This is a genomic window from Sphingobium cyanobacteriorum, assembly GCF_030580935.1.
In the GTDB taxonomy this organism is placed as follows: domain Bacteria; phylum Pseudomonadota; class Alphaproteobacteria; order Sphingomonadales; family Sphingomonadaceae; genus Sphingobium; species Sphingobium cyanobacteriorum.
This window is the reverse complement of sequence record NZ_JAUQOM010000008.1, coordinates 173,014-215,622: the sequence shown is the minus strand read 5'-3', so window position 1 is coordinate 215,622 and position 42,609 is coordinate 173,014. Positions and strand designations below refer to the sequence as shown.

The 42,609-nt window shown below is 59.9% G+C and carries 43 protein-coding genes and 2 pseudogenes (1 of these 45 only partly in view); 18 read left to right on the top strand and 27 right to left on the bottom strand.

The features are described from left to right. A pseudogene (locus Q4610_RS15695) lies at positions 1-123 on the top strand (IS5/IS1182 family transposase); the annotation flags it as partial. Here the strand turns inward: Q4610_RS15695 and Q4610_RS15690 are convergent. Further along, the gene (locus Q4610_RS15690) at positions 120-1,430 is read right to left on the bottom strand and encodes an acyl-CoA dehydrogenase family protein (RefSeq protein WP_304536902.1); all 1,311 of its coding nucleotides are present in this window, start codon (positions 1,428-1,430) and stop codon (positions 120-122) included. The pseudogene Q4610_RS15695 and the gene Q4610_RS15690 overlap by 4 nt on opposite strands. A 107-nt stretch (positions 1,431-1,537) precedes the next feature. On the opposite strand from Q4610_RS15690, the gene Q4610_RS15685 reads away from it, so the two are divergent. Together Q4610_RS15685 and Q4610_RS15680 are read left to right on the top strand one after the other, a co-directional pair. After that, entirely contained in the window at positions 1,538-2,443 is a 906-nt protein-coding gene (locus tag Q4610_RS15685) for a LysR family transcriptional regulator (protein WP_304536901.1), read from the top strand. A gap of 355 nt (positions 2,444-2,798) precedes the next feature. Next, complete coding sequence (locus Q4610_RS15680) at positions 2,799-3,482, top strand: SDR family NAD(P)-dependent oxidoreductase (protein ID WP_304536900.1); 684 nt, start codon at positions 2,799-2,801, stop codon at positions 3,480-3,482. An 865-nt stretch (positions 3,483-4,347) separates the two neighbouring features. On the opposite strand, the gene Q4610_RS15675 is transcribed toward Q4610_RS15680, so the two are convergent. From Q4610_RS15675 to Q4610_RS15650, 6 genes are all read right to left on the bottom strand, one after another. Beyond that, positions 4,348-4,623 carry a hypothetical protein gene (locus tag Q4610_RS15675; protein WP_304536899.1) on the bottom strand — a complete coding sequence of 92 codons (276 nt, stop codon included), beginning with the start codon at positions 4,621-4,623 and terminating at the stop codon, positions 4,348-4,350. A gap of 511 nt (positions 4,624-5,134) precedes the next feature. Next, positions 5,135-5,263 (bottom strand): hypothetical protein, encoded by a 129-nt coding sequence (locus Q4610_RS15670; RefSeq protein WP_304536898.1) that lies wholly within the window; start codon positions 5,261-5,263, stop codon positions 5,135-5,137. Between the two features lie 227 nt (positions 5,264-5,490). Continuing rightward, positions 5,491-6,546 (bottom strand): phosphotransferase, encoded by a 1,056-nt coding sequence (locus tag Q4610_RS15665; protein WP_304536897.1) that lies wholly within the window; start codon positions 6,544-6,546, stop codon positions 5,491-5,493. 13 nt (positions 6,547-6,559) lie between these two features. After that, complete coding sequence (locus Q4610_RS15660; protein WP_304536896.1) at positions 6,560-6,883, bottom strand: acyl-CoA dehydrogenase family protein; 324 nt, start codon at positions 6,881-6,883, stop codon at positions 6,560-6,562. Beyond that, positions 6,841-7,074, bottom strand: coding sequence for a hypothetical protein (locus Q4610_RS15655; RefSeq protein WP_304536895.1), 234 nt, complete (start codon positions 7,072-7,074; stop codon positions 6,841-6,843). The genes Q4610_RS15660 and Q4610_RS15655 overlap by 43 nt, the downstream gene beginning before the upstream one ends. 80 nt (positions 7,075-7,154) lie before the next feature. Next, complete coding sequence (locus tag Q4610_RS15650) at positions 7,155-7,406, bottom strand: hypothetical protein (protein WP_304536894.1); 252 nt, start codon at positions 7,404-7,406, stop codon at positions 7,155-7,157. Positions 7,407-7,654: 248 nt separating this feature from the next. On the opposite strand from Q4610_RS15650, the gene Q4610_RS15645 reads away from it, so the two are divergent. The 5 genes from Q4610_RS15645 to Q4610_RS15625 all read left to right on the top strand — a co-directional run bounded on the left by Q4610_RS15645 (position 7,655) and on the right by Q4610_RS15625 (position 14,461). Then, positions 7,655-8,908, top strand: coding sequence for a cytochrome P450 (locus Q4610_RS15645; protein WP_304536893.1), 1,254 nt, complete (start codon positions 7,655-7,657; stop codon positions 8,906-8,908). A 46-nt stretch (positions 8,909-8,954) separates the two neighbouring features. Next, positions 8,955-10,061 (top strand): NAD(P)-dependent alcohol dehydrogenase, encoded by a 1,107-nt coding sequence (locus Q4610_RS15640; protein ID WP_304536892.1) that lies wholly within the window; start codon positions 8,955-8,957, stop codon positions 10,059-10,061. Positions 10,062-10,705: 644 nt separating this feature from the next. Continuing rightward, positions 10,706-12,166: a coniferyl aldehyde dehydrogenase gene (locus tag Q4610_RS15635; RefSeq protein WP_304536891.1), complete on the top strand. Its 1,461-nt coding sequence runs from the start codon at positions 10,706-10,708 to the stop codon at positions 12,164-12,166. A gap of 97 nt (positions 12,167-12,263) precedes the next feature. Next, a complete protein-coding gene (locus Q4610_RS15630) occupies positions 12,264-13,073 on the top strand; it encodes a tyrosine-protein phosphatase (RefSeq protein ID WP_304536890.1) in 810 nt (269 codons plus the stop codon). A 551-nt stretch (positions 13,074-13,624) separates the two neighbouring features. Beyond that, a complete protein-coding gene (locus Q4610_RS15625) occupies positions 13,625-14,461 on the top strand; it encodes an enoyl-CoA hydratase/isomerase family protein (protein ID WP_304536889.1) in 837 nt (278 codons plus the stop codon). A 42-nt stretch (positions 14,462-14,503) separates the two neighbouring features. Here Q4610_RS15625 and Q4610_RS15620 read toward each other — a convergent pair whose 3' ends face one another. Together Q4610_RS15620 and Q4610_RS15615 are read right to left on the bottom strand one after the other, a co-directional pair. After that, a complete protein-coding gene (locus Q4610_RS15620) occupies positions 14,504-14,836 on the bottom strand; it encodes a hypothetical protein (RefSeq protein ID WP_304536888.1) in 333 nt (110 codons plus the stop codon). A gap of 55 nt (positions 14,837-14,891) precedes the next feature. Beyond that, on the bottom strand, positions 14,892-15,227 hold the full coding sequence (locus tag Q4610_RS15615) for a hypothetical protein (RefSeq protein ID WP_304536887.1): 336 nt from the start codon (positions 15,225-15,227) through the stop codon (positions 14,892-14,894). Between the two features lie 347 nt (positions 15,228-15,574). Between Q4610_RS15615 and Q4610_RS15610 the strand changes: the two genes are divergently transcribed. Further along, positions 15,575-16,237, top strand: coding sequence for a TetR family transcriptional regulator (locus Q4610_RS15610; RefSeq protein WP_304536886.1), 663 nt, complete (start codon positions 15,575-15,577; stop codon positions 16,235-16,237). Between the two features lie 219 nt (positions 16,238-16,456). Here the strand turns inward: Q4610_RS15610 and Q4610_RS21840 are convergent, their stop codons facing one another. Continuing rightward, entirely contained in the window at positions 16,457-16,765 is a 309-nt protein-coding gene (locus Q4610_RS21840) for a hotdog domain-containing protein (protein WP_425262577.1), read from the bottom strand. A 634-nt stretch (positions 16,766-17,399) separates the two neighbouring features. Between Q4610_RS21840 and Q4610_RS15605 the strand changes: the two genes are divergently transcribed. The 4 genes and pseudogenes from Q4610_RS15605 (at position 17,400) to Q4610_RS15590 (ending at position 20,791) form a co-directional block, all read left to right on the top strand. Then, positions 17,400-18,068: a nitroreductase gene (locus Q4610_RS15605; protein WP_304536885.1), complete on the top strand. Its 669-nt coding sequence runs from the start codon at positions 17,400-17,402 to the stop codon at positions 18,066-18,068. A gap of 102 nt (positions 18,069-18,170) precedes the next feature. Beyond that, positions 18,171-19,424, top strand: a complete 1,254-nt coding sequence (locus Q4610_RS15600) for an acetyl-CoA C-acetyltransferase (RefSeq protein WP_304536884.1) — start codon at positions 18,171-18,173, stop codon at positions 19,422-19,424. Between the two features lie 70 nt (positions 19,425-19,494). Further along, positions 19,495-19,884, top strand: a pseudogene (locus Q4610_RS15595) (DUF3237 domain-containing protein); the annotation flags it as partial. A gap of 130 nt (positions 19,885-20,014) precedes the next feature. Then, positions 20,015-20,791: an SDR family NAD(P)-dependent oxidoreductase gene (locus Q4610_RS15590; protein ID WP_304536883.1), complete on the top strand. Its 777-nt coding sequence runs from the start codon at positions 20,015-20,017 to the stop codon at positions 20,789-20,791. An 81-nt stretch (positions 20,792-20,872) separates the two neighbouring features. Here the strand turns inward: Q4610_RS15590 and Q4610_RS15585 are convergent, their stop codons facing one another. From Q4610_RS15585 to Q4610_RS15515, 16 genes are all read right to left on the bottom strand, one after another. Further along, positions 20,873-21,649: an SDR family NAD(P)-dependent oxidoreductase gene (locus tag Q4610_RS15585; protein WP_304536882.1), complete on the bottom strand. Its 777-nt coding sequence runs from the start codon at positions 21,647-21,649 to the stop codon at positions 20,873-20,875. A gap of 19 nt (positions 21,650-21,668) precedes the next feature. Further along, complete coding sequence (locus tag Q4610_RS15580; RefSeq protein WP_304536881.1) at positions 21,669-22,457, bottom strand: enoyl-CoA hydratase-related protein; 789 nt, start codon at positions 22,455-22,457, stop codon at positions 21,669-21,671. A 33-nt stretch (positions 22,458-22,490) separates the two neighbouring features. Beyond that, positions 22,491-23,282 (bottom strand): crotonase/enoyl-CoA hydratase family protein, encoded by a 792-nt coding sequence (locus Q4610_RS15575; RefSeq protein WP_304536880.1) that lies wholly within the window; start codon positions 23,280-23,282, stop codon positions 22,491-22,493. After that, a complete protein-coding gene (locus tag Q4610_RS15570; protein ID WP_304536879.1) occupies positions 23,279-24,271 on the bottom strand; it encodes an NADPH:quinone oxidoreductase family protein in 993 nt (330 codons plus the stop codon). The genes Q4610_RS15575 and Q4610_RS15570 overlap by 4 nt, the downstream gene beginning before the upstream one ends. 193 nt (positions 24,272-24,464) lie before the next feature. Further along, positions 24,465-24,716 (bottom strand): hypothetical protein, encoded by a 252-nt coding sequence (locus Q4610_RS15565; protein WP_304536878.1) that lies wholly within the window; start codon positions 24,714-24,716, stop codon positions 24,465-24,467. Positions 24,717-24,902: 186 nt separating this feature from the next. Further along, positions 24,903-25,940 (bottom strand): phosphotransferase family protein, encoded by a 1,038-nt coding sequence (locus tag Q4610_RS15560; protein WP_304536877.1) that lies wholly within the window; start codon positions 25,938-25,940, stop codon positions 24,903-24,905. A gap of 11 nt (positions 25,941-25,951) precedes the next feature. After that, positions 25,952-26,731 carry an SDR family NAD(P)-dependent oxidoreductase gene (locus tag Q4610_RS15555; protein ID WP_304536876.1) on the bottom strand — a complete coding sequence of 260 codons (780 nt, stop codon included), beginning with the start codon at positions 26,729-26,731 and terminating at the stop codon, positions 25,952-25,954. Continuing rightward, positions 26,728-27,462, bottom strand: a complete 735-nt coding sequence (locus Q4610_RS15550) for an SDR family NAD(P)-dependent oxidoreductase (protein WP_425262575.1) — start codon at positions 27,460-27,462, stop codon at positions 26,728-26,730. Before Q4610_RS15550 ends, Q4610_RS15555 begins: the two co-directional genes overlap by 4 nt. A 10-nt stretch (positions 27,463-27,472) precedes the next feature. Further along, positions 27,473-28,279, bottom strand: a complete 807-nt coding sequence (locus tag Q4610_RS15545; protein ID WP_304536875.1) for an SDR family oxidoreductase — start codon at positions 28,277-28,279, stop codon at positions 27,473-27,475. 19 nt (positions 28,280-28,298) lie between these two features. Beyond that, entirely contained in the window at positions 28,299-29,186 is an 888-nt protein-coding gene (locus Q4610_RS15540; RefSeq protein WP_304536910.1) for a crotonase/enoyl-CoA hydratase family protein, read from the bottom strand. Positions 29,187-29,726: 540 nt separating this feature from the next. Then, positions 29,727-31,907 carry a molybdopterin-containing oxidoreductase family protein gene (locus tag Q4610_RS15535; RefSeq protein WP_304536874.1) on the bottom strand — a complete coding sequence of 727 codons (2,181 nt, stop codon included), beginning with the start codon at positions 31,905-31,907 and terminating at the stop codon, positions 29,727-29,729. After that, a complete protein-coding gene (locus Q4610_RS15530) occupies positions 31,904-33,226 on the bottom strand; it encodes an FAD-dependent oxidoreductase (RefSeq protein ID WP_304536873.1) in 1,323 nt (440 codons plus the stop codon). The genes Q4610_RS15535 and Q4610_RS15530 overlap by 4 nt, the downstream gene beginning before the upstream one ends. Continuing rightward, positions 33,223-33,486, bottom strand: a complete 264-nt coding sequence (locus Q4610_RS21835) for a 4Fe-4S dicluster domain-containing protein (RefSeq protein WP_425262574.1) — start codon at positions 33,484-33,486, stop codon at positions 33,223-33,225. Before Q4610_RS21835 ends, Q4610_RS15530 begins: the two co-directional genes overlap by 4 nt. 79 nt (positions 33,487-33,565) lie before the next feature. Beyond that, positions 33,566-35,842, bottom strand: a complete 2,277-nt coding sequence (locus tag Q4610_RS15525) for a TonB-dependent receptor (RefSeq protein ID WP_304536872.1) — start codon at positions 35,840-35,842, stop codon at positions 33,566-33,568. Between the two features lie 126 nt (positions 35,843-35,968). Then, a complete protein-coding gene (locus Q4610_RS15520; RefSeq protein ID WP_304536871.1) occupies positions 35,969-37,711 on the bottom strand; it encodes an N-acyl-D-amino-acid deacylase family protein in 1,743 nt (580 codons plus the stop codon). 95 nt (positions 37,712-37,806) lie between these two features. After that, a complete protein-coding gene (locus tag Q4610_RS15515; protein ID WP_304536870.1) occupies positions 37,807-39,543 on the bottom strand; it encodes an N-acyl-D-amino-acid deacylase family protein in 1,737 nt (578 codons plus the stop codon). 263 nt (positions 39,544-39,806) lie between these two features. Here Q4610_RS15515 and Q4610_RS15510 point away from each other — a divergent pair, with 263 nt between their 5' ends. Genes Q4610_RS15510 through Q4610_RS15500 form a run of 3 tightly spaced genes read left to right on the top strand, consistent with a single transcriptional unit; the run spans position 39,807 to position 41,086 of the window. Then, complete coding sequence (locus Q4610_RS15510; RefSeq protein ID WP_304536869.1) at positions 39,807-40,259, top strand: Lrp/AsnC family transcriptional regulator; 453 nt, start codon at positions 39,807-39,809, stop codon at positions 40,257-40,259. 2 nt (positions 40,260-40,261) lie between these two features. Beyond that, positions 40,262-40,741 carry an Lrp/AsnC family transcriptional regulator gene (locus tag Q4610_RS15505; RefSeq protein ID WP_304536868.1) on the top strand — a complete coding sequence of 160 codons (480 nt, stop codon included), beginning with the start codon at positions 40,262-40,264 and terminating at the stop codon, positions 40,739-40,741. 27 nt (positions 40,742-40,768) lie between these two features. Further along, positions 40,769-41,086 (top strand): transposase, encoded by a 318-nt coding sequence (locus tag Q4610_RS15500; protein WP_336622875.1) that lies wholly within the window; start codon positions 40,769-40,771, stop codon positions 41,084-41,086. Positions 41,087-41,170: 84 nt separating this feature from the next. Here the strand turns inward: Q4610_RS15500 and Q4610_RS15495 are convergent, their stop codons facing one another. Then, the gene (locus Q4610_RS15495) at positions 41,171-41,518 is read right to left on the bottom strand and encodes a hypothetical protein (protein ID WP_304536913.1); all 348 of its coding nucleotides are present in this window, start codon (positions 41,516-41,518) and stop codon (positions 41,171-41,173) included. Between Q4610_RS15495 and Q4610_RS15490 the strand changes: the two genes are divergently transcribed. Further along, positions 41,416-41,757 carry a PaaI family thioesterase gene (locus Q4610_RS15490; protein WP_304536909.1) on the top strand — a complete coding sequence of 114 codons (342 nt, stop codon included), beginning with the start codon at positions 41,416-41,418 and terminating at the stop codon, positions 41,755-41,757. The genes Q4610_RS15495 and Q4610_RS15490 overlap by 103 nt on opposite strands. A gap of 146 nt (positions 41,758-41,903) precedes the next feature. After that, positions 41,904-42,609, top strand: partial view of an SDR family oxidoreductase gene (locus Q4610_RS15485; RefSeq protein WP_304536866.1) — the 5' portion only. 131 nt of this gene lie beyond the right edge of the window; the window shows 706 of its 837 coding nt (coding positions 1-706); the start codon lies at positions 41,904-41,906; the stop codon falls past the right edge of the window.

Sequence of the window (42,609 nt, the reverse complement as noted above, 5' to 3'; positions counted from 1 at the left end):
GGTTCTTCTCCAAGCTGAAGCACTTCCGCCGCGTCGCCACCCGCTACGGCCACCAACTTCCTTGCCATGGTCCAACTCGCCTCAATGCGGCTGTGGCTCCGAGCTTATGAGTCTACGGCCTAGATGCGCTTGGCGAGCACGGGTTTCGCGCCGATCTCCGCGAGCCGATCGCCGTAAAGCGTGATCGCATGCTCTTCCTGCCGGTAGAGGAGGTAATCCGGGAACATCTCCTCAATCGGGCTGAATTGCTTTAGTACTTCGCGCGCGACGACCATCTTGTGCACCTCGGTCGGGCCATCGGCCAAGGCGATGTGATAGGAGTTGATGAGGCCGTCGCTGAACGGCGCTTCGGTCGAGATGCCGAGCGATCCATGCAAATGAAGGGCACGCTCGGTAATGTCGTGCAACACCTTGGGCATCGTCGCTTTCACGGCGGAAACATGCTTGCGGATGTCCTTCCAGCTATTGCCCTGATCGGCCAGCCAAGCAGCCTCCAGCACCATCAGGCGGAACTGTCGCAACTGAATCCAGCTGTCGGCAATTTTTTCCTCCACCATCTGCTTGCGGGCCAGAAGCTCTCCCTTCGTCGTGCGGGACAGGACGCGCTGACACATCATTTCCAGATATTTGGTCGCTTCGGCGATGGTGCGCATCGCATGATGCATCCGGCCGCCGCCCAGACGAACCTGCGCCACCACAAACGCGTCGCCGCGCTCACCCAACATGCCGTCAGCCGGCACGCGAACATTGGTCCAGCGGACATGGCCGTGGCTGGCCGACGCTTCCCCGTAGAAGCCATGGTGGCGGATGATTTCTATGCCCGGCGTGTTGGCGGAGACGATGAACATCGATGCCCGCTTGTAGGGGTTTGCAGCTTCAGGGTCGGTTACGGCCATAACGATGTAAAAGCTGGCATAACGCGCATTGGAGGCGAACCACTTCTCGCCATTCAGCACCCATTCGTCGCCATCCTGCACAGCGGTCATCTCGAAGCCCAGCGGATCGGCTCCGCCCTGCGGCTCCGTAATCGCGAAGCAAGAGACAATCTGGTTGTCGAGCAGCGGTTCGAGCCAGTTCTTCTTTTGCTCGCTGGTGCCGTAGTGCGCCAGGATTTCCGAATTGCCGGTATCGGGTGCTTGTGAGCCAAAGACGATCGGCCCGAATCGCGACCGGCCGAACTGTTCGTTCATCAATGCCAGCTTGACCTGACCATAGCCTTTCCCGCCCAGTTCCGGTCCCAGATGGCACGCCCAGAGGCCGCGTTCTTTAACACGCGCCTGTAGCGGGCGAACCAAGGCCACAAAGCGTGGATCGGTGATATCGTACTGGTTGCCCAATATGTGGTCTAGCGGCTCTACCTCCTCACGGACGAATTGGGCGATCCAGTCCAGTTCGACCTGGAAATCGGGATCGGTTTGGAAACTCCACATGGCGCATCTTCTCCTTTGACGATGGGCGCGGAGTATCTAGGAGGCGGCAAATCGGTCCAATTTTAAAGTTTGCGTTTACTGATAAAGATCGTTTATCGATTTGCGCCATGGACATCCATTTGCGTCCGTACCGAGCATTCGTGCGCATTGCCGATCTGGGCTCTTTCAATCGCGCGGCGGAAACGCTTGCCCTGACCCAACCAGCGCTTTCGGCCCAGATCAAGGAGCTGGAGCGACAACTGGGATTTCCGCTATTTCGTCGGCATAATCGGCGCATCTCGCTGACACCGGAAGGGCGGTTGTTCTTGGATCGCGCCCGTCGCTTCGTCATGGAGAACGACTGGCTGAACATGGTCGCGCGCGATATTCGTGAAAACCAGTTGCGCATAGGCGTCGCGCATCATAGCGCGGCAATTCCCGAACGATGCGAATTGATCGAAACATTCATGATCGATCAGCCTGCGATGCGGATCAGCATTTTGGGGCGAGCGCACGGACAGTTGCTTTCCGATCTGCGGTCGGGAGAGATCGACGTGGCGATCACGATAGAACTGGCCGATGTCGATGTGGGGTCGGTGATTGAACCGATGGACCCCGGCCTCAATCGGCTGGCGATAGCGTCGCGGCAGGTGGAACTTGCCCTGCCTGCCGGTCACCCGCTGCATGAAGAGCCGCTGCCGGCGGGAGCGCTGCGCGGTGTGGAGATTGCCACGGTCGGTAGGGCACATGGCGTGGCCTTGTCCGAATATCTCAGCCGCCATCTTTTTGCGATCGGCGCACAATCGCGTTCAATGCCAGAGGGAGACGGCCGTTCAGTGTTGCGCTATGCCGCCGTGCGCAAGCTCGCGGCGGTAGACCTTGGCTGGTTTGGCGATCCGCCCGCCGGAATGGTTCGGCGGCGGGCGGACGATTTGGACCTTCGCACGCGCCTGACCGTCATCACGCCGAGGCGGGATTTGCGCGAAGGGGCAAGCGCCTTCCTTGCCTTCTGCGCCGGACGTCAAACGGCATAATCTCGTCCGTCGGCATCCGCTGGATACCCCGGATTCCGGTTCGCTCGCTCCACCGGACCGAAAATGGTCGTCGTCCTGGGTTTCCTGTCGGCAATGTGAAAATGCTGTAGGCGCGCTAAGCATCACGCGATGGCAATAGGCGGCGCCAGGGCAAGCGGCCTGATCCTTAAGGATTGAGCCTTCTACAAAGCGATACAGCGAGTGGTACAGCTAAACGCGTTTGTCGCGAGATAGTGTATTTAACATAATATATATTATCGCATTATTACATTGCCTTTTCGGAATGCTTGCTAACGTGGTTTCAACGCCCGGCAAAATGGTCTAGCCCACCCGCCAAGCAATGGAGGAGGCAGATATGAGCGGTCGGGTTGTCGTTGTGACCGGGGCTTTCGGTGTATTGGGCGGCGCGGTCGCCGATGCTTTCGCAGCCCAGGGTGATAAGGTGGCGAGGGTCGATTACGCGCCGTCTCCGGGGATTGCGATCGACGGCGGGATCGACATTGGCGGCATAGACCTGACCAATGCCGACGCCGCGCTGAAGGCTGTTTCCGATGTCGTCGCGGCGCTGGGATCGATCGACATATTGGTCAATGTCGCTGGCGGCTTCACATGGGAGACGCTGGCCGATGGCGATGCCACCTCCTGGAACAGGATGTTCGCGATGAACGCGGTAACATGCATCAACATGACCAGGGCTGCCCTGCCCGAACTGGAAAAGGCCGCAGGGGCGCGTATCATCAATATCGGAGCGGGCAGCGCGGTGGTCGCGGCGGCGGGCATGGGCAGCTATGCGGCATCGAAAATGGCCGTCCACAAACTGACCGAAAGTCTGGCCGCCGAACTGATGGGTAAGGATATTACGGTCAACGCGATCCTGCCCAGCATCATCGATACCCCGACCAACCGGGCCGACATGCCGGACGCCGATTTCGGCCAGTGGGTTCAGCCGGCGGCAGTGGCCGACGTGATCCTGTTCCTGGCCTCGCCCGGCGCGCGTGCAATCAGTGGTGCGCTCATCCCGGTTTCCAGGGGCGGCTGACCTCTTTCTCATCCTCTCATGGTGTGCCGGAGTCTCAGTCTGCGGAGCCAGGATAGCAATGGCACCCCTCCCCTGGATAGAGATGACACGCTCGGCATCGGCGGCGACCCCGGTGGTCATGGTCTTCCCATGGGAGGACCGGATTATGCCGGTGCTGGCGGTGCGCCAAGGCGAACTTTCGTGGTTTGATATGTTGACGCGGGTGGAGCCCGGCAAACGTTGGTGTGAGGATGCGCCGCCGCCAGGCTTGCAACGCCGACAGATGTTGCTGGATCGGTTGCGTCAAGATCACCGGATGGTCATCAGCTGGCCGATCCGGCGCTCGCCAACGTCGAGCCCAACCTCCTTGAGTTCCATGGTCATCCTAGGACGGCCATAGCTGCCCAGGACGTTGGCTGATGGGTCGCGGGCGCCACGAACGATAGTTACGCTTACTGAGTAGAGCAGTTCAACGGGCCACGGGTGCCGCCAGCTATGCACAAACGCGAACTTCACGGGCTTTGGTTTGCGAAGACCTGCGTGGCCTTTTTTAGCACTTCGCTCTCCTCCCGCAGCGCGCGGTTCTCAAGGCGAAGGCGTTCATTTCCATTCGCCGATCTGCCTGCGGCGCTGCCAACAGGTCGATGCAATCCGCACCGCCTCCTGCTTGAGCTCTTCTTTTTGCTTGATCATCGCGCCTGTCTCCTGTTGCGAGTTCTAACCGCTCAGGTGACCGGCGCGACAGAGATACGCGGCATGGGCTATCATACAGTGTCTCAGGAGCCGGTATCAACGCCGACTACAGACGAGCCCACCCGGCGCAATCGCGATCACGAATGCCGCCAGGACAGGCTTTATCAGGAGACCGTCGAAACGGCCGACCGCATCAGAGTTTGTTGACTTCGGCGGTGCTCAGGCTTGTCACAAGACCCTTGCCAGCCGCCGACAGGGTCGAAACCGGGATCAGCACGAAGCGCTCGCGATAGATGATCTGAACCGCGCTCGCTGCACCGGCTGAATCCTTGACGATGCGCTCGACGTGGCCAACGCGGCGGCCGTCCGATGTCTTGACCAAGGCGCGCGGCTTCACAACCAGTTCGTCAGCGGCCAGTGCGCCCGTGCCGAGGGAAAGAAGTGCAGCGAAAAGAGCGAGACGTTTCATAAGTTCCCCCAAATCCATTAAAAGCTTGTGCCCGCTAGCATCGCCAGTTGCATGATGAAACTCTATTCCACATGCAAAAAGTGAATAAGCGATTGCATTTGTTGCATGTGTTGGTGATTGCACGCAGGCTCGCTGCCTGCCACGTCTGGATCGGGACAACTGCGGTACGGTGACGGCTAACTTACGCTTCCCCTCGGGCACGCCCGACCAATATTTCTCCCAGCGTATCGCCGCCAGCGCTTGGCATCCGATCCCTCACCTCGCAATAGTGGCGACACGGCAACTGCGGCACACATCGATGTCAGAATATTACAGCTTGTGGGGCGAAATGCGGTCGTGTTCGCGGATGCGACCCATCCCCTCCTCTCACTGATCTGGCGAGCGATGAAACCCGGCGAGGCGCGCGCTGAACCGTCGCCAGCATATTCGGAGTACAGGAAACAGGGTATTCAGGATCGTCATTCTAAGGAGATCCGATTGATATCTTGTTTCCCGTGCCAGTTTGGTGCTGTCATTCGGCAGCGAGGGGCAGATCCGCCAGATGGTCGCGGTCGAACTCCATGCCCGGCCCGCTCAGCATCGTGCCGGGCGTAGCGCCCGTTGCTTCGCCATTGTGGATGATGGGTTCTCCATTGACCAAGACCCATTCGATGCCATGGGCAGGACAGACACGGCGCCAGTCCCCGTTCGGCAGGGTGTTGACGGTGGCGTATTGCTCCCGATCATAGCCGATCGTATCCTAGTCGGCGATGTCGGTCGCATATTGCCCGCCACCAGTATGATATCGGCTCATATCCGATGCCGGATCGACCAGGCGGGCACGATTCCATATCCAGCCACCCAATCCGCTATGGCATAAGCAGTCGGTCAGACGCGTTGGAAAATATCGAGCGCCTGCTGCGCGATAGTGGCGGTGCCGTTCTCCATCTGCCGGTCCATCGCCATATTCCCCAGCAACGCGCGTTTGTAGACGCCCTGACCGATAGAGGCGAGGCGGAAGATGCCAAACGCCATGTAGAAGTTCCAGTGGGAGATGGAGTCGCGGCCCGTACGGCGGCAATAGGCAGCGACATAGTCGTCCTCCGTCGGGATGCCGCTGGTCGCGAAATCGATGCCGTCGAACGTCCCCCATGTGGCATCATGGCTGTGCCACATGAAGCAGTTATAGGCCAGGTCGGCCATCGGATGGCCCAGCGTCGACAATTCCCAATCCAATATGGCGATGACCCTGGGCTCTGTCGGGTGGAACATCACATTTTCCAACCGATAGTCGCCATGGGCGATACCCACCTGGTCATCTGGCGGAACCGCTTCGGGCAGCCGACGGATCAATTCTTCCATCGCCGGCAGATGTTCCGTTTCCGCGGCACGATATTGCTTGGTCCAGCGGGCGATCTGTCGCTCGAAATAATTGCCCTTGGGACCATAGTCGCCCAGCCCGGCTGCCTCCGGGTCGACGGAATGGAGTTGCGCCAGCGTCTCGTTGAGCGAGTCGTAGATAGCTGAGCGCTCCTGCGGTAACTGACCGGGCAGGCGTGCGTCACGGAACACGCGGCCTTCCAGATAGTCCATGAGGAAGAATTCCGTGCCGACCACGCTGGCATCGTCGCAATATAGACGCATGTGCGGCACAGGTACGCCTTGCGCAGCCAGCGCGGTCATGACCCGATATTCGCGGTCGATGCGATGCGCACTGGGCAGCAACGCGCCCGGCGGCTTCTTGCGCACCACATAGCGTTGCAGGCCGTCCTTGCCCTCGGCCGAAAGGAGCAACGTCGGGTTGGAAACACCGCCCTGTATCTGCGACACCCGCATATTGCGACCGAAGCCGGCGATATGCCGGCGTAGATAGGCTTCCAGCGGTGCTGGGTCGAAGCGATGCGCCGGCATCACATCAGCCATCGCCTCATCCAGATCCATCATGTCGAACTCCCGGTTACTCTAAGCCCTGCGCGGCCTGTCGTGGTCGCATCCGGCAATTTGCACATCCCAACGATATTTCCACCAGTCCTAGCCGGGCAATGGCGCGATTATGCACGTCATCCGGAGTGACCGCCTGCCCCGAATGACGTCGTCGATGATGCGGCAGGCGAGCTTGTGCAGCCCTTCCTTGACCAGCGCGCTTTCCAAGCTGCGCGCCCTTGCTCTCAACCTTGTCCATCATATCCGCCGTCTTAAGCGTCAGCAATCGCGACATGTCGATACGGGCTTGGGCGATCATTTCATGCCAGACGGAATGATCAGAAATCGCTTTGCCCAACGCCACCCGCTTCTTTGGGCGGCCGCTGTCGCCTGCACATTTTCCAGCACAGCTTCGGCACCGCCGTGTGGCGCGGTGGCGAACCGGGATATCGACAAAATGCGCACAACCTTCAGCCCTTGGGATTCATGGGGCGCCCGAACCATCGCTTGCTGGCTGTGTCTGGATGCTTGCGTATCGGCCTTGCTCATCACCATCGTCCACTTAAGACGGGGATCGCCCATCCCGCTCGACCATCATTTGCGTCCGCGCAGATGGTCGCCTCATACCATCAAAGAGGACTCGCATTCGCGTCGCCATTTGTCCTGACCCGAAGGCGTCCGTCCATGGCGCCGGCCTCCAGCGTCTTGATCTGCTGGATATATTCCCGATAATCCCTCAACGTCTCGCATATATTCTCAAAGTCCTCGGGCGTCAGATGTTTGCCGAGATCGGTCATGATCAGACCGGGATGAACGACAACAGCTGGACGTTGCCCGCCGCCGTCAGCGAAGGTGTACCGCAGATCGGGGTCGTTTAACATACTCCAGACCCGACCGATATTAACCGATCATTTATCGGTTAATCGGGTACGCGTGACGGGCGAACTGTCTGCGGCGTTGTTAACTAGACAGTTGAAAGTGGCCACGCGACCTGATAGCCCTTGGTGAAGAACCACCACGCGCGATAGCCAGGTTGTCCGGACGATGCGGGCAGGACTAACGGAGAAGGACTAACATGACGGCTTCAGACACAGCTCCAGCATCCGGGCAGATGATGGCGCCCACGGATATGGCCGAGATGATCACCAATCCGCGCAGCTTCGGAAACCCCGAAAAGGTGCATGACGCTCTGGGATGGCTTCGCGCCAACCAGCCCGTGACCCAGATCATTACCTCGGAATATGAGCCGTTTTGGCTGGTGACGAAGCATGAGGACGTGACGGAGATCGAGCGGCAGGCCAATATCTTCCGCAATGGCGACCGATCGACCGTGCTCATCCCTCGGGACATGCTGCGGGCAGTCGAAAGCGTGATGCACTCGCCGCATCTCACGCGCTCGCTCGTGAATATGGACGATCGCGAGCACCGCATCTATCGATCGCTGACCCAGTCCTGGTTCATGCCGGGTAACATCAAGAAACTGTCCGACCGCATACGCACCATCGCCCGCGCACATATCGACCGCATGCTCGCGCGCGGCGGGGAATGCGATTTCGTATCCGACGTCGCCCTCCATTATCCCCTGCACGTGGTTATGGAGATTCTCGGCGTACCGGAGGAGGATGAGGGCCGCATGCTCGTCCTTACCCAGCAACTGTTCGGCGCCCGGGATCCCGAACTCGCACGAGACGCGGACGCCTTCAAGGACACGGGCAAGGCACTCGCCATGTTCCAGGCCGTGCTCGGCGATTTCCATGATTATTTCAACAAGTTGACGGAGGACCGTCGCATCAATCCGCGCGAGGATGTGGCGACCGTGATCGCGAACGCGCAGATTGACGGCAAGCCCATTTCGGAACGGGACGCGAACGGCTATTATGTCATCGTCGCGACCGCGGGCCACGACACCACCTCTGCGTCGACTTCCGGTGCGCTGTGGGCTTTGGCGGAACGGCCTGATCTGCTGAAGCGGGTCCAGGACGACCCGTCTCTCATCGGCGGCCTTGTGGAGGAAGCCATCCGCTGGACAACGCCGGTCAAACATTTCATGCGCACGGCGACGGAAGATTACGAACTGCGCGGCCAGAAGATCAAGGCCGGCGACTGGCTGATGCTGTCCTATCTTTCCGCCAACCGCGATGAAGATGTGTTTGACGCCCCCTTCGATTTCCAGGTGGACCGCACGCCCAACAAGCAGATCGCCTTTGGCTATGGCGCACATGTCTGCCTTGGCCAGCACCTTGCGAAGCTGGAAATGCGAATCCTGCTGGAGGAATTGTTGCCTCGGCTGAAGTCGCTGGAAATCGCAGGTACGCCCGCTTGGACCCAGTCGATCTTCGTTAGCGGGCCAAAGCGCCTGCCGATCCGGTTCGAGGCCCGGTGAACCTTTCGCCCGACAACAGATATCCGCAAAAGAGAGGAACGCTGGCATGAGCATCACCGCACAGGCGGCAGTCGCCAGAATACCCGCCGGCCCCCTCGCCATCGAAGCGGTCGAGATCGAGGAGCCCGGCGCGGGCGAAGTGCTGGTGCGCATTGCCGGTGTCGGCCTGTGCCATACCGATCTCGTATTCGGCGAGCATCTGGGGATCATGAAGGCTCCAGCCATTCTGGGCCATGAAGGGTCCGGCATCGTCGAACGGGTCGGCCCTGGCGTTACCAAGGTATCGCCGGGCGACCATGTCGTCGCCACCTTCAACAGTTGTGGGGCGTGCGTGCGCTGCGCGGACGGGCATCCTGCCTATTGCTTCTCCTTCGCACCGCTCAACTATGGCGGACGCCGCGCCGACGGGACGAGCGCCGTGTCGATCCAAGGCGAAACCGCGAGCGCACACTTTTTTGGCCAGTCCTCCTTCGCCAGCTACGCCCTCGCCAACGAACGCAACGTCGTGGCGATCGACCAGTCCGTACCGCTGGAGCTGATGGGTCCGCTGGGCTGCGGCATTCAAACGGGGGCTGCGTCCGTCATGAATGCGCTCGCCTGCCGGGCGCGCAGTTCGCTGCTTGTGCTGGGCGGGGGTGCTGTGGGTCTGAGCGCCGTGATGGGCGCAGTCATCCAGGGCTGCGAGACAATCATCGTCGCGGAGCCCAAGCAGGCACGACGCGACATGGCGCTTGAATTGGGTGCCACCCATGTCGTCGATCCGCTGAACGAGACTTTGCCGGAAGTGGTCCGTTCCATCGTTCCCCATGGCGTCGACTATGCGTTCGACACGACAGGGCTAAAGCAGGTGATCGAAGGCGCACTTTCATGCCTGTCATCCCATGCGAAGTTCGGCCTGGTCGGCGTGCCGCCCAAGGCAGACGACGCCGTCTCCCTTCCGATCAATCATCTGGTCGGCGCAGGCATCAGCGTCGTCGGCATCATCGAAGGCGACGCGCAGCCGGACGATTTCATCCCCCGCATGGTGGCGCTCTACAAAGAAGGGCGCTTCCCCTTCGACAGGCTGATCACGCGCTATCGTCTCAGCGACATCAATCAGGCGATCGCGGATCAGCTTAGCGGCAAGTGCATCAAGCCGGTGATGATCCCGTGAAGATGCCGTTGGTCAGTGCGGCGACAACGATTCCCGCTGGCTCGCAAATGCGGCACCAGCCCGATTCATTCCTGTATGCGCGCGACAAGCGTTGCATCGGGCGCTGCTCGACCAGGTGGTGCAAGACACCCAATGAGCGCCGTCGACCTGCAATGCTGAGCCCTGATCGGTGCATATCCGGTCGGGCGCCAAGAGGGACGCGTTGCCCCAAGCGATGATCCGGGATTTCGATGCCGGGGTCGCCAGTCCCGATCTCAGCTTCGGCTTTCACGCCGAACCGGCGCGCGCGCTGCTTGGCTTGCCGGACCCGATAGAGAGCTGCTTTTCGGCACTGGTTTTGGCTAGGCCGACCCTGCGCATCCCGGTTGCGCACAGCGTTAGGCATCACGGTTGAGTTTGCGCGCGCCATTCCCGCTACATATGGGGTGATGCATTTGCGGCACGTCGGTGCCAGCTATCACATGGATCGGTATGCAGTAGATAAAATGTCGCATCCTGGTTTCAATGTGCGATTGAACAACGCCTGCGCTCCATGTTAGTCGAACAAGTAGAGCGATCTCGCAAGCTGGCCAGCCCGGCGCGGATCGAAGGAGGTTGGTGCCGCATGTGGACTCCGGCAATCATCAGGGAAGGTTTGTAGGACGATGAACGTGATGCCCGGAGCGATTTCCATCAACGAAACGCATGTCGGTCAGCTTCCGGCCCTGTTGGATGCCCAGCGCCGGGCGCATCTGCGCGACGGTGCCCCGTCGCTTGCGCTGCGCAGAGACCGGCTGGATCGCTGCATCGCCTTGCTTCAGGAGAATGCCAATGCGCTGGAGAAAGTGATTTCGGATGATTTCGGCAACCGCTCGCTCCATGCCTCGGGCATCACCGACATCATGAGTCCGATCGCGGCGATGCGCGATGCGCACAAGCATCTGCCGCGCTGGATGCGCAACGAACGGCGCAAGGTGGAACCGTTTCCCCTTGGCCTGCTGGGCGCACGCAATGAAATTCGCATCCAGCCCAAAGGCGTTATCGGTATCATCGCGCCGTGGAATTTCCCGGTCGGTCTCGTCTTCTCGCCGCTCGCGGGCGTACTTGCGGCCGGCAACCGCGCGATCATCAAGCCTTCGGAATTCACCCCGCGCACAGCAGATCTGCTGCAAAAGCTGATCGGCGAGCGTTTCGCCGCCGATGAAGTCGCGGTGGTCACCGGCGGCGCCGAGATCGGCGCAGCCTTCGCCGCGCTGCCATTCGATCATCTGGTCTTCACCGGCGCGGGTTCCATCGCCAAGCATGTCATGCGCGCCGCGTCCGAACATCTGGTGCCCCTCACCCTCGAACTGGGCGGCAAGAGTCCTGTGGTAATCGGCAAGGGTGTCGATATTCCCACCGCCGCCGCGCGGATCATGGCTGGCAAGACCCTGAATGCCGGGCAAATCTGCCTTGCTCCCGACCATATCTACGCCCCACACTCGCTGATCCCGGAATTTGTCGAGGCGGCGAGGCAGGTAACCACCGCGATGTTCCCGGCGCTCAAGAACAATCCCGATTATACCGCGATCATCACGGATCGGCATTTCGACCGGATTCGCGGCTATATCGACGATGCGCGCAGCAAGGGCGGCGAGATCGTAGAGATCAATCCTGCGAACGAGGATTTCAGCCAGCAGGAACATCGGCGCATTCCGCCCACGCTGATCCTCAACGCGACCGACGATATGGCGGTGATGCAGGATGAGATTTTCGGCCCGCTGCTGCCGATCCGGGGCTACGACAAGCTGGATGAGGTAATCAACCGCGTGAACGCACAGGACCGACCGCTCGCGCTTTATTATTTCGGCAATGACCGGGACGAGCGCGAAACTTTGCTTGAGCGGACCACTTCGGGCGGCGTCACGATCAACGATGTGATCATGCATTGCGCTCAGGAAACCCTGCCCTTTGGCGGCATCGGCCCGTCCGGCATGGGTGTTTATCATGGCGTGGACGGGTTCCGCGAGTTTAGCCACCGCAAATCGGTGCACACCCAACTGAACAAGGATCTTGCGCCGATGAAGCTGTTTCGTCCGCCCTATGGGGACAAGATTCGCGCCTTCGTCCGCAAGGCGATCGGATAATCCGGCTACCCAGTCGATCATGTCATAGGTTCGTCAAGGCTTTGCGCGACGATATCTTCGCAGACGGGCCTGATCTCGGGAGGAATGAGGAAAAAATATGGTCACTTCCGTGAATGTCGTCGATGCCGACCGCATCATTTCCCTGGAGGGCGCGCAAAATTTTCGTGAGATCGGCGGTTATCCGACCGGGGACGGGCGCCGGCTGAAGCGCGGCATGCTATGGCGTTCCGCGAAACTGGATGAACTGACCGGCGAGGATGTGGAAGTCATCCGCGCCCTGGGAATCAAGACCATCGCCGACCTCCGGCGCCGTTCGGAACGCGAATCGAGTCCGACTCACGAGGCGATCGTCACCGGAAGCCGTGTGCTTGCCTGGGACGCGCAGTTCGCGCGGGATGAACAGGAGAGCGGCAAACTTTTCCTGTCAGGCGCCACATCAGAGGATTATTTCGAGGCGCTGCTGGGCCTGTATCGGCTGCTTCCGGAAGAACATAGTTTGCACCTGAGTGAACTATATCAGGCGGTTTCGGAAGGGGCACTGCCCATCTTGATCCATTGCGCCGCTGGCAAGGATCGCACCGGGATCGCCGTCGGCATATTGCTAGACCTGCTTGGTGTGGAGCGATCCTACGTCATGGCGGACTATGCCAAGACCGAGCAGTTGCTTGACTGGACGCGGCTAAAGAAGTCTGCGGCCATGGGCGCTGGTGTCTCGAACAACTGGCTGGAACGGCTCGATCCGCTGGCACTGCAATTGTTGATGCGGTCGGACGAACGTTATCTCGCCGCCACCTTCGACGCTATCGAGCAGCGCTATGGCTCATCGCGCAATTTCCTCACCGATCGGCTGAAACTACCCGCCGATGTTATCGAGAAAATGCGCGATTATCTCCTTGAGCCTGTATAGATAGCCAGGGAGGCTGAGAAATTACGCGCTTTTCCCCTGAAGGGTAGCCAGCGAGCGCAGGGCTGCGGTCGCCCGGACCAAGCGCTCGCCACCGCGATGCGACAGATCATGTCCCGTGGTCAGATGGTCAGATGGTCCGAAAACATGCATCCTTCCTTCTCTGACCAATTCGCGATGAGAGCAACATATCCAGTTTGAAGTCTCGCTAAGGCCCGAGACGAACAGCTAACGCCCCATGCCGGACGCGTCGGCACTGATTACGGGCTGTTAATCGACGCTATCGTCCCGATTGTCCCATGCCCCCCTGGTCGCGCAGCCCTGGGCCGACGGGGCGGGTTCGGTGCGGTATAGCCCGTCAAACCGTGGGTGCACAGCTTTGCCACGGCGCCTTTTGTGGCCTGTCGGCGAACTCATTCGCGCGCATGCGTCGTCGCTCACGATGGCCAACAGCATATGCCATAGTTTGTATTTGCTCATTTAATTAAATCCTATCTCGTTTATAATCGGGTCTGCATTTGTGTGACGACAAGATACAAAGAGGATTATGACCAATGACTGACACATCCGATGACGGCATCGCATCCCTCGGCCCATTCGAAACCCTCCTTACCAAGCGGCGTGATGCCATTTTGATTGTGTCGCTCAATCGCCCCTCAGCCCTGAACAGCCTGAGCGCCACGATGGTGCGGGAATTGACGGACCTGTTCACGCAATTGCATCAGCGCCCTGACATCCGCGTCGTGATCCTGCGTGCCGAGGGTCGCGCCTTCTGCGCTGGGGCCGACCTCACCAGCTGGGAGCTAAGCGCCGACGGCGAAGGCCGTGTCCATCGAGGGCTGGCGGTGCAACGGAGCATTGCGACCATTATGCAGCTTATGCGCTCATGCCCGCAACCGATCATCGCCTTGGCTCAAGGCCCCGCGTGCGGCGGCGGCTTCTCCCTTCTCCTGTCCTCCGACGTTCGCTACGCCGCGCCTAGCCTACGGATGAACGCGGCCTATATCCGCATCGGGCTGAGCGGCTGTGACATGGGGTCCAGCTATCTCCTGCCCCGTCTCGTCGGCATGTCGCTGGCGTCGGAACTGCTGCTCACGGGCCGCTTCATTCATGCCGATCGCGCCGCGGCGGTCGGTCTGGTCAGTGGCGTGGTGCCGGAGGAAGACCTGCTCCAGACCGGGCTGGAAATCGCGGAGGAAATGCTCAGCACCAATCCGCTCGGCCTGCGTCTTACCAAGGACGGGCTGAACTGGGCCATCGACGCGCCCAGCATGGGGGCCGCGATGGCCATGGAGGACCGGCAGCAGATTCTGGTTTCAGGTACGCATGACGCGACCGAGGCGGTGAACGCGTTCTTTGAGAAGCGCCCTCCGGTCTACCGAGACCTTTGAGAAGCAGCCAGATAGTAGCCCGACGCCTGCTGAACCGGCCAATCATGCCACTACTGGTTGGTTCAGCGAGGACGGGCGCGCAATGTCGAAATCGCGAGAGCCGAGCCGCGATGCGATCAACGCAGCAGGATTGAAATGACGGCTTGCGGCTAGCTTATCCGCCATTTTGCAATTGCCGCGCACTTTGCGCCACATAGCGTCCGCCCAGGTGCTCGTTCCTTTGCGGCGAAGGTCGCGAAGGTCGTGGTCACCGGATCGGTTTGCAGCTTCGACGTCAAAAGGCAGGCGACAAAGGCCGGTCCGCTCGACCACAATATATGTATTGGCCATGTGGTGCTGGAGCATCTGGCCGAACTGTCGGCTACGGTCCATCATGGAACCACTTTACCGACACAAAAGATCATTGCCGCCATCAATCCCGTAAACCATGCTAGGAATATATGTCGGCAGCCATGTGACCGTGATGCTCGATAACAATGTCGGCATGCCCATCCTCGACCAACTCCTTCGCTGTCCTGCCAAATCCAGCAGGCGGCAGGTGCTTGAACCAGATTATCGCCTTGCCTTCGTTCCCGGCAAGATCTGCGGCTCGCGCGACAATGCGGGTGATTTCTCCAGGCTCGGCCTGCACAGCCGGACTGCCGGAGCGTGCGGCCATTGTGGTGCGATTAAGATGCGCAAGCCGTGACAGGCGCATCATCGGCAAGCGCAGACGTTCCGCCATGCGGCGCGGCACAATCCCATCGCCCTCGCGGATATCGTTCAAAAATGCGGTCAGCCTGCGTGCACGCCCTGACTGTTACATGCACCCGAATGCATCTCCTTTCCACGCACCGCTCGATCCGCCTGGATTATCGCAGACACGATTATGTCTCGGGCAATTCTAACCTGTCCTGCTCCAAAACCGGATGGTGCGGGTCGGAACTGGAGTCGCACGGCGACTTTTCGGCCGTCCGGTCGCGGTCGAGATCATCGTCTTGCTCGTTTCTCCTGCTTCCAAATTCCAAGCGCCAATTAACCTCTTTGATGAAACCATTGAAGAAACCCTTGTATGCCGCTGCCTTCGCGCGATACCATGCGGCATGACAAGGCACAGACAGGGGTACTGCTGAAATGCGGGCACGATCCAAAAACTCTCAGAGGGAGTCGCAGCAAGGCACACAGGATGTAGCCACACGCGAACAATTGCTGATCGCCGCAGGAGAATTGATGGCGGAGAGAGGCGTGTCCGACGTTTCGCTGAGCGATATCGCAATCAAAAGTGGCTTGAACTCTGCACTGGTCAAATATTATTTCGGCAACAAGGCCGGATTGATGATTGCTCTTCTACGTAAAGTTTTAGGCCCGGCGATGCTGCAATTACATCATCTATCTGGTATGAAGCTTCCTCCAGAAGAAAAGCTGCGTATCCATATCAGCGGTATGGTGATGATCTATTTTCAATATCCATACATTAATAGACTGATGCACCAACTGTTGTCAGATGAGCCCGATACGTTCGGTTCGTTGATCGCCCAGGAATTTTCGGCTCCTGTCGCGGCCGTGCAGAAACATATTCTGGACGAAGGCTTCGCTGCTGGAACATTCCGTAAGATCGATCCGCTGCTCTTTTATTTTCACATCGTTGGAGCATGTGATCAACTGTTTTTTGGACGATATCAACTGGAACATGTGTTCGGGATCAAGGCCATCAATAATCAGCTCAAGAGCCAATTTATTGATCATCTTTACAGCGTGGTGCTGGATGGCATCTCCGCAACGTCGAAAGAGCCGTAACCGGCAGGTGAATAAATTGCTGCAACTCGTCGGCTGCCAGACCAACGATCGACCGCAAAGCGCTGCTACCGCGCCCCACCAGTAGTCGCAAAAAGGGGTGGCGGAGCTATGCAGGGCGGCGTGTCCGGCTCCGTCCGGCCAGCTACACATCGATCGCCCAGCACCCTGAAACAGAGGGGCGAAAGGTCGGCTGTCGCGAGATGGCCGTGCCGCTCGTATCTACACGCGATTGTGAATAGCAGGTCTGGGAGGGTGCGAGATCGTACCGCACCCCCTAAAAATCGTCGGCGAACAATCAGAGGATGCTGATCCTGGTCGTTCCATGGGCCAGCAGGCGCCCGTCCTCGCTAGCCAAGGACGCTTCCGCCACGGCCAAGCAACGCCCAGGTTCAACATTTTGCCCGTCGCCACCACCCATTCACCGGCCCTGACTTCGCGGATGAAGGAGATATTGGATTCGACTGTCGTATAGGCAGCATGGTCTGCACCGCGCGCGCTATCGCGTCGTCGAGAATCGTGGCGCCGTATCCCCCATGAATGCTACGAATGTTCTTCCCTAGGTTTGCCGCTGATCGCCACGACGCCCTGTTTCACCGTGCAAGGCTTCAGCCAGAGCGCGCGCCATATCGGCGGCCCTTCACGGCCGGCTTCGAAAAGATCACGCACCTGCCGCACCCCGTTCGCCTGTTGCTCGCACATGTTGCCTCGCATCGGTCGTCGCTGCGGCACTGGGAGGGCGCACCCATCCCAAACGCGCAATGTGCGTACTGGGGAGTTGATTATTCGCATACTTAAGAGCATGCGTGCGCGATGCCTTGCTCGTAAAATGCCTGGAATCGGAGGCCGTGGTGCCAAACTTGTCAACGCGCATAGCATATCACGACAGCCATCACCTGTTCCGCGATGAGGTCCGAAAATTCGTGGCGAGGCGAAGTGTTGCCCATAGCGGGTGCTGGGAAGCGCTGGACCAGATTAATCGCGCCTTCTGTCACGCCCCGCGGCGAAGCAGGCCCTCTATGCCCGATCGCTGGCAATATGCACGAATATCCGATCGCCTGGACCTGGTGGGACGGAAGCATTCAGCGCCTCGACGGCGACACACCAGAAATCATGAAGGACGTGATCGCACGGTCGATTTGGACACAATGCGTAAGGATGGGCGATGAATGTAAGCGATGCAGTCAGCAGCCGGCGGTCGGTTCGCGGATTTCTGGACAAGCCGGTAGAGCCGGCGCTGCTTGAAAGCTTGCTCCGCAAAGCCTCCGCAGCTCCATCTGGCGGGAATATCCAGCCATGGCACATCCATGTCGTAGCGGGCGCCAAGATCGATGCGCTCAAACGGATCATGGCTGCCAAGGTGGTGGAACAGCCAGCGGGCGAAGGCTCAGAATATGATATCTACCCTCGCGAGCTGATCGAACCCTATCGTTCGCGCACCTTCCAAGTCGGCGAGGCGCTTTATGAACGGCTCGGTATCCCGCGCGAAGACAAGAAGGCGCGCGCACGCTGGTTTCAGCGAAACTTTCAGTTCTTCGGCGCGCCGATCGGGCTGTTTTGCTACGTCCATCGCAACAATGGTCCACCGCAATGGTCCGACCTTGGCATGTATCTGCAAACGCTGATGCTGCTGCTGCGGGAGGAAGGGCTGGACTCGTGCCCGCAGGAGTGTTGGGCCATCTATCCCCGCACCATCTCCGAATTTCTCGGCACGCCGCCGGAACATATGTTGTTCACGGGAATGGCGATCGGCTGGAAGGATCCCGACGAGCCCGCCAACAGCATGGTGGCGGCACGCGCGCCGCTCGAACAATTTGCCCATTTTCACACCTGAACTCGTCAGGTGAAATATGACCAAGTTATTAGTTGAACGGTTAATACATCCCCTTTAAACGGGAGCAGTCCATTCGCACCAGCTTTCCGGAGACATATCAGCATGAGTGAAGCCTATATCATCGATACAGTCCGCACGCCGCGGGGGATCGGCAAGGTCGGCAAGGGCGCCTTGGCCGACATGCATCCACAACATCTTGCCGCGACTGTCCTCAGGGCGCTGGCGGAACGCAACAATCTCAATACCGCCGATGTTGAGGACGTCATCTGGTCGACCTCCACGCAAAAAGGCGCGCAGGGTGGTGACCTGGCTCGCATGGCGGCGCTCGACGCCGGCTATGACATGCGCGTCAGCGGCGTCACGCTCGATCGCTTCTGCGGCGGGGGCATCACCAGTGTCAACCTCGCAGCCGGCCAGATCATGAGCGGCCAGGAGGATTTGGTCATCGCCGGCGGAACGGAGATGATGTCGCTGACGATGCAGATCGCCAAGGAGGAAATGGCAGCCGGCCTGCCGCAACTGGGCATGGGGTCGGGCAATGCCCGGCTTCAGGCCGTTCACCCGCAGTCGCATCAGGGTGTCTGCGGCGACGCCATCGCCAGCATGGAGGGCATTTCACGGGCCGATCTCGACGCCTTGGCGCTCGAAAGCCAGAAGCGCGCCGCGCGCGCTATTGAGGAAGGCCGTTTCGACCGTAGCGTCGTCCCCGTGTACAAGGCAGACGGTACTCTCGCCCTCGACCGGGAAGAATTTCCGCGCCCCGGCACCACGGCAGAGGGACTCGCCTCGCTTGAGCCCTCCTTCGGCAAGATGGCTGACATGCCGCTCGACAAGGACGGCACGACCTTCCGGGGGCTGATCAACCAGAAATATCCCGATCTCAAGATAGACCATGTCCATCATGCCGGCAATTCGAGCGGCGTCGTCGATGGCGCGGCGGCGGTGCTGCTGGCGTCGAAGGACTATGCCGAAAAGCATGGCCTCAAGCCACGCGCGCGCATCGTTGCGACCGCGAACATCGGCGACTGCCCGACGCTGATGCTCAACGCGCCCGTTCCTGCTGCCCGCAAGGTGTTGGCGAAGGCCAATTTGACCGTTGAGGATATCGATCTGTGGGAAATCAATGAAGCCTTCGCGGTCGTCGCGGAGAAGTTCATCCGCGATCTGAAGCTCGACCGCTCGAAGGTCAACGTCAATGGCGGATCGATGGCGCTAGGTCACCCGATCGGCGCCACCGGCTCCATCCTGATCGGCACGGTGCTCGACGAACTGGAGCGCACCGGCGGTCGCTACGGTCTGGTGACGATGTGCGCCGCGGGTGGCATGGCTCCAGCCATCATCATCGAACGCATCTAAAAAATGATGGGGGCCGCCGCGAGAGCCAAAGTGGCTCAGGGGCGGCCGCCAGTCTAGGAAAGGAGCCGGGATGCGCCTTGAACCGCTGCTGCGCATGACCGTGACGTTGGGGCAACGCTATCCAATCGGTCTCATCCCCAAGGGTAAACGGAACGTATGGACGCTTTCTGGCGGTACTGTCGAAGGGCCTGCCATTCGCGGCACAATCGCGCCCGTGGGTGGCGAATTTGAACTGATCGACAGCGATGGCGTCTGTCATATCGACGTGCGCCTGGTAATCGTGACCGATGACGGCGCCAACATCTTCGTCCAATATTTCGGTGTGTCGCACGCGTCGCCCGAGATGCTGGAACGATATGGCAAGGGCGAAATTGTGGATTTCGGCGACACCTATTTCGTCACCCAGCCCCGATTTGAAACCAGCCACCCCCGATATGCCTGGCTGAACCATGTTATGGCCATCACCGAAGTCGCGGTACGCCAACCGGCGTCGATTACCTCATGTATCACTGCATTCCCGACAGCAGCGTTGGATTGCGCGGCGCGGACTGCCTGTTCGCATATCGCGGCGCTGTGGAAGGGTAGCGGATATGGCGTCCATCTTCGATCTGACCGGGAAGGTTGCACTCGTAACCGGCGGCAATCGCGGCATCGGCTACGCCATGGCGGAAGGGCTGGGCAAGGCGGGCGCCGACATCATCATTTGGGGCAGCAATCCGCTTCGCAATCAGGAGGCCATGGCCAGGCTTGCAGCATTGCCGGTCCGCGTCAAAGCCCAGACAGTGAACGTCGCCAATGAGGACGAAGTCGTCGCCGCCACGTCCGAGGCGCTGGCTGATTTCGGTAGACTTGATACCGTCGTCGCCAATGCCGGCATCGGCGGCAAGGCCGAGAAATTCCATCAATTCACGTCCGAAAATATGACCGCAGTGTTCGACGTCAACCTCAAAGGCGTGTTCTGGACGTTGCGCGAAGCCGCACGGCATATGGTTGATCGCGCCAGGGCAGGAGACGCTGGTGGCTCGCTTATTGCCGTCTCGTCATTGGGCAGCCTATTCGGCATGCCTACGCTTCAGGCATATTCTGCCAGCAAAGGCGCCGTCAATGCGCTCATGCGCTCACTCGCCGCAGAGCATGGCCGGTTTGGCATTCGCGCAAACACCCTGGCACCCGGCTTCATCGATACCGAGATGAACGCACAACTGCACAGCAGCGAGGCGATCGAGACGATCCTGCCGCGCATCCCAGTCCGTCGCTGGGGGCAAGGATCAGATGTTGCGGGTATCGCCGTATATCTGGCGTCTGATGCCAGCAGCTATCATACTGGCGATGTATTCGTGATCGACGGCGGATTCGCCATCCGCTGATGTGCCCTGCCGACAGCGATCGTCGGCAAGGCGTCGGGCGCCGGGGATGTTCAGCAAAAGCCGTCGTCCCCGGCGCGAAGGTCAGAGCGACTGGCCGTCATCTATGGTGAACATGCTACCAGTCACGAACTGGCTGGCATCAGAACATAGATAGAGGATGATGCCATCCAGCGAGGATTCGTCCATCAGGCGGCGACGCGGCCATTTCTGAATTTGGCGCTGCCCCCCCTCTTTCTCGAACCATTCCGCATTGATGTCGGTCGGAATATAGCCCGGCAGAACGATGTTCAGGTTGATCCCGCGATTCGCCCATTCGCGGGCCAATACGCGGCAGAGTTGAAGCGCGGCCGCCTTGGATGCGCTATAGGCGCCGGTGCCGCCAGCGATATATTGCGCCGTGATCGACGAAATCGCTACCATCCGGCCATGTTGCCGCTCGCTGGAACCGGCGTCGATCAGCCGGCGCGCGCCTTCGCGCAACGTGAGGAACAATCCCTTTACGTTGACCTGATTGATCGCATCCAGCGCCGACGCATCGAGATCGAAGGTCAGGCCCTCGATATTGAGGCCGGCATTGCCGATCACAGTATCGACAACGCCGAAGGCGGCTTCGGCGGCGTCATAGGCGGCTTTGGTTGATGCTTCGTCGGTGACGTCCATCGGCACGGCGATCGCCTGGCCGCCGGCATCGCAAATGTCCTGCGTCAGCTGTTCGAGCAAGGCCACTCGGCGCGCAGCCAATACGACATTGGCCCCGCTCGCCGCCAGGATACGGGCGAAACGGGCGCCCAGACCCGCTGACGCTCCGGTGATAAGCGCTGTACGTCCCGTGAGGTTAACGGAGTAATTCTCCACCATGATCATTCCGCTCCGTCGATCAGGCGCCAGTAAATACGGGTGCACGCTTTTCCATGAACGCGCTTATACCCTCCTGATTGTCCTTTGTACGGCCAGCGTCTTTCTGTAGCCGCCGTTCCGTCGCCAAAGCATCGATCCAATCCTTGTCCGCGGCGGCCCACGCGGTCTCACGGATCATGCCGAGCGACCTTGTCGGTCCCGATGCCAGCTGGCGCGCGAGGTCAAGAGCTGTGCTTTCCAGCTCCTCGTCGCTCGTGACACGGGTGACAAGGCCCCATTCGAGCGCCTTCGCCGCCGGGAGGCGTTCGGCCAGCAACATCATTTCCATTGCCCGTACCCGCCCGATGGCCCGCATCAGCAACCAACTGGACCCGCCATCGGGAACCAGACCGATCTTGGCGAAGGCCTGAAGGAAATAGGCGGTTTCGCTGGCGACGATGATGTCGGCCGACAGCGCCAGCGAACAGCCGACGCCAGCCGCCGCGCCACGAACAGCGGTGATGAAGGGTATGGGCAGCCGGCTGAGCTTGACCATCAGCGGGTTGATCGTAGTTTCCAGCACCGAACCGGCATCGACCTCACCACTTTCATCGGCGTCGCCCAGATCGCCCGAAAGGTTCGCGCCAGCGCTGAACGCACGACCGACACTGGTAATGATCATGGCTCTGGCCGAGTTGGCGGCGCGATCGATGGCGGCATCCAACTCATGCGTCAGGGTTAGGTCGAACGCATTGAGGACAGCGGGATCATTGAGGCGGATGATCGCGACGTTATCAACGATCTCGAAGAGAATTTTCTTATATTCCATCGCGGGTCTCCTGATAGGCGCGCTCATTGGGGATCAGTCTTTAAACAGGGCAGCACGACGCTCCTGCGATGCGAGCACCGCTTCGACCTGATTGGGGGTGGATATCAACGCCATCTGCTCTTCCGCTTCGGCGCGCAGGATGCGGGCGTTGAGAGCGTCATCCTGGATGCCGAAAATGCGCTTCGCAGCGCGTATGGCATCGGGACTGTGTGCCGCGATTGCGCGCGCGGTCGCGAGCGCCGCTGCACGCGGATCGTCATGCACCTGCGTTGCCAGGCCCATGGCCAGTGCTTCCTGGCCTTGGAATATACGACCGCTATAGGTGAGTTCGGCCGCGACATCGCGCCGGATCAGGTCGCGCAACAGGACCATGCCCGCCATATCGGGGACGAGGCCCCATTTGATCTCCATGATCGACAGCTTCGTTTCGGGATGCATATACCGCATGTCCGCGCCGAGCATCAGCTGGAACCCGCCGCCAAAGGCGACGCCATGGACCGCCGCGATCACTGGCACCGGCATCTCGCGCCATTGCAGCACTACCTGCTGCCCTGCGTTGGCGGCCCCGTGGGTGCGGGCGGTCAGATCTATGTGCGCGCTGCCGTCGGCCATCTGCGCGAAGTTCTGGAGATCGAGGCCCGCACAAAAAGCACGGCCATCGCCAGATAGCACGATCGCGCGTATATCGCTGCGGTCGCTGAGCCGGGCGCCTGCCTGGCCCAGCGCGTCGAACATCGCGCCGTCAAGTGCATTCATCTTGTCGGTCCGAACCATTCGGACATGAGCGACATGGTCGGCGATGTCGATCTCGACCCGGCTGTTCATAGCGTTACTACGATCTTGCCGACGGCTGCGCGCGAGGCAAGACGTGAAATGGCCTCGCCGCCCCGCGCCAGTGGAAAGCGTTCCGATACAAGCGGACGCAGATATCCGCTTTGATATAGCTGCATTAGTTCCTCGACATTGGCGCAATGCTGTTCTTGTGATCGTTCGATCGACGCACCCCAGAAGACGCCGACGATGGAGCAGCCCTTAAGCAGCGGCAGATTCAGTGGCAGGCGCGGGATACCGGCCGGGAAGCCGATGACGAGATAGCGCCCTTCCCATGCCATGCTGCGCAGCGCAGGCTCGGCATAGTCGCCCCCTACCGCGTCATAGACGATGTCAACGCCATCGGGCGCGTGGGCGCGAATCTCCGCGAGGAATGCCTTGGCGCCCTGCGCGTCCAGTCCTTCGGCCGGGTAGATGATGGTTGCGTCCGCGCCGTGATCCAACGCCACCTTTGCCTTGTGCGGCGCCGAAACCGCCGCGATGACTTTGGCGCCATAGGCCTTGCCCAGTTCCACTGCTGCAAGCCCTACGCCACCGGACGCACCCAGCACCAGCATCGTCTCGCCCACGCGGACATTGCCACGATTGCGAAGCGCATGGATCGTAGTGCCATAGGTCATTAGAAAGGCCGCTGCGACGTCGAACGGCATGGTATCGGGAATCGCAAAGCACCGATCTTCGGGCAGCACGATCTTTTCCGCCATACCCCCCCAACCCGCACCACCCAGCACACGGTCGCCGATCTTGAACCGGCTTACGCCATCACCCACTGCATCGATGCGGCCGCTGATTTCCGCGCCGGGCGCAAATGGGCGTTCAGGTTTGAACTGATAGCGATCTTCGATGACCAGCACGTCGGGATAGTTCACGCCGCAGGCCTCGACAGCAATGCGGACTTCGCCGGGACCGGGAATAGGTTCTGGCAGCTCGGACAAGACGAGGGTTTCAGGCCCCCCTGAACTTTTGCTTAGCAGCGCCAGCATCCGATCACCCTCCTCATATTTGCCATAATTAATCGGCTAGGTAGGTGAATGTGCAAGAATGTCAACGGCGCTGATCCCACGAGCGTCATGTTGCCCGTCACGCGCGACGTACAGAAAGCACCGCTTATCCATTCCGCGCCATTGACGGCAAACGGATGCCGGACGCCACATGTTCAGGCATGCACTGTCGAAGCTATGCCCTCGCGTTCGCACAGGGATGCGCGGAGAGGCGTGCATATTCCAGTTCGATCAGATCGCAAAGCGCGCGAAAGGTCCGGCCCGCATCAAATTCCTTGCGCTCGGCCAACCACTGCACATGGACTCCGCGTATGGTCCTTAAGATCAATGCGGCCGACGAAGCGGGGTCCATGCGGCCGCCCAATATCGGTTCGCTCTTTGGCAAATCTTCGAATGCCTGGCGGGCGTTGCGGTTATAGATTGCCACCAGTTCGTTGAGCTTTTGATACCGCGATGCCGCCGCTTCATTGAGCAGCAGCGCTTGCCGGCGCCCGACGACACAGCGATCATCGAGCCGTCTCGATCATCAGGATCATTGCGGGCCATGATCGCCGTGCCACCCTCACGCCCCCTCCCTCGCTATAAGGGCTGCCATGCCGGTCAAGCGTTACAGCTAGCCAATCTCTATCGAGCGGGAGGCTCGCAGGAGCAGTTGCACCGCCTGATGATGGAGGCGGTCGCCGATCTCCTTTTCGGCCTTGCCGGCGAGCGCGCGGGCGTTCGAACCTTCCAGAATGATGCCAAGCTTGTAACAGGCCAAAACCTTGTACCAGAGCATTGCCGAGCAATCCCGCCCGGACCCGGCGGCATAGCGCTCGACAAGTTCGATCGCATCGGGGAAACCGTCCCATGGCTCGACCGGCGTAACCGCCTCAAAGCCACCCTCCCGATCAGGCCAGGTAGCGAGCAGCCAGCCCATGTCGATCAGCGGGTCACCAATGGTTGTCAGTTCCCAATCGACGATCGCCGCCACATCGGGGCCGTCCAGCCTAAACATCACATTGCCAAGATGATAGTCACCATGAATGAGACCTGGTGTGAAATGTGCCGGACAGTGATCGTCCAGCCATTTGCCGATCTCCGCAACGCCGGGTACGCTGTCCGTTGTCCACCCCTCATGCTTGGCATAGCCGTCATATTGCGACCGCCAACGTGCCGACTGGCGGCCCAGATAATTGTCGAGCTTGCCCATGTCGCCCAGGCCGGCGGCGATGGGGTCGATCCTGCCCAGGGCCAGCGCGCCATCCACGAGCGAAAAGCCCATCTGGCGACGGATGCCAGCGTCGCTCGCGTGCAGCGCGGGCAACCCGACCGTGGCAGTGAAGCCTTCAACCGGCCGCATAAGATAGAAGGCCGCGCCGAGCACATCATCGTCGGGACACGCCGCGACCAGCCGGGCATGCGGCACATCGGAGTCCGCCAGCACAGCAAGGGTACGGGCTTCCCTGCGCATCGTTTCGCTGCCGTTGGCGATACTGTGCAAAGGCGGGCGACGAAGAACGAACTGCTCGTCGCCACGCCGGAAGCGCAACAACACATTTTGCGTTCCACCGGCAAGGGGAAGCGCATCTTCGATCGGCCCACTGCCCAGCCCCTGCTGATCCATCCAGGTCGTCAGCCGATCGAGATCGACGAGTGATTTCCATTCCATCTATATGCTCTTCACGCGTTTCGGGCCATCAATCCGCCGTCAACCGGGATGATCGCGCCGGTAATGAAAGAGGCAGCCGGGACACACAGACTAAGCGCGATATGCGCCACTTCTTCCGGCTTGCCGTAGCGGCGCAGCGCCGTGCGGCGTTTGGCGTAGAGCGCCTTGTCCTCTGCTGGAATGTCATGGGTGATGCCGGTTTCAATCGGTCCTGGACAGATACAATTGACCGTCATGCCCTCTCGGCCCAACTCCACTGCCAGCGAACGCGTCAAGCCGATCACCCCCGCCTTCGCCGCGCTGTACGCACTCTGGCGCGCCGTGGCTCCAAGCCCTTCGGTCGATGCAATGTTCAAGATGCGCGGATGCGCGGATTTCCGCAGGAAGGGCATGGCAGCGCGTATCACCAGCGGCTGCGCCGTCAGCAACACGGTGATCTGCTGATCCCAATTCTCGCGAAAGTCCGGCGCGTCGATGGGCGTCAATGCGGCATATCCGGCATTATTCACCACCACATCAAGGCCGCCGAAGCGGTCGGCAATGTCTTCAACCGCCGCCGCGATCCGATCGAGTTGCAAAAGGTCAAGCGCCACGGCCACCGCCGTACCGCCTTCCTCTTCGATCTCGCGGACCACGGCGTCGGCCGCCGATGCGTTGCGATCGACGACCGCGACCTTCGCACCCTCGCGGCTGAACAGGACCGCCATGGCGCGACCCATGCCGCTGCCTGCGCCGGTGATGAAAGCAGACGCGCCGTTGAGCGAACGTTCAAGACGCGCCACCGCCGTCACAAGGAGCCTCCGCCGTCCACCGCAAGCGTCTGTCCGACGACGAAGTCCGCAAGCGGCGACGCTAGATACATCACGGCACCCGCAATATCCTCAGGCGTTCCCAGCCGTCCGCGCGGAATGACCTTCAACTGCCCTTCCAGACGCTTGGGATCTGCGGTCATGACCTTCGTAAGCTTGGTATCCACCAAGCCGGGGGCAACGCCGTTGACGCGAATGCCCTCGCCGATCCACGCCTGCGCGAGCGACCGGGTCAGACCCAAAATGCCGGCTTTTGATGCGTTATAGGCGGGATTGCCGAAGGTGGTGCGAAACGCTGCGGTAGAACTGATCAGGATCATCGACCCCCTGGCCTTGGCCAGCGGCCCACGAAACTTCAGGGCGCAGGACATCATACTGTTCAGGTTGACGTCGACGACCCGCTGGAAACCTTCCATGTCGAATTCGCCGCGTTGGTAGATAACCGTGCCCTGGCACGACACCAGCACGTCGAGCGTATCGCCGTCAAAGGGGGCCGCAGCGACTGCGTCCGGGCTGGTTACGTCGACGCACGTATAGTGCATTCCCGAAAGATCGCTTCCGGGCACATCGGCATAATCTTCTGCACGCGGACGCGTCCCCCAGATGGCAACGTCGGCGCCGCGCTGGCGAAAGGCATGGGCAATACCGTTGCCGATACCGCTGGACCCGCCGACAACAAGCACGCGTTTGCCAGTGAAATCAAAATCGTTCACGACAATTTCCTTAGCTGCGCTTTTGAACAGTCAATGCGTCGGCTGACGCGTCGCCGAGAACGGATCCGCCATCACAGTCGATGATGGCGCCGGTGATATATTTTGCGTTCTCGCTCGAAAGAAACAGCGCCAAATCGGCAATGTCCTGCTTCGTGCCGTAGTCACGCAGGGGTATCCTCGCCTTGAGCCTGGCTGTCGCTTCTTCCGATGGCGCAAGACGGATCATGCCTTCGGTATCGCCGATCGGGCCTGGACTGATGGCATTGACGCGCACACCGGCCGGACCCCATTCCATGGCGAGGCACTGGGTCAGATTATTGATCCCGGCCTTGGCCGCGCCGGCATGAGCCTGGAACATGGTCGGCCGGATCGCCTGCCCCGCCGTGATCGATATGACCGATGCGCCCGGCTTGCGGATATGGTCATAGCAGGCGCGAAGGACATTGAAGGAGCCGAGGAGATCGATGTCGATCACGGTCTTGAACGCATTGGCCGACATGCCGATCACCGGCGCCAGGAAATTCCCCGCAGCACCGGAGATCACCACATCGATCTCGCCATACTGGCTCTTGACTGCCGCAAGGGCTGCATCGACGGCATCATAGTCGCGCACATCCGCCGCTATGCCCATTGCCACGCCGCCGGCATTGACGATCGTATCGACCGCGGCGGAAACGCGGTCCTGGTTGCGGCTGATGAGGCCGACCTTCGCGCCATATTGGGAAAAGCGCTGCGCGATGCCAAGGTTGATCCCGCTTGATCCGCCCGCAACGAACACCGTCTTGCCCGCGAAGATTTGATCCTTGAAGATATCCATTTTGTCAGCGTCCCTGTAGTTAGTGATATTCGGGCTCTTCCCACCAGGGGAAGTAGTCGGGCATGTCAGCCGAGACCTTGTCGGGAAATGCGGGCTGGCGCTTTTCGAGGAAGGCAGACACGCCCTCGGCGACGTCCTTGCTGCGGCCGCGCGAGAGGATGCCGCGGCTATCGATCCGGTGCGCTTCCATTGGATCGGCCATGCCCAGGCCACGCCACATCATCTGGCGCAACAGAGCGACCGAAACGGGTGCGCTGTTCTGCGCGATCTCTTGCGCCAGCGCGTGGGCGGTGGGCAGCAGCGCTTCCGCAGACAGCACGTCCTTGACCAGACCGCCTGCCCTGGCTTCGGCCGCATTGAACACACGGCCGCTAAAGCACCATTCGAGTGCCTGGGAGATGCCGACGACGCGTGGCAGAAAGAACGAGGACGCAGCCTCGGAAACGATGCCGCGACGCGCGAAAACGAATCCGATGCGTGCGCCATCGCTCGCAAGCCTGATGTCCATCGGCAATGTCATCGTCGCGCCTATGCCTACCGCCGGACCATTGATTGCGGCGATGACCGGCTTGAGGCACCGATAAATGCGCAGCGTCAGCAGCCCGCCACCGTCGCGCGCCGACGCCTTGGAATAGTCGAGGCTGCCATCCGGCCGGACCGGCGAATCTTCCAAGCCTGCGGCGTCGAACGACGCCGTGCCGGACTCCAGATCCGCGCCTGCGCAAAAAGCGCGTCCCGCACCCGTGACGATCACCACCCGCACCTCGTCGTCGGCATCGACCTGGTCGAATGCGTCGATCATTTCGGTCATCATCCGTACGGTAAAGGCGTTGAGCTTGTCGGGCCGGTTCAACATGATCGTCGCGACATGGTTGGCTACGGTATAACTAATCTCTTCATAGACCATCATTCATCCCCGGTTTCGCCAGGCTATGATCGGCCGGGCGGCAACAGATCGCGCTGCATTCGCAGACGCAGCCAGATCCGTGATGTTGCAGGCACCATACATCAGCCGCAGGCGGACGCAATTAGTTGTTCGATTGATTTTTTGATCTAGCGCGGCAATCTGCCCCGACTAGCGTTCATCGCGCGACTGATTTTATGGAGCACCCATACCCGCCTCCAGGCGTTTATCCGCACAGTCCCAGACAGAACAGCAGGACGGCATCGGACCCATGCGCCGCATCGACAAGTATATCGCCACGATGGCAGGTCACTCAGGACGGCTCCCGCGTCGCGGATCATAGCGTGACACACGGACACCGTCCTCCGGCCATCCTGAACCGCGCCGGGATTGCCGGAGGCATTGGGTTGTGAGTCACGCCGCCATATCGATGTTGTCTGCGAAGGATATGGTCGATAGATGAGCAGAAGCGGTGGGCGACAGGAGGGGAGCACATTACGGTGCCATGATCTCGCTATGATCCTGTCCTACCTCTCGGAGAAGTTACTCAACTATCGCGGTCGCCAAGCCGGGCCCCTCATATGTCCGAACAGGCTCGGCGGAAACCAGTTCCACGGGCACCGCCGTCATCCACGACATGTAGCTGACCGGCTCAATGTCATCATCGTCAGTCGGCAACAGAGCGTTGCAGTTAGCCCCATCGACAGCGCTGGCTACGGTCATACCATAGGTCAGGCGCTGTCCATAACCATGCGTCATCGCGATGGTCCCAGGCGGCAGGTCTGCATCGATCCTGACCTGTGCCTTGACCGATCCCACATCGTTGAATATCCGGACAATGTCGCCGTCAAGCAATGCACGCGCATTTGCATCCTCGGGACTGACATGCACAGGGCTTGCGCCCCGAATGGCGTGGTTGATGCGGGGAGCGTTACCCATCCAGCTATTGTGCATGTACCGCGTGCGCAGCGAAATCATCTTCAACGCTCCGGGAGCCTCAGCGCGGAGCTCCGCAAAAATCGAGGCCATCCGGTCGAAAAGTCCCCTTTCGATGAACTTTTCGGGGCAACAGTCGATCTTGCCATCGGGATGAACCACACATCGCTCGAAAAACGATTCGGGCGGCTTTTGATCGATAGGACGCGCATTGCCCGGGCTTTGCATGAGATCGTCGATCGTCAGGCCGGCTGCCTTGAGGATTTCCGCGAACATCGAATGTCCGTCATGATCGTCCGGCGCCACGTCCAGTGCCGAAGGCGCGCCCAGCGCGCTGATGAGGGAATTCAATATCCACCACCCGTTGCGCCGTTCATGCGCGGGCGGAACCATGGCTTCGGTATACTGGACATAGGGTTGCGGCTGTAGCCCGCTACCCAACAGAGTGAGGTCGCTGTGTTCCAGCCAGTCAGCCGCAGGCAGGACATAGTCGGCAAGTTCGCCAGTTGCAGACCGGAAGACATCGACTGAAACCAGCAAGTCGAGTGACTCATAGGCGCGACGCATCTGCTCCTCGCCACCCACTGTCAGGATCGGGTTGCCGCCAAAGACCAGAAGCGCACGAATGTCGCCGCTTTCGATCAGGCGCGTGATCGTGGCGGCAGGAAGCGTTGCGGCGCCAATCGGTTCAGGCAATTCGAACGTGCCGATCGACGTTTCGACCGTTGCCACGCCTTGCGTACGCGCGAAATGGTCAACGATGCCGGCCGGCTTGATGACGCCGCCCTTGCGCCCGAGATTGCCGGTGCCGAAATTGATCATCTCCGAAAGCAGATAGGCCAGCGTCCCCTGTCGGCTCTGGTTGACTCCCGTAGAGATGTAGATCGCAGCCGAAGGCGCGGCGGCGATATCAGCTGCGATACTGCGGATTTGCGAGGCCTGGATGCCAACGATCGCTTCCACCACATCAGCCGTATACCCTTTGATGCGCAAACGCAGTTCGTTCATTCGCTTGCCCAGGCTCGCGATGCGCGCCTCGTCGAACGCGCCTCTGCTATCGAGTTCAAGGAACAGCGCCGCCAGGAAATACACGTCCGTTCCGGGCCGGATTTGCAGCGTGGGGCCGGTCGCGGGGGTGGATGATTCGATTTTGCGCGGGTTGACGAAAACGACCTTTCCACCCCGATCGACGATAGCACGAAGGCTAGCGAGATCATCGTTAGGATGTGACATCGCCGTCCAACGCGAGACAAGCGGATTTGCACCGATGCATAGCAGATAATGCGTGTTGGCGATGTCCGGGATCGTGAGAACGCCGGACGAACCATATATCTCCGCGCCAGCAGCCGTCTTGTTGGTCACGTCCTGAGTGCCGGCGCTGAAAATCATTTGCGTCCCGATCGCCTGCCGCAGAGGTTCGACCGCGGCCCAGCCGGCAGCGTTGGCGACGCCAAAGGGGTTGCCGTAATAGATCGCGACAGAATTGGGCCCGTGCTGCTCCCGCAGCGCATTGAGACGTCGAGCCACGTCCGCAAGCGAAGCGTCCCATTCGACACGATCGAACGCACCCCGCGCTTCGCGGCGTGGATTGCGACGCTTCAACGGCCAGTTCAGCCGGTCAGGGTCACGATGCACGTCAAGAAAGGAGAGCCCTTTGTGGCACGGGCGCCCGCCCGAAATATGGTTCGGATCGGGCAGCAACGCGGCGATCTGGCCATCGTTGTCGATGCGGGCGAGCAATCCGCAGGCAGGCTCGCAGATCCGGCAAAAGGTGTGCTTGATGCTCATCGCTGATCCCCTCCCTGAGCCACACGCAAGAGCGTATTTTCGCAGGTGAACTTGACGCGCGGCCGGCCGACGGCGCGACCGCGCAGCCGCTCTGCGCGATCGATCGTCCGCCAGCCATCCTTGCCTATCGTGGTTCGATCAGACCCGAGCCTTGCCAGGAGCGCCCTTCGCCGATCAATGCACCCAGCATCCGCAGGCCGTTCAGCAATATCCGCGAGGACCATATCGACAACAGTCTTGGCGCATTTGCGATTAGTGCCGATGACGCCGCGGCAACCACGCCGCGCCCAACCCGTAGCGTAGACATTTGCCATTCCGGCGACGCGACCATTGTCCGTCAAGACTACGCCGGCATTTGCGTCGTGTGGCAGGCCCGAACGCGGTTCGCCGCGAAAGCCGGTCGCGCAGAAGACCAGATTGCAATCCAATTGGTAAGCCCCGCCCGGAGCTGCGGTAGACGCGAAGACAATTCGCTTGACTGCTTCGTCACCCTCAAACCGGAGTGGCGTCGCACCGAACAAAAAGTTGATCCTTCTGCTCCCGCCGGAGCGGGATGCGAGACTAAGCAAATGGGTAAGCTTTCGACGGGTTGACCAAGGTAGGTCCGGCCGGGCCAGTGTGTCGTCTACAAGCCCTGTGTGCGGTGCGATGGATATGTCTACATCGGGCAACTCGCCCAGTTCTTCAAGCTCTGGAGCATTGAACGCGACCTCGGCCGGCCCGCGGCGCGCCGCGATGAAAATCTCGTCGACCCTGCTTTTCTCCAGGGCGGCAAGCGCATGATCGGCCATGTCGGTGGCACGAAGTTCGGCAATCGGACGCAGCAGCAACCGGGCGATATCGAGCGCAACATTGCCATTGCCTATGATAACGGCGCGCCGGGTAGAAAGATCGAACCCGTGGTGCACATGTCGCGGATCGCCGTTGCACCAATGAACGAACTCGCGACTTGTCCAAGATCCCGCCATGTCTTCGCCAGGAATGCCGAGTTTGTTATCGCCTTCGGCGCCGGTCGCGACAATCACTGCGTCATAGGCCTCCGTCACGGCCGCCAGCGGCAGGCCGTCTCCAATATCGACGCCGCCAAAGAAGCGCACACGTGGATCATACAACAATGGCTCGAAAGCACGGTCCGCGATCAGTTTCTTCTGCGGGTGATCGGCGGCAACGCCATAGCGCACCAAGCCCCAGGGGGTGAGCGAACGGTCGAACAGGTCAATTTCGACCGAAACATTGCTCTGGGCAAGCAAATGCTGCACGGCATAGGCCCCTGCCGGCCCCGCCCCGACTATGGCGACGGTGCGTGCCGAGGCCGTCATGCCGGACTTCCCTCAAAATAGCCGCGATTTAACTCGGCATAATGCGCCCATTTTTGGGGGAGATTCTCGATCCTGTAAATTGCGGAGACAGGACATGCCTCCACACAAGCCCCGCACGCGATGCAAACCGCCGGATTGATGTAAAGCTGATCTGCGGCGTCAAAGGCGTCATCGCCTGGGGATGGCGCAATGCAATCCACCGGGCAGATGTCGACACATGAATAGTCCGCGACGCAAGGTGCGGCGATAACATATGTCATCGCCTCACCCTGCCCGGCAGGACCATGGCAACCGCCTTTGTTCGTAGTTTCCTGGTCAGCACAATCACGGTTTCATCCTTCAGAAGCGGACAGTCGCGTCTACACCCCATTCGCGCGGGCGAGCCAATGTTCCGGCTGTGCCCACAGTGCCCGCGAAAAGCCCGTTCAATTGGTAGGCTGTGTTTTCCAGATTCTTCACAAATCCCCGAATCTGATAGTCACCGCCGCCAAATTCATATCCGATCGACAGGTTGGTCACGGTATAAGCGCGCTGTTCATCCTCCTTCTGATCGAACATCCGCAAATTATAAGCCGACGAGAAGAACGTCTCGGCCCGCATCCGAACGGCACCATTGGCTACCGGCAACGCATATTCGATTCCGGCATTGACGGTATATTGGGGTGCACTCGGCAGCGGCTTGCCCTTCAAGTCCTGTACGCCGAGTTGCGGTTGACGCGAATCGAAGCTGGAGAATTTCTTGATCTTCGAGTACAGCAGCGACAGGGCCAGGTTAGCCGTAAGCCGGCGCGACGGCCGCATCACCGCTTCCAGTTCACCGCCCGTAATGGTCGCGCGATCGACATTCTCGATCAGTGGCAACGTCGCCGTGATGAATGACAAGACCTGCAGGCCATCATATTTGTAATGGAAGGCCGACGCATTGAACGTGAAAGTACGGTCCGATGTGCTTGTCTTCAGACCCGCTTCAAACGCCCCGATTTTTTCTGGCTTGAACGTGTCGCCGCATGCCGACAAATTGACCCCTCCGTCTTTGAAGCCAGTCTGATACTGGCCATAGGCGAGCACCCGGTCGGCGATGTCGGCTTCCGCGCGGATCTTGTAGTCGAAATGGTTGAAGCGCAGCTTGGTCTGAAGGTTACTACAGTTCGGCAGTGTCAGCGGCGCGCCGTTCACCACAAGATAATTTTCGTCCGACTGGACATAGTTCTTGCGATCGAAAGTCTGCCGCAGACCGACATTCAACCGCATCGACGGCGTGACTGAGTATGTCAGATCGGCAAAGCCGGCATAGCCATCGGTCTTCACGTTCATGGATGAGCGAAGACCAGTGTAGAGCGTATTTGCAGAGCCGGTAAAGGGAGCGAACCCCGCACCGAACACCGCCTGAATCAATGGGTCGGGGAAATAGGCGGGCGAGACGGCGAACGCGGTTTCGTGGAAGTAGAACAGGCCCACGACATAGCGCAGCTTATCCAGCTCGCCTGAAAAGTTGAATTCCTGGCTGATCGACTTGGACGTCTGAAAACGGCCGTCGCCGCCCGGAGTGCCCAGGGTGACGATGCCGAGCGATGTTCCGTCGGCGTCGTAGATGAACGGACCATATTCATGCTTGATGAAGCCGGTTACCGAGCGGACGCTCAGTGCATCCGAAATATCGACTTTCGCATCAAGCGTTGTGCCTGCCGTCCAATATTTGGAGGTGTTGCTGATTTCACCCGCGGTCCGCCATTTGCCGGTATCGATCGCGACGCTTCCGGCGGGAAGCAATCCGCCTGCGACCAGCCCATCGACCAGCGGATTGGTCCCGCGCAGAATCGACTGCACCGGCGTCTCGCCGCTGCCGTGCTGGTAATAGCCCGAGAGGTCCACCGTCACGTCAGAACTGGGCAGAAAGCGCAGCGCGCCACGCACGCCCCATTTCTCGAAGCCCATTTGCCGCTTGTCGAGGAACGAGTTGTAATAGTAGCCGTCGTCCCGATTGTAATAAGCGGACACGCGCCCCATCAGTGTCTCGCCCGTGATGGGCCCGGATACATAGCCGTTTGCCCGGACCGCATCGAACGATCCCGTGCCAAGCGAGCCGCCAGCCTCGAAGGTCGACGTCGGCTTTTTCGTAATGAAATTGATCGTGCCGCCGGTGGCATTACGACCATAAAGCGTACCCTGCGGGCCGCGCAGAACCTCCACCCGCTCCAAATCCACGATCGGGACGTCGGCCTCGGTCGCCGCGGGCTGGAAGATGCCGTCGATGTGCAATGCGACGTTCGGCTCGGCGAGGCCCGTCTGCACCTGCAAACCGACACCTCGGATGGTGATCTGCGTTGCGCCGTTCGTTTCCTGATAATTGACGCCGGGCACGGACCGCGTGATATCGCCCACGTTCTGGACTGCGCGCGTCGAAAGGTCATCGCCGGAAATCGCGGAAATAGACATCGGCACCGACTGCAACGACTGTGAGGTCTTTTGGGCGGTCACAATAATCTCTGTCGCCGACACCTCTGCATTGGAGCTTGGTTCGACGCTGCCCCCACCTTGGGCATTGGCGCCTACGGACATCAGCCCCATTGTAATGGCCACAACAGACGTCAGCGAACGGTTCAAGACACAGGACATTTTTACCTCCCTTATGGGGTGGAGACTTTCCGCTCCTATCCCCGATCCCAATTGATTTATTTTTGAAATATCGCGACGAGACGACCGGCAGTGCTCCGCACAGGCCGTCCCGCCCAGTTTGATCGATCAGGCACCGTGCCGAAGCAGCTTACCTGAATGGGCGCCGGTCGCCGTTCCGTCCTCGAACGTGACCTCACCGTTTACGATGGTGTACCGATAGCCTTCGGACTTCTGGACCCGACGCCAGTCGCCGCCCGGCAAATCGTGCAGCGTCAGATACTCATTTTCCGGCGTGCGCTTGAGATTGGCGAGATCGTAGACGACGATGTCAGCGGCCGCACCCTCGACCAGCGTGCCGCGGTTCTTGAAGCCGGCGATCCGGGCGGGCAGCGCGCTCAGTGCCGCGTGCGCTTCTTCCAGCGTCAGCGCACCCTGGTCTCTTACCAACCAGGACAGGAAATCGGTCGTGTAGGTGCCGCCAATGAAATATTTGGTGTGTGCGCCGCCATCCGAGATACCGGGCATGACGACCCCGGACCTGATCATCTCCGCAGTATATTCGGCACTGGGTGCCCTGACGAAGGGTGACATGAACTCGGCCATCAGTTCGCTTTCGGCCGCGATATCGATGAAGGCCTCCAGCGGGGTGTTACCCCGTAGTTCGGCAATCTCGCCCACCGTCTTGCCGATCAGCGGCGAGAGTTCCGCCTTGCCGCCATCGCCGGTCAAGCGATAGATTTCGAGTGGAGCGCCCTGCACGCCAAGCATGTCGATGATCGGTTTTTCGGCCAGCATCGCTTCGCGCACCTCGGGCTTGCGCAGGTTTTCGAGCCGTTCGGCGGGTGACCCCATCAGCGCGGCCTTCCACGACGGCGCTATATCGAAGCCGTTCCAGGTGGTGAAATTGAACTGTTGCCAGTTGCGGTTGGTTTCGCCCTGGCCATAGATTTGAAGGCCTCGCTCCTGACACGACTTCAACCACTCGATCGGCGTGCGGTGCAATTGCGGCATGCCGGCGGTTGCCGCGATAATGTTGTGAATGATCGGACGGCCGGAAATCTCCGCCAGCTTCTCCTCCCATTCGAACACACGGGTATCCATGAAAGAGTCGGCCAAATTCTCCTTGCCGATCGGCGCGTAGGTCAGCTGGATGATACCTTCGCCACGTTCCTTGAGCACTTCGGCAAAGGCATAACCTTCCTCATCAGTCATTATATCGGTGACCATCGGCGTGCCGTCATAGTCCGGCTGCACCGAATTCTCGCCAAGGCGCTGGACCGACCACCCCATCGCGCCATGATCCATCGCCTCGTGGATCAGGCCTTGAATCTTCTTGAGCTCTTCTTCGTTCGGTCGGCGTGACTTTGCCGCCTGCAACCCCATTGCCCAGATCATGATCGGGGTGAGCGGAGCGAAGGTCAGCACGTTCACGCCCTTGGGCGTACGCTCGACACTATCGAGAAACTCAGGGAAGGTCTCCCAGTCCCAGGGCATACCCTGACGCATGGCTTCGAGATCGATCTGCTCGTTGCGTGTCATCGCCAGCATCGAGCGTTCACGATCCTCGACGCGGCAGGGGGCGAAGCCGAAGCCGCAGTTGCCGATCACAACCGACGTCACGCCATGCCAGCCAGAGATTGTGCAATAGGGGTCCCAGAACAGCTGTGCGTCATAATGGGTGTGCAGGTCGATGAAGCCGGGAGCGACGATCAGGCCCGTCGCATCGATAACACGCCCCGCGTCCTTGGCGGACAAGTCACCGATCGCCGCAATCTTGCCATTCGTCACGCCTAGATCGGCAATTTTCCGTGGCTCGCCGGTTCCGTCGACGACCGTGCCATTGCGAATTATCAAATCATATTCAGGCATGAAACTCTCCCGGTGACCATTTTGGCCTATTAAAGTTCGCTTCGCTCGAGGGCAGCGCGCCCCCGGCAAAGTCTGGATGGCAGATGACTGCCTGTTTATTCCGCGGCCTCGCTGAACGCCGCGCCGTGAATGCTGTTGGTGATCATGCGGCCCGGCATCGCACCAGTAGACCGCCCTGACCGAAAGATCGGCTCGCCGTTGACGACAACCCAATCGATGCCTTCGGCGCGGCAGACACGCCGAAACTCGTTGCCAGGCAGGTCGAAAAGCACCTCGTAGCGGTCACGATCATAAGTGATATGTTCGAAATCATAGATGTAGAGGTCCGCCGCCTTGCCTTCGACGAGCGATCCGCGATCGTTGAAGCCGAACACGTCGGCCACCTTGCTCGACAGCAGATTGTGCAGCCGCTCCAGACTGATGCGCTGTTCCTCACGCGCCATCCACATGATCATGTCGGTTGCGTATTGGCCACCGGCAGAAAACTTTACGTGGGCGCCGCCATCGGAAGTGCCGAGAAGGACTCGATCGTGGTCGAGGATCTCGCCGAGCTTGACCGGATCCTCGCTGACCGCCGCTGTCGTGCGGAAATCAGCCATCGCATTGGTTTCTGCGACGATATCAAACAACACGTCAATTGGCGCGGAGCCGGTGGCTTGGGCAATTTCACTCACCAGCATGTTCTCGAACTGCGCGAACCGGCTGCCCTTCGCATCGGCCAAGCGGTGTGTTTCCACTGGACCACCGGCGCCAAACATCATGTCCGGATCATATCGCTCGCGCGCTCTCTGGCGGAAGCCTTCGTCCTTCGCGATCGCCGCCTTCGCTTCGGGGCCGACATGGAGGCTGAACTCCGTGAACGGCTCCACATTCTGCCACAGCGTATCGATATAGGTGACGTTGAACTCGACCCAGCCGCGCTGCACCAGCGCCTGACTGTAAATGTCGAGTCCCTCGGCATGGACCCGGTCGAGCCACGACATGATATCGAGATGATAGCGCGGGTTTGAATCGACGGCATTGATCACGTTATGTACCACCGGCCGGCCTGACGCCCGCGCCAGCTCTTCGACCAGAAAACTGTTGTTCACCGAATTGAGCTGCGCGAGACACTGGATAACACCCTCGCCACGTTCACGAAGAACGCCGGCCAGAAAGACCGCGTCCTCGGCAAACATCGTGTCGCTCGGCATCGGAGAGAAATCGATGTCCTTGTGGCTATTGAACTCGCCTAAATGCGACAAACCAAAGCCGATCGCGCCAGCGTCCATGGCTTCGTGGAGAAGATCGCGCATCCGCGCGCGTTCAGCCACGGTAGCGCGGCGGGTCTTGGCCCCCTCGACGCCCATGACGTACATCATCAACGAGTTCAGCGGCATGTAGGCGGCAAGGTTCACGCCCTTGTGGAGGCGCTTCATATGAGCCATCCATTCGGGGAAACTCTCCCACGTCCACGGCAGCGCCTCCCGCATAGCGGGCATCGGAACCTGCTCGGTGTTTTCCATCATCAGCATATATCGCTCACGATCCTGCGGCCGGCAGGGCATGAAGCCGAAACCGCAGTTGCCGACGACGACCGTGGTATTCCCGTGCCAACTCGAGTTGGTGCAGTAGGGGTCCCAATGGACCTGCGCGTCATAGTGAGTGTGTGGATCGATAACGCCCGGAGCGACGATCTTGCCCATCGCGTCGATCACACGCCGCGCCTTGCCCCGATCGATCGACGGATCGATCCGCTCGATGACACCATTGGCGATGGCGATGTCGGCACGGACCCGCGCCGCGCCAGTGCCGTCGACAACGTTCCCGTTGGCAATCACCAGATCATACATCGGGTCTCTCCACCTCGTCAGCTCTGACCGGCTGATTTCAAGAGGTCTACGCCTTCACGAGAAATAGTCAATTTGGTTTCGGCACATTTTTTCACATAATGGTTTTTAATATGAGGCCAATGTAGCTTTTCCCTACTTTTTAAGCGCCATATCTGCCGTTTATATGCATTTTTTTAGATTGCCGACGAAGCCTGTATGACAACTATGCTCACCGGCATCGAGTCGGAGAGCCGGACGACACTGCGAAGGATGGAACGGCGTTGATGGAAACCGAGCTCGATGAAACCGACTGGAGGATCATTGAGGAACTGCAGGCCGATGCCCGGCTGCGCAACAACGAGATTGCACGGAGGCTTGGCATATCAGAAGTGACGGTCGGCAGCAGGATACGCGCGATGGAAGACAGCGGCGCGCTGCGAATCGTTCTACAACGCAACTTGGGCGAGGAATATCTTAGCGTCCTCCTCTTCATCAATGTCGTGTCGGGCGACGTCGCCGCGATTGCGAGACGACTCTACGAGATCGAGGAATGCCTGGCCGTTGTCCTCATGGTGTCAGATCCCGATATCCTCATGCATGTCTATGTAAAGGACGTGGGAGGCCTTGATGATCTGATCAACCGCGAGAGCGAACGATTCAAGGACGTATATTTTGAAGACATGTCGATATCGACCAAGCTCCTGAAATTCGACAACATCCACCGGGCTGAGAGTTGATCATGAAACACGACGATCTCAACGAAAAGATCTTCAGCATCCTCAGCAAGAACGCCCGCACCAGCAACCGGGAAGTGGCTCAGACGCTGGGGATCTCGGAAACCGCAGTGCGCAAGCGGTTGCTGGCTCTCGAGCACCGGCGCTCGGCCAAGCTGACCGCACTGATCAGCGCCACCGCCGCAGGCATGAGCGCGTCGGCAATCGTACGCCTTCAAGTCGAGCCGAACCACGCCCACAATATCGCGGGTAACCTTGCCCGCGTGGAACAGGTTTCCTACGTCGCATTGGCCACCGGGCGTTACAATATCACCGTTCTGGTCAACGCCACAGACCGGGAAGCTCTGCTCGACACCATCCGCTCGCTGACCAAGGATCATCCCGCGATCCACAAGGTCCGCGTCCTGGAGACGGTTGCAGTCGCGGGGATGCGACCCGACGTGACGTTCATACGGGGTCTGGATGACTCCGACTCGCGGCAATAGCGATGTCGGCATCCGCCTCCCTGGCGGATGCCAGGTCATGACGATGAAGCACTGTCATTGGACTTGTATCGGATTTGCGGCGGTCACCTGAACGACTGCAAGGGCGCTGCACTGATGATCGACGTCTTGCCCAAAGCCCAAGCGCTACTGGCCGATCGTGGCTATGATGCCGACTGGTTCTATGCCGCCCTGACTGAGAGCGGCATCACCCCCTGCATCCCGTCAAAGGCCAACTGCAAGGCTCCGATCCCACACGACGCTGTGCTCTACCGCCAGCGCCACAGGGCCGAGAACATGTTCGGAAAACGCAAGGACTGGAGGCGCGCGGCACGGTCCCTAAGATAAGAAAAGGCTGCAGACCGCACGCAACGGGAAAGCGATGCGGCTTCATTCCGGTCGAGGGCTGGCCGATGCGATTTTCGCGTAGACTCACAGGCAGAAGGGCCATTGGCCTTGCGCGATCCGATGACCTATCCTGCAGATATGCGCCGGCCGGGATTCGCACCCTGCAATGACTTTCGCAACCTTGAGCTGTGTATTCGAATAAACGCGATTTTCGTGCCGGGTCTGCGGAGTACATGCGTAAATTTTGGAGCAAGCGCCACAATGGAAATCACATACGGTCTGCACAGACTCCGCGGCGTCATCGACGGCCGCATCGAGGCGCCGCGTATCTGGAAAATGATGGGGATATCCATCCAAGGCGCCGAGCCCGGCAAGGTGACCTTTCGCGGACAGCCGACCGAGGATCACACCAATGGCATCGGCAGCATCCATGCACGATCCTCGACAGCGCGATGGCCACTGCGGTTGCGAGCCGACTGGACGAGAACACGCGCTATACCACCGTGGAGTTCAAGATCTCTTTCATCCGTCGGCTTGAGCCGGGCTTGACGGTAAATGTTGTCGGTTCGGTTCTGAACTGCGGGCGCCGGCTCGCCACCGCCGAGGCGGCAATCCAGGATGCGTCCGGTCGCCTTATGGCGCATGGCACCACGACCTGCATCATCTTGTGAGCCGACGATAGAATGTGGCTTTAACCTGATGTCGCATATACCGGCGGTTCAGCCGCCCATCGGATCACGGCAACAATATTGATTATTGGATTAATTACACCTATGGCATACTCCGCTTTTTAATGATGACGGGGCGCTAAATCGTCGTGACCAACTATATCGAAGGCAAGTCGATCATCGTGACCGGGGCCGGTAGCGGTTTTGGGAAGTTGTTGAGTGAGAAAGCCGCTGCCGCTGACGCTCATGTGACCTGTGTTGACATTAATGCCCACCATCTCGACGAAGTCGTCGGCGGCATCATCCAAGCCAAGGGAATCGCACAAGCCGTCGTCGCCGACGTGTCTGATATCGACGCGATGCGCGCCATGTCGGCCAGCGCCGTGGCGGCCTATGGCCGGATCGACGTCATCGTAAACAATGCAGGCGTCATGCCCCTGGCCTTTTACGCCGATCATCAGCATGCGATTGGCTCTTGGCACAAGTGCATCGACATCAATCTGAAGGGCGTGCTCAACGGGATCGTATCCGTCTATGACCAGATGATGGCGCAAGGAGAAGGGCATGTCGTGAACGTCTCCTCGATTTACAGCCACCATCCCGTCGCTGGCGCAGGGGTGTATCAGGCCACCAAGATCGGTGTGCGCTACCTTTCGGAATCGCTGCGGGTTGAGGCGCAGGGCAAGATCAAGGTCACCGTCATTCGGCCCACTGGCGTCCCGGGAACCGGCCTTGGCGCCGGAATGGTCGACCCCAAGGCGCTTGTCGGCATAGCAGGGCAAAATACGTCGCTGTATCTAGGCGAAATGCATGCGATGATGGGGGGCTCTCTGGATCCCGCGCTGCTCGACAAAA

Bases quoted from the DNA above. Each gene is read 5' to 3' on its own strand.
- Q4610_RS15690 (WP_304536902.1), bottom strand. From the start codon at position 1,430: ATGTGGAGTTTCCAAACCGATCCCGATTTCCAGGTCGAACTGGACTGG.
- Q4610_RS15685 (WP_304536901.1), top strand. From the start codon at position 1,538: ATGGACATCCATTTGCGTCCGTACCGAGCATTCGTGCGCATTGCCGAT.
- Q4610_RS15680 (WP_304536900.1), top strand. From the start codon at position 2,799: ATGAGCGGTCGGGTTGTCGTTGTGACCGGGGCTTTCGGTGTATTGGGC.
- Q4610_RS15675 (WP_304536899.1), bottom strand. From the start codon at position 4,623: ATGAAACGTCTCGCTCTTTTCGCTGCACTTCTTTCCCTCGGCACGGGC.
- Q4610_RS15665 (WP_304536897.1), bottom strand. From the start codon at position 6,546: ATGATGGATCTGGATGAGGCGATGGCTGATGTGATGCCGGCGCATCGC.
- Q4610_RS15655 (WP_304536895.1), bottom strand. From the start codon at position 7,074: ATGAGCAAGGCCGATACGCAAGCATCCAGACACAGCCAGCAAGCGATG.
- Q4610_RS15650 (WP_304536894.1), bottom strand. From the start codon at position 7,406: ATGTTAAACGACCCCGATCTGCGGTACACCTTCGCTGACGGCGGCGGG.
- Q4610_RS15645 (WP_304536893.1), top strand. From the start codon at position 7,655: ATGGCCGAGATGATCACCAATCCGCGCAGCTTCGGAAACCCCGAAAAG.
- Q4610_RS15640 (WP_304536892.1), top strand. From the start codon at position 8,955: ATGAGCATCACCGCACAGGCGGCAGTCGCCAGAATACCCGCCGGCCCC.
- Q4610_RS15635 (WP_304536891.1), top strand. From the start codon at position 10,706: ATGAACGTGATGCCCGGAGCGATTTCCATCAACGAAACGCATGTCGGT.
- Q4610_RS15630 (WP_304536890.1), top strand. From the start codon at position 12,264: ATGGTCACTTCCGTGAATGTCGTCGATGCCGACCGCATCATTTCCCTG.
- Q4610_RS15625 (WP_304536889.1), top strand. From the start codon at position 13,625: ATGACTGACACATCCGATGACGGCATCGCATCCCTCGGCCCATTCGAA.
- Q4610_RS15620 (WP_304536888.1), bottom strand. From the start codon at position 14,836: ATGATGGACCGTAGCCGACAGTTCGGCCAGATGCTCCAGCACCACATG.
- Q4610_RS15610 (WP_304536886.1), top strand. From the start codon at position 15,575: ATGCGGGCACGATCCAAAAACTCTCAGAGGGAGTCGCAGCAAGGCACA.
- Q4610_RS15605 (WP_304536885.1), top strand. From the start codon at position 17,400: ATGAATGTAAGCGATGCAGTCAGCAGCCGGCGGTCGGTTCGCGGATTT.
- Q4610_RS15600 (WP_304536884.1), top strand. From the start codon at position 18,171: ATGAGTGAAGCCTATATCATCGATACAGTCCGCACGCCGCGGGGGATC.
- Q4610_RS15590 (WP_304536883.1), top strand. From the start codon at position 20,015: ATGGCGTCCATCTTCGATCTGACCGGGAAGGTTGCACTCGTAACCGGC.
- Q4610_RS15585 (WP_304536882.1), bottom strand. From the start codon at position 21,649: ATGGTGGAGAATTACTCCGTTAACCTCACGGGACGTACAGCGCTTATC.
- Q4610_RS15580 (WP_304536881.1), bottom strand. From the start codon at position 22,457: ATGGAATATAAGAAAATTCTCTTCGAGATCGTTGATAACGTCGCGATC.
- Q4610_RS15575 (WP_304536880.1), bottom strand. From the start codon at position 23,282: ATGAACAGCCGGGTCGAGATCGACATCGCCGACCATGTCGCTCATGTC.
- Q4610_RS15570 (WP_304536879.1), bottom strand. From the start codon at position 24,271: ATGCTGGCGCTGCTAAGCAAAAGTTCAGGGGGGCCTGAAACCCTCGTC.
- Q4610_RS15560 (WP_304536877.1), bottom strand. From the start codon at position 25,940: ATGGAATGGAAATCACTCGTCGATCTCGATCGGCTGACGACCTGGATG.
- Q4610_RS15545 (WP_304536875.1), bottom strand. From the start codon at position 28,279: ATGGATATCTTCAAGGATCAAATCTTCGCGGGCAAGACGGTGTTCGTT.
- Q4610_RS15540 (WP_304536910.1), bottom strand. From the start codon at position 29,186: ATGGTCTATGAAGAGATTAGTTATACCGTAGCCAACCATGTCGCGACG.
- Q4610_RS15535 (WP_304536874.1), bottom strand. From the start codon at position 31,907: ATGAGCATCAAGCACACCTTTTGCCGGATCTGCGAGCCTGCCTGCGGA.
- Q4610_RS15530 (WP_304536873.1), bottom strand. From the start codon at position 33,226: ATGACGGCCTCGGCACGCACCGTCGCCATAGTCGGGGCGGGGCCGGCA.
- Q4610_RS21835 (WP_425262574.1), bottom strand. From the start codon at position 33,486: ATGACATATGTTATCGCCGCACCTTGCGTCGCGGACTATTCATGTGTC.
- Q4610_RS15525 (WP_304536872.1), bottom strand. From the start codon at position 35,842: ATGTCCTGTGTCTTGAACCGTTCGCTGACGTCTGTTGTGGCCATTACA.
- Q4610_RS15520 (WP_304536871.1), bottom strand. From the start codon at position 37,711: ATGCCTGAATATGATTTGATAATTCGCAATGGCACGGTCGTCGACGGA.
- Q4610_RS15515 (WP_304536870.1), bottom strand. From the start codon at position 39,543: ATGTATGATCTGGTGATTGCCAACGGGAACGTTGTCGACGGCACTGGC.
- Q4610_RS15510 (WP_304536869.1), top strand. From the start codon at position 39,807: ATGGAAACCGAGCTCGATGAAACCGACTGGAGGATCATTGAGGAACTG.
- Q4610_RS15505 (WP_304536868.1), top strand. From the start codon at position 40,262: ATGAAACACGACGATCTCAACGAAAAGATCTTCAGCATCCTCAGCAAG.
- Q4610_RS15500 (WP_336622875.1), top strand. From the start codon at position 40,769: ATGCCAGGTCATGACGATGAAGCACTGTCATTGGACTTGTATCGGATT.
- Q4610_RS15495 (WP_304536913.1), bottom strand. From the start codon at position 41,518: ATGGATGCTGCCGATGCCATTGGTGTGATCCTCGGTCGGCTGTCCGCG.